The organism is Vibrio sp. OPT20, assembly GCF_963889365.1.
Lineage (GTDB): Bacteria > Pseudomonadota > Gammaproteobacteria > Enterobacterales > Vibrionaceae > Vibrio > Vibrio splendidus.
Genome location: NZ_CAWPOA010000099.1, coordinates 1 through 44,620, shown reverse-complemented (window position 1 = coordinate 44,620; position 44,620 = coordinate 1). Strand labels below are relative to the sequence as shown.

46 protein-coding genes and 1 pseudogene are annotated in these 44,620 nt (G+C 45.8%); 26 read left to right on the top strand and 21 right to left on the bottom strand.

Features of this window, described 5'->3' with window-relative positions; translation table 11 throughout:
• From gidA to glmU, 14 genes and pseudogenes are all read left to right on the top strand, one after another.
• Nucleotides 1-364 (top strand): annotated as a pseudogene (gene gidA / locus AACR09_RS19835) (tRNA uridine-5-carboxymethylaminomethyl(34) synthesis enzyme MnmG); the annotation flags it as partial.
• On the top strand, nt 364-996 hold the full coding sequence (rsmG, locus tag AACR09_RS19830) for a 16S rRNA (guanine(527)-N(7))-methyltransferase RsmG (RefSeq protein WP_017058801.1): 633 nt from the start codon (nt 364-366) through the stop codon (nt 994-996). The pseudogene gidA and the gene rsmG, both read left to right, overlap by 1 nt.
• Nucleotides 997-1,010: 14 nt before the next feature.
• Nucleotides 1,011-1,784 carry a ParA family protein gene (locus tag AACR09_RS19825; RefSeq protein ID WP_017077301.1) on the top strand — a complete coding sequence of 258 codons (774 nt, stop codon included), beginning with the start codon at nt 1,011-1,013 and terminating at the stop codon, nt 1,782-1,784.
• A gap of 23 nt (nt 1,785-1,807) precedes the next feature.
• Entirely contained in the window at nt 1,808-2,689 is an 882-nt protein-coding gene (locus AACR09_RS19820; protein ID WP_017081731.1) for a ParB/RepB/Spo0J family partition protein, read from the top strand.
• A gap of 191 nt (nt 2,690-2,880) precedes the next feature.
• A complete protein-coding gene (locus AACR09_RS19815; RefSeq protein ID WP_004735732.1) occupies nt 2,881-3,270 on the top strand; it encodes a F0F1 ATP synthase subunit I in 390 nt (129 codons plus the stop codon).
• 8 nt (nt 3,271-3,278) lie between these two features.
• Nucleotides 3,279-4,076 carry a F0F1 ATP synthase subunit A gene (atpB, locus tag AACR09_RS19810; RefSeq protein ID WP_004735733.1) on the top strand — a complete coding sequence of 266 codons (798 nt, stop codon included), beginning with the start codon at nt 3,279-3,281 and terminating at the stop codon, nt 4,074-4,076.
• 50 nt (nt 4,077-4,126) lie between these two features.
• The gene (atpE, locus tag AACR09_RS19805; RefSeq protein WP_004735734.1) at nt 4,127-4,384 is read left to right on the top strand and encodes a F0F1 ATP synthase subunit C; all 258 of its coding nucleotides are present in this window, start codon (nt 4,127-4,129) and stop codon (nt 4,382-4,384) included.
• 58 nt (nt 4,385-4,442) lie between these two features.
• Nucleotides 4,443-4,913, top strand: a complete 471-nt coding sequence (atpF, locus tag AACR09_RS19800; protein WP_017077303.1) for a F0F1 ATP synthase subunit B — start codon at nt 4,443-4,445, stop codon at nt 4,911-4,913.
• A 15-nt stretch (nt 4,914-4,928) separates the two neighbouring features.
• Entirely contained in the window at nt 4,929-5,462 is a 534-nt protein-coding gene (atpH, locus tag AACR09_RS19795) for a F0F1 ATP synthase subunit delta (RefSeq protein ID WP_004735736.1), read from the top strand.
• A 13-nt stretch (nt 5,463-5,475) separates the two neighbouring features.
• A complete protein-coding gene (atpA, locus tag AACR09_RS19790; protein WP_004735737.1) occupies nt 5,476-7,017 on the top strand; it encodes a F0F1 ATP synthase subunit alpha in 1,542 nt (513 codons plus the stop codon).
• Nucleotides 7,018-7,065: 48 nt separating this feature from the next.
• Nucleotides 7,066-7,932, top strand: a complete 867-nt coding sequence (atpG, locus tag AACR09_RS19785) for a F0F1 ATP synthase subunit gamma (protein WP_004735739.1) — start codon at nt 7,066-7,068, stop codon at nt 7,930-7,932.
• Nucleotides 7,933-7,966: 34 nt separating this feature from the next.
• Nucleotides 7,967-9,370, top strand: coding sequence for a F0F1 ATP synthase subunit beta (atpD, locus tag AACR09_RS19780; RefSeq protein ID WP_004735741.1), 1,404 nt, complete (start codon nt 7,967-7,969; stop codon nt 9,368-9,370).
• Nucleotides 9,371-9,388: 18 nt separating this feature from the next.
• Nucleotides 9,389-9,811: a F0F1 ATP synthase subunit epsilon gene (locus AACR09_RS19775; protein ID WP_004735742.1), complete on the top strand. Its 423-nt coding sequence runs from the start codon at nt 9,389-9,391 to the stop codon at nt 9,809-9,811.
• A gap of 215 nt (nt 9,812-10,026) precedes the next feature.
• Nucleotides 10,027-11,385, top strand: a complete 1,359-nt coding sequence (glmU, locus tag AACR09_RS19770; RefSeq protein ID WP_061025211.1) for a bifunctional UDP-N-acetylglucosamine diphosphorylase/glucosamine-1-phosphate N-acetyltransferase GlmU — start codon at nt 10,027-10,029, stop codon at nt 11,383-11,385.
• 127 nt (nt 11,386-11,512) lie between these two features.
• Here the strand turns inward: glmU and punC are convergent, their stop codons facing one another.
• Entirely contained in the window at nt 11,513-12,724 is a 1,212-nt protein-coding gene (punC, locus tag AACR09_RS19765) for a purine nucleoside transporter PunC (protein WP_017090728.1), read from the bottom strand.
• A gap of 163 nt (nt 12,725-12,887) precedes the next feature.
• Here punC and punR point away from each other — a divergent pair, with 163 nt between their 5' ends.
• A complete protein-coding gene (gene punR / locus AACR09_RS19760; RefSeq protein ID WP_004735746.1) occupies nt 12,888-13,802 on the top strand; it encodes a DNA-binding transcriptional activator PunR in 915 nt (304 codons plus the stop codon).
• 97 nt (nt 13,803-13,899) lie between these two features.
• Here the strand turns inward: punR and ilvA are convergent, their stop codons facing one another.
• The 5 genes from ilvA to ilvG are packed head-to-tail and all read right to left on the bottom strand — an operon-like array spanning nt 13,900 to nt 20,235.
• A complete protein-coding gene (gene ilvA / locus AACR09_RS19755; protein ID WP_017087280.1) occupies nt 13,900-15,444 on the bottom strand; it encodes a threonine ammonia-lyase, biosynthetic in 1,545 nt (514 codons plus the stop codon).
• Between the two features lie 2 nt (nt 15,445-15,446).
• On the bottom strand, nt 15,447-17,288 hold the full coding sequence (gene ilvD / locus AACR09_RS19750; RefSeq protein WP_017077309.1) for a dihydroxy-acid dehydratase: 1,842 nt from the start codon (nt 17,286-17,288) through the stop codon (nt 15,447-15,449).
• A gap of 33 nt (nt 17,289-17,321) precedes the next feature.
• The gene (locus AACR09_RS19745; RefSeq protein ID WP_004735750.1) at nt 17,322-18,290 is read right to left on the bottom strand and encodes a branched-chain amino acid transaminase; all 969 of its coding nucleotides are present in this window, start codon (nt 18,288-18,290) and stop codon (nt 17,322-17,324) included.
• 12 nt (nt 18,291-18,302) lie between these two features.
• Nucleotides 18,303-18,587: an acetolactate synthase 2 small subunit gene (gene ilvM / locus AACR09_RS19740; protein WP_017077311.1), complete on the bottom strand. Its 285-nt coding sequence runs from the start codon at nt 18,585-18,587 to the stop codon at nt 18,303-18,305.
• Between the two features lies 1 nt (nt 18,588).
• Nucleotides 18,589-20,235, bottom strand: coding sequence for an acetolactate synthase 2 catalytic subunit (gene ilvG / locus AACR09_RS19735; protein WP_004735752.1), 1,647 nt, complete (start codon nt 20,233-20,235; stop codon nt 18,589-18,591).
• 472 nt (nt 20,236-20,707) lie between these two features.
• On the opposite strand from ilvG, the gene AACR09_RS19730 reads away from it, so the two are divergent.
• Nucleotides 20,708-22,231 carry a YifB family Mg chelatase-like AAA ATPase gene (locus AACR09_RS19730; RefSeq protein WP_004735753.1) on the top strand — a complete coding sequence of 508 codons (1,524 nt, stop codon included), beginning with the start codon at nt 20,708-20,710 and terminating at the stop codon, nt 22,229-22,231.
• Between the two features lie 127 nt (nt 22,232-22,358).
• Here AACR09_RS19730 and AACR09_RS19725 read toward each other — a convergent pair whose 3' ends face one another.
• From AACR09_RS19725 to AACR09_RS19700, 6 genes are all read right to left on the bottom strand, one after another.
• A complete protein-coding gene (locus tag AACR09_RS19725; RefSeq protein ID WP_193834501.1) occupies nt 22,359-23,315 on the bottom strand; it encodes a DUF2860 domain-containing protein in 957 nt (318 codons plus the stop codon).
• A 139-nt stretch (nt 23,316-23,454) separates the two neighbouring features.
• A complete protein-coding gene (locus AACR09_RS19720) occupies nt 23,455-24,054 on the bottom strand; it encodes a thiol:disulfide interchange protein DsbA/DsbL (RefSeq protein ID WP_193834499.1) in 600 nt (199 codons plus the stop codon).
• A 55-nt stretch (nt 24,055-24,109) separates the two neighbouring features.
• Nucleotides 24,110-25,096: a serine/threonine protein kinase gene (locus AACR09_RS19715; RefSeq protein WP_004735756.1), complete on the bottom strand. Its 987-nt coding sequence runs from the start codon at nt 25,094-25,096 to the stop codon at nt 24,110-24,112.
• A gap of 74 nt (nt 25,097-25,170) precedes the next feature.
• The gene (gene ccoG / locus AACR09_RS19710) at nt 25,171-26,589 is read right to left on the bottom strand and encodes a cytochrome c oxidase accessory protein CcoG (RefSeq protein WP_004735757.1); all 1,419 of its coding nucleotides are present in this window, start codon (nt 26,587-26,589) and stop codon (nt 25,171-25,173) included.
• A gap of 326 nt (nt 26,590-26,915) precedes the next feature.
• Complete coding sequence (locus AACR09_RS19705) at nt 26,916-27,179, bottom strand: YihD family protein (protein ID WP_004735759.1); 264 nt, start codon at nt 27,177-27,179, stop codon at nt 26,916-26,918.
• A 131-nt stretch (nt 27,180-27,310) separates the two neighbouring features.
• Complete coding sequence (locus AACR09_RS19700; RefSeq protein WP_004735761.1) at nt 27,311-27,478, bottom strand: hypothetical protein; 168 nt, start codon at nt 27,476-27,478, stop codon at nt 27,311-27,313.
• A gap of 283 nt (nt 27,479-27,761) precedes the next feature.
• On the opposite strand from AACR09_RS19700, the gene AACR09_RS19695 reads away from it, so the two are divergent.
• On the top strand, nt 27,762-28,553 hold the full coding sequence (locus AACR09_RS19695; RefSeq protein ID WP_004735762.1) for a sporulation protein: 792 nt from the start codon (nt 27,762-27,764) through the stop codon (nt 28,551-28,553).
• Nucleotides 28,554-28,661: 108 nt separating this feature from the next.
• Nucleotides 28,662-29,315: a PAQR family membrane homeostasis protein TrhA gene (gene trhA / locus AACR09_RS19690; RefSeq protein WP_004735763.1), complete on the top strand. Its 654-nt coding sequence runs from the start codon at nt 28,662-28,664 to the stop codon at nt 29,313-29,315.
• Here the strand turns inward: trhA and AACR09_RS19685 are convergent.
• The 6 genes from AACR09_RS19685 to def all read right to left on the bottom strand — a co-directional run bounded on the left by AACR09_RS19685 (nt 29,312) and on the right by def (nt 35,885).
• Complete coding sequence (locus AACR09_RS19685; RefSeq protein ID WP_193834497.1) at nt 29,312-29,914, bottom strand: DUF3157 family protein; 603 nt, start codon at nt 29,912-29,914, stop codon at nt 29,312-29,314. The two genes, trhA and AACR09_RS19685, sit on opposite strands and share 4 nt — an antisense overlap.
• 27 nt (nt 29,915-29,941) lie before the next feature.
• Complete coding sequence (locus tag AACR09_RS19680; RefSeq protein ID WP_017077319.1) at nt 29,942-31,387, bottom strand: TrkH family potassium uptake protein; 1,446 nt, start codon at nt 31,385-31,387, stop codon at nt 29,942-29,944.
• A gap of 95 nt (nt 31,388-31,482) precedes the next feature.
• Nucleotides 31,483-32,859 (bottom strand): Trk system potassium transporter TrkA, encoded by a 1,377-nt coding sequence (gene trkA, locus AACR09_RS19675; RefSeq protein WP_004735766.1) that lies wholly within the window; start codon nt 32,857-32,859, stop codon nt 31,483-31,485.
• Nucleotides 32,860-32,968: 109 nt separating this feature from the next.
• Nucleotides 32,969-34,249, bottom strand: coding sequence for a 16S rRNA (cytosine(967)-C(5))-methyltransferase RsmB (gene rsmB, locus AACR09_RS19670; RefSeq protein ID WP_017077320.1), 1,281 nt, complete (start codon nt 34,247-34,249; stop codon nt 32,969-32,971).
• A 119-nt stretch (nt 34,250-34,368) separates the two neighbouring features.
• Nucleotides 34,369-35,334, bottom strand: coding sequence for a methionyl-tRNA formyltransferase (fmt, locus tag AACR09_RS19665; RefSeq protein WP_108118255.1), 966 nt, complete (start codon nt 35,332-35,334; stop codon nt 34,369-34,371).
• Between the two features lie 38 nt (nt 35,335-35,372).
• Nucleotides 35,373-35,885 carry a peptide deformylase gene (def, locus tag AACR09_RS19660; protein ID WP_004735769.1) on the bottom strand — a complete coding sequence of 171 codons (513 nt, stop codon included), beginning with the start codon at nt 35,883-35,885 and terminating at the stop codon, nt 35,373-35,375.
• 140 nt (nt 35,886-36,025) lie between these two features.
• Here def and AACR09_RS19655 point away from each other — a divergent pair, with 140 nt between their 5' ends.
• The 4 genes from AACR09_RS19655 to AACR09_RS19640 are packed head-to-tail and all read left to right on the top strand — an operon-like array spanning nt 36,026 to nt 39,288.
• Nucleotides 36,026-37,117 (top strand): LysM peptidoglycan-binding domain-containing protein, encoded by a 1,092-nt coding sequence (locus AACR09_RS19655; RefSeq protein ID WP_193834495.1) that lies wholly within the window; start codon nt 36,026-36,028, stop codon nt 37,115-37,117.
• Nucleotides 37,114-38,226, top strand: a complete 1,113-nt coding sequence (gene dprA / locus AACR09_RS19650) for a DNA-processing protein DprA (RefSeq protein ID WP_004735773.1) — start codon at nt 37,114-37,116, stop codon at nt 38,224-38,226. The genes AACR09_RS19655 and dprA overlap by 4 nt, the downstream gene beginning before the upstream one ends.
• 3 nt (nt 38,227-38,229) lie before the next feature.
• On the top strand, nt 38,230-38,706 hold the full coding sequence (locus AACR09_RS19645) for a DUF494 family protein (RefSeq protein WP_004735774.1): 477 nt from the start codon (nt 38,230-38,232) through the stop codon (nt 38,704-38,706).
• 12 nt (nt 38,707-38,718) lie between these two features.
• On the top strand, nt 38,719-39,288 hold the full coding sequence (locus AACR09_RS19640; protein WP_017080840.1) for a DNA topoisomerase family protein: 570 nt from the start codon (nt 38,719-38,721) through the stop codon (nt 39,286-39,288).
• Nucleotides 39,289-39,375: 87 nt separating this feature from the next.
• On the opposite strand, the gene AACR09_RS19635 is transcribed toward AACR09_RS19640, so the two are convergent.
• The gene (locus AACR09_RS19635) at nt 39,376-40,506 is read right to left on the bottom strand and encodes a 5-(carboxyamino)imidazole ribonucleotide synthase (protein ID WP_193834493.1); all 1,131 of its coding nucleotides are present in this window, start codon (nt 40,504-40,506) and stop codon (nt 39,376-39,378) included.
• Between the two features lie 5 nt (nt 40,507-40,511).
• A complete protein-coding gene (purE, locus tag AACR09_RS19630; protein WP_004735777.1) occupies nt 40,512-40,997 on the bottom strand; it encodes a 5-(carboxyamino)imidazole ribonucleotide mutase in 486 nt (161 codons plus the stop codon).
• A 195-nt stretch (nt 40,998-41,192) separates the two neighbouring features.
• Between purE and AACR09_RS19625 the strand changes: the two genes are divergently transcribed.
• The 4 genes from AACR09_RS19625 to AACR09_RS19610 all read left to right on the top strand — a co-directional run bounded on the left by AACR09_RS19625 (nt 41,193) and on the right by AACR09_RS19610 (nt 43,880).
• Nucleotides 41,193-41,750, top strand: coding sequence for an L-threonylcarbamoyladenylate synthase (locus tag AACR09_RS19625; RefSeq protein ID WP_004735778.1), 558 nt, complete (start codon nt 41,193-41,195; stop codon nt 41,748-41,750).
• Nucleotides 41,751-41,769: 19 nt separating this feature from the next.
• Nucleotides 41,770-42,687: an oxygen-dependent coproporphyrinogen oxidase gene (hemF, locus tag AACR09_RS19620; protein ID WP_017098119.1), complete on the top strand. Its 918-nt coding sequence runs from the start codon at nt 41,770-41,772 to the stop codon at nt 42,685-42,687.
• A 75-nt stretch (nt 42,688-42,762) separates the two neighbouring features.
• Nucleotides 42,763-43,593, top strand: coding sequence for a shikimate dehydrogenase (gene aroE / locus AACR09_RS19615; RefSeq protein ID WP_193834491.1), 831 nt, complete (start codon nt 42,763-42,765; stop codon nt 43,591-43,593).
• Between the two features lie 17 nt (nt 43,594-43,610).
• Nucleotides 43,611-43,880, top strand: coding sequence for a DUF1488 family protein (locus tag AACR09_RS19610; RefSeq protein ID WP_017087268.1), 270 nt, complete (start codon nt 43,611-43,613; stop codon nt 43,878-43,880).
• Here AACR09_RS19610 and AACR09_RS19605 read toward each other — a convergent pair.
• Nucleotides 43,877-44,422, bottom strand: coding sequence for a gamma carbonic anhydrase family protein (locus tag AACR09_RS19605; RefSeq protein ID WP_004735783.1), 546 nt, complete (start codon nt 44,420-44,422; stop codon nt 43,877-43,879). The genes AACR09_RS19610 and AACR09_RS19605 overlap by 4 nt on opposite strands.
• Nucleotides 44,423-44,620: the final 198 nt, after the last annotated feature.

Here is a 44,620-nt window from a genome sequence, read left to right as displayed (position 1 = left end):
TCTTCTTCGTCGCCCTGAAATGACTTATTCACAACTAACGGCATTGGATCGTTTTGGTCCGGCATTGGAAGATCAACAAGCATCCGAGCAAGTTGAGATCCAAGTGAAGTACGATGGTTATATCCAGCGTCAACAAGACGAAATTGAAAAATCACTGCGTCATGAAAACACCAAATTGCCTGCTGATATCGATTACAGCAAGGTGAAAGGACTTTCTAACGAAGTGGTTCTTAAACTAACGACTGCTAAGCCTGACTCAATTGGTATTGCTTCTCGAATTTCAGGTATTACGCCTGCAGCAATCTCAATTCTGTTGGTTTATTTGAAAAAACACGGCCTGCTGAAAAAAGGTGAGGAAGCATAATGAGCGCATTACGCGAAAAACTGGATCACCTGATTGGCCAGACTGAACTTGAAGTATCTGAAAAGCAACGTGGCCAATTGGTTGGCTACGTTGAGTTACTGAACAAGTGGAACAAGGCTTACAACCTAACGTCAGTTCGTGACCCGCAAGAAATGATGGTGAAACATATCTTAGATAGCATCATTGTTAGCACTCACTTACAAGGCAAGCGCTTTATTGATGTAGGTACAGGCCCTGGTCTTCCTGGGATTCCGCTCTCAATCATGAACCCTGACTGCGAGTTTTACTTGCTCGATAGCCTAGGTAAGCGTATTCGTTTTATTAAACAAGTGATTCATGAATTAGGCATCGACAACGTGGTACCGGTTCAAAGTCGTGTTGAAGAATTTCAACCAGAAGAAAAGTTTGATGCCGTGCTCAGTCGCGCATTTGCGTCAATGACAGACATGGTAGAGTGGTGTCACCATTTACCTAAAGAGCAATCCGGTGTATTTTTGGCTCTTAAGGGACAACATCCTAGAGACGAAATCGACCTGTTACCTGAATGGTGTTCAGTGACAGACATTAAAGCTTTGCAAGTGCCAGAGCTTGATGGAGAGCGTCATCTAGTTACTTTATCGCGTCAGGGATAATCAGCGAGGCCATAGTGGGTAAAATCGTAGCAATTGCCAACCAGAAGGGCGGCGTAGGAAAAACAACAACTTGCATTAATTTGGCAGCATCAATGGCGGCAACAAAACGCAAGATATTGGTTGTTGACCTCGATCCTCAAGGTAATGCCACTATGGCTAGCGGTGTCGACAAGTATCAAGTTGAAGCAACTGCTTACGATTTGCTGGTTGAAGACACCCCATTTGATGAGGTAGTTTGCAGAAGTACATCTGGCAACTATGACCTCATCGCCGCAAACGGTGATGTGACTGCGGCAGAAATCAAGTTAATGGAAGTATTTGCTCGTGAAGTTCGTTTAAAAAACGCACTCGAATCCATTCGCGACAACTATGATTTCATCTTTATTGATTGCCCACCTTCATTAAACCTTCTTACAATCAACGCGATGGCTGCGGCCGATTCCGTATTGGTTCCAATGCAATGTGAATATTTTGCTTTGGAAGGTTTGACTGCGTTGATGGATACCATCAGTAAGCTCGCTGCGGTAGTAAACGAGAATCTGAAGATCGAAGGTCTTCTTCGTACAATGTATGATCCTCGTAACCGCTTATCGAATGAAGTCTCTGATCAACTCAAAAAACACTTCGGTAGCAAAGTTTATCGAACTGTGATCCCTCGAAATGTACGTTTGGCAGAAGCGCCGAGTCATGGCAAGCCAGCAATGTACTACGACAAGTATTCCGCAGGTGCTAAGGCATATCTTGCTCTTGCAGGCGAAATGTTGCGTCGTGAAGAAGTCCCAGTATAGGTCTAACCAAAGGAATTCGCTCAATGTCTAAGCGTGGTTTAGGAAAAGGGTTAGATGCATTGCTTGCAACTAGCTCATTGGCTCGTGAAAAACAACAAGTTGCTTCTCATAGTCAGGCTTTGTCTGCAGAAGGCGAGTTCACAGAGATTGCTATTGGTAGCTTGAAGCCAGGTGTATATCAACCGCGTAAGGATATGGCGCCAGAAGCGCTAGAAGAGCTGGCCGCATCTATTCAATCTCAAGGTATTATTCAACCTATCGTCGTGCGTCCTTTAGCGTATGGTCAATATGAGATTATCGCTGGTGAGCGCCGTTGGAGAGCTGCGCGTCAAGCTGGCTTAAAACAGGTGCCGTGCTTGGTCAAGAAGGTTGAAGACAAAGCTGCGATTGCGATGGCATTGATTGAGAACATTCAGCGTGAAGACTTGAATGTTATCGAAGAAGCACAAGCGCTAGAACGCTTACAGAACGAATTCGAGCTGACACATCAACAAGTCGCTGAAGTGATCGGTAAATCGAGAGCAACGGTTAGTAACTTATTACGTCTAAATCAGCTAGAAAATGAAGTAAAAGGTTTAGTTTCCAATAAACAACTGGAAATGGGTCATGCTCGAGCATTGCTTGCGCTTGAAGGTGATACCCAGATTGAAGCAGCAAACACTGCGGCAACCAAAAAAATGACCGTGCGTCAAACTGAGCAGCTTGTCAAAAAATGCTTAAAACCAGACGTTGAACCAGAATCGAAGCCTGAAGACACAGAAGCTATCGAACTTTCACGAAGACTCACGGAAAAATTGCAAGCAAACGTTTCAGTTACTCGTTCTGTTAGCGGTAAGTCAAAAGTGACGATTACTCTTGATGAGCCTCACAAATTAGAGCAACTTATTGCTAAACTAGAGTACTAAATGAGATAATTGATTTAGGTCAATTATGTAATAAACAAGTAATTTCGTACAAAAGTTGTCGGTTTGTATGCAAAAATGTAAAAGATTGCTGCATTGTGATTGCAATCAATTTGGCTGAACGTATAATTTTCGCCAATTTCTCAGCACGCTTATAAGCGAGTGGTAAAGTGGGCTTAAAGAGGAACGAATACATGGTAGCGGCGTTAGCAAGACCAGGACGAGTGCTTGCAAAGCAAATGTTATTGATCGAGCTTAGCGCGGTTATATTAGTGGCGATAGGGTTAGGTTTAGCTGTTAATCCTGATTGGGGTTTTGCTGCATTAATCGGTGGCGGTATTTTTGTCATCGCGAATGTAGTTTTTTGTGTGTGTGCTTTCCTATTTTGTGGAGCTCGTGCAACTAAGTTAGTTGCGGCGTCGTTCTATGCTGGCGAAGTGCTCAAAATCTTAATCACAGTTTTACTATTCTCTATTGTCTACATGTATATGCAGGTGGAATTAATTCCCCTCAAACTGACCTATTTACTGGTTCTAGGTATTAATATCTTTGCGCCAGTGCTTTTCATTAACAATAAAAAATAGGATGAGTTATGGCTGCGCCAACAGCATCCGGATACATTGAACACCATTTACAAAACCTTTCTTTAGCTAAGTTTGGTCTTGTAGAGGAAACAAGTTTCTGGAACGTACATATAGACAGTCTGTTTTTTTCTGTGCTGACAGGGGTGTTATTCCTTTGGGTTTTTCGCTCAGTCGCTAAGAAAGCAACAGTAGGTGTACCTGGTAAGCTTCAGTGTTTTGTTGAAATGGTAGTGGAATTCGTTGGCGACAACGTTAAAGAAACTTTCCATGGCCGCAATCCTCTGGTAGCTCCATTAGCACTGACTATATTCTGCTGGATTATCATAATGAACTTGATGGACTTAGTGCCTATCGATTTCTTACCGTATCCTGCAGAGCATTGGCTAGGTATCCCTTACTTGAAAGTGGTTCCTACAGCTGATGTAAATATAACAATGGCAATGGCTTTAGGTGTTTTTGCTCTGATGATCTACTACAGCATTAAAGTAAAAGGCTTAGGCGGATTTGCTAAAGAATTGGCACTGCATCCATTTAATCACCCAATCATGATTCCATTTAACTTGGTGCTTGAGGTAATTTCGTTATTAGCGAAGCCACTATCTCTAGGTATGCGTTTATTTGGTAATATGTTTGCGGGTGAGGTGGTGTTTATTCTTATCGCGGCAATGCTACCGTGGTACTTACAATGGGTAGGTGCACTACCTTGGGCTATCTTCCATATCTTGGTTATTTTGATTCAAGCGTTTGTTTTCATGATGTTGACAATCGTTTACCTATCAATGGCCCATGAAGATAGTGATCACTAAAAAAATTTTTAAGCTTTATTCTAACTATTAATGTTAATCGGAGAACGTAAATGGAAACTGTACTAAGTTTTTCAGCAATCGCTGTTGCTATCATTGTTGGTCTTTGTGCCGTAGGTACTGCAATTGGTTTTGCTATTCTTGGTGGTAAATTCCTAGAAGGCGCTGCGCGTCAACCTGAAATGGCTCCAATGCTACAAGTTAAGATGTTCATCATCGCTGGTCTACTGGATGCTGTTCCAATGATCGGTATCGTAATCGCACTACTATTCACGTTTGCTAACCCATTTGTAAGTCAGCTAGCAGGCTAATTAACTCTTAATAGTTAATTAAATTTTTGTAGTTGATTCTTAACGAGGAGTAGCTGTTGTGAATATGAACGCAACTCTGTTAGGTCAAGCAATTGCTTTTTCGCTGTTTGTTTGGTTCTGCATGAAATATGTATGGCCACCAATCATGCAAGCAATTGAAGAACGTCAGAAGAAAATTGCTGACGGTCTTGTAGCCGCTGAACGCGCTGCTAAAGACTTGAACCTGGCACAAGCCAACGCTTCTGAGCAAATGAAGGAAGCGAAGCGCACTGCAACTGAGGTTATTGATCAGGCAAACAAACGTAAAGCTCAAATTATTGATGAAGCTCGCGAAGAGGCTCAGGCAGAACGCCAGAAGATCTTAACGCAAGCTGAAGCTGAAATTGAAGCTGAACGCACACGTGCCCGTGATGACCTGCGCAAACAAGTCGCAACTCTGGCTATAGCTGGTGCTGAGAAAATCCTTGAGCGTACAATCGATAAAGATGTACACAATGATCTTCTTAACAACATTACTGCAAAACTTTAAAGCAAGGGGCTGTATATGTCTGATTTGACTACAATCGCACGCCCCTATGCTAAAGCAGCGTTTGACTTTGCGGTAGATAAAGGTGAGCTAGACCAATGGGGTCAAATGCTTACTTTTGCTGCCGAAGTGGCACAAAATGATGATGTTCATAATTTATTAAGCAGTTCAATGACTGCTGAAAAGTTAGCTGAAATATTCATTGTAATTTGTGGCGAACAATTTGATGAATTCGGCCAAAACTTAATTAAAGTGATGGCAGAGAATGGTCGTTTAATGGCCTTTCCTGATGTTTGTAAACAGTTCTTATTGCTTAAACAAGAGCACGAGAAAGAAATCGACGTTGACGTTACTTCAGCGGTTGAACTTTCTGAAGAACAGCGCACAAGCATCATCAGCAAATTGGAACTGCGCCTAGCGCGCAAAGTTCAGCTGAATTGCAGTATAGATGAGACTCTACTTAGTGGAGTTATTATTCGAGCCGGAGACCTAGTCATCGATAACTCAGCGCGCAGTCGTTTAGACCGCCTGAGCGATGCATTGCAGTCTTAATGGGGATTGGAGCATGCAACTTAATTCCACTGAAATTAGCGATCTAATTAAACAACGTATTGAATCTTTCGACGTTGTTAGTGAAGCTCGCAATGAAGGTACTATCGTTTCTGTAAGCGATGGCATCCTTAGCATCCACGGCCTAGCGGACGTGATGCAAGGTGAAATGATCGAACTACCGGGTGGCCGTTACGCGCTAGCACTAAACTTGAACCGTGATTCGGTTGGTGCTGTTGTAATGGGCCCGTATGCTGACCTACAGGAAGGCATGAAAGTTACAGGTACTGGTCGTATTCTTGAAGTACCAGTAGGTCCTGAAATGCTTGGTCGTGTTGTAAACACGCTAGGTGAGCCAATTGATGGTAAAGGTCCTATCGAAGCGAAACTAACTTCGCCTGTAGAAATTATCGCACCAGGTGTAATCGACCGTAAATCGGTAGATCAACCTGTTCAAACTGGTTACAAGTCAGTTGACTCAATGATCCCTATCGGTCGTGGTCAACGTGAACTAGTAATCGGTGACCGTCAGACTGGTAAAACAGCAATGGCGATCGATGCGATTATCAACCAGAAAGACTCTGGTATTTTCTCTATCTACGTAGCTATCGGCCAAAAAGCGTCGACTATTGCTAACGTAGTTCGCAAACTAGAAGAGCACGGCGCACTGGCTAACACTGTTGTTGTTGTTGCATCTGCTTCTGAATCTGCTGCGCTGCAATACCTTGCACCGTATGCTGGTTGTGCGATGGGTGAATACTTCCGTGATCGCGGCGAAGATGCACTGATTGTTTATGATGATCTATCTAAGCAAGCGGTAGCTTACCGTCAAATTTCACTACTACTTAAGCGTCCACCTGGCCGTGAAGCGTTCCCTGGTGATGTTTTCTACCTTCACTCTCGTCTACTAGAGCGTGCTGCTCGTGTAAGCGAAGCATACGTAGAAAAGTTCACTAACGGTGAAGTGACAGGCAAGACTGGTTCTTTAACTGCTCTTCCTATCATCGAAACGCAAGCTGGTGACGTATCTGCATTCGTACCAACGAACGTAATCTCGATTACTGATGGTCAGATCTTCCTACAAACTGAACTATTCAACGCGGGCGTACGTCCAGCTGTTGACCCTGGTATCTCAGTTTCTCGTGTAGGTGGTTCGGCGCAGACTAAAATCATCAAGAAGCTATCTGGCGGTATCCGTACTGCTCTAGCTCAATACCGTGAACTAGCAGCATTTGCACAGTTCTCATCGGATCTTGATGAAGCGACCAAAAAGCAACTAGACCACGGTCAAAAAGTTACAGAACTGATGAAGCAGAAGCAATACGCTCCTATGTCTGTATTTGACCAAGCTCTAGTAATCTTCGCTGCAGAGCGTGGATACCTTCAAGACGTAGAGCTGTCTAAAGTTCTAGATTTTGAAGCTGCTTTACTGTCGTTTGCTCGCGGTCAATACGCTGATCTAGCAACACAGATCGACGCAACGGGTGCTTTCAACAAAGAAATCGAAGCTGAGCTGAAGAAGCTTGTTGACGATTTCAAGGCAACCCAGACCTGGTAATTGGTAGGTGGTCTTAGGGCCACCTCATACCATTAACGGAGAGTAACGATGGCCGGCGCAAAAGAGATACGTAATAAAATCGGTAGTGTTAAAAGCACACAGAAGATTACGAAAGCAATGGAAATGGTAGCAGCTTCGAAAATGCGTCGTTCTCAAGACGCAATGGAAGCTACTCGTCCATATGCAGAAACAATGCGTAAAGTGATCGGTCATTTGGCTAATGGTAGCCTCGAGTATAAGCATCCTTATCTTGAGGAACGTGAAGCCAAACGTGTTGGTTACATCATCGTTTCTACAGACCGTGGTCTTTGTGGTGGTTTGAACATTAACTTGTTCAAAAAAGCTATGAACGACATGAAAGATTGGTCTGAGAAAGGTGCTGATGTAGAGCTTGCAATTGTAGGTTCTAAAGCAACAGCATTTTTCAATAACAGCGGCGCGAAAGTAGCAGCTCAAGTTTCTGGTCTGGGTGATCGCCCAAGCCTTGAAGACTTGATTGGCTCTGTAAGCGTTATGCTGAAGAAATATGATGAAGGTGAATTGGATCGCCTGTTCGTAGTGTTTAACAGATTTGAAAACACTATGGTTCAAGAACCAACGATCGATCAATTACTTCCTTTGCCTAAATCAGACAGCGAAGAAATGAAACGCAGTCATTCTTGGGACTACATTTATGAGCCCGAGCCAAAACCACTACTAGATGCACTATTAGTTCGCTATGTCGAATCTCAAGTGTATCAAGGTGTGGTCGAGAATCTTGCTTGTGAGCAAGCAGCTCGAATGATTGCAATGAAATCAGCAACAGATAACGCTGGTGACATTATTGATGACTTAGAACTTGTGTATAACAAAGCCCGTCAATCGGCGATTACACAAGAACTTTCTGAGATCGTTTCAGGCGCAGCTGCGGTTTAAGCTTAGGTAAAACTAAATAGTTAGAGGATTAACGATGGCTACAGGTAAGATCGTACAGATCATTGGTGCGGTAGTCGACGTAGAGTTCCCACAGGGCGAAGTACCTCGTGTATACGATGCTCTGAATGTTAATGAAGTGAAAGAGCGTCTAGTTCTTGAAGTTCAGCAACAACTTGGCGGTGGCGTAGTACGCGCAATCGTAATGGGTAGCTCTGATGGTTTACGTCGTGGTTTGACAGTTGAAAATACTGGCGCTCCAATCTCGGTACCAGTAGGTACTAAGACACTTGGTCGTATCATGAACGTCCTAGGTGACGCAATTGATGAGTGTGGTGAAATCGGTGCTGAAGAGCATTACGCAATTCACCGTGAAGCTCCAAGCTACGAAGAGCAGTCTAATGAGACTTCTCTTCTAGAAACTGGTGTTAAAGTAATCGACTTGATTTGTCCATTCGCTAAGGGTGGTAAAATCGGTCTATTCGGTGGTGCTGGTGTAGGTAAGACCGTTAACATGATGGAACTTATCAACAACATCGCACTTCAACACTCAGGCCTATCTGTATTTGCAGGTGTAGGTGAGCGTACTCGTGAAGGTAACGATTTCTACTTTGAGATGCAGGAAGCAGGTGTTGTAAACATCGAAAACCCTGAAGAATCAAAAGTAGCGATGGTTTACGGTCAGATGAACGAGCCACCAGGTAACCGTCTACGTGTTGCACTGACTGGTCTAACAATGGCTGAGCGCTTCCGTGACGAAGGTCGTGACGTTCTACTGTTTGTTGATAACATCTACCGTTACACACTAGCAGGTACTGAAGTATCAGCACTTCTAGGTCGTATGCCTTCTGCGGTAGGTTACCAACCTACACTAGCTGAAGAAATGGGTGTTCTGCAAGAGCGTATCACGTCAACTAAAGCTGGTTCTATCACGTCTGTACAGGCGGTATATGTACCTGCGGATGACTTGACTGACCCGTCTCCAGCAACAACGTTCGCTCACTTAGATGCAACGGTAGTACTTAACCGTAATATCGCATCTATGGGTCTATACCCAGCGATCGACCCGCTAGATTCTACTTCACGTCAACTGGATCCATTGGTAGTTGGACAAGAGCACTACGACATCGCTCGTGGCGTTCAGTCTACTCTTCAGCGCTATAAAGAGCTGAAAGATATCATTGCTATCCTAGGTATGGACGAGCTATCTGAAGAAGATAAGCAAGTTGTATCTCGTGCTCGTAAGATTGAGAAGTTCCTAACTCAGCCTTACCACGTAGCGGAAGTATTTACAGGTGACCCAGGCGTTTACGTACCTCTTAAAGAGACTCTACGTGGCTTCCAAGGTCTTCTATCTGGTGAATACGATGACATTCCAGAGCAAGCGTTCATGTACTGTGGTGCAATTGACGAAGCTATTGAGAATGCTAAGAAGCTATAAGGCTAACTAGGAGGCGATATGGCAGCAATAACCTTTCACCTAGACGTTGTAAGTGCAGAGAAACAAATTTTCTCAGGCCTTGTTGAGACGTTTCAGGTGACCGGTAGTGAGGGTGAGCTTGGTATTTTCCATGGTCACACTCCACTGCTGACCGCTATCAAGCCTGGTATGGTGCGTATTGTTAAGCAGCACGGCCACGAAGAAATTATTTATGTTTCTGGTGGTATGGTAGAAGTTCAACCTGGTACAGCGACTGTACTGGCTGATACGGCTATCCGTGGTGAAGAACTAGACGCAGCAAAGGCGGAAGAAGCTAAACGCAAGGCTGTGGAGAATATCCAAAATCAGCATGGCGACATAGACTTCGCACAAGCGGCCGGTGAACTGGCTAAAGCCATTGCTCAGTTACGAGTTATCGAACTGACAAAACAGCGTCGTTAATCTTTTATAAGATTACTGACTCTGAGATAAAGGCGACCTAAGGGTCGCCTTTTTGCATTTTTAGGTTATCCCGCCCTGAAATGTGTTTACACATTGAGGACTAATGATGACCCTTTTACGTATCAGTACTGGTTAAATAGCTATTACAATTTAATTTGTTAGCTAAAAACGGTTACAATATCGGCTTAATAAAAATAGTGTTGGATAGGTTTACAATGAAGTTTAGCGCGGTAATTCTCGCAGCGGGCAAAGGCACTCGCATGTATTCAAACACACCAAAGGTTCTGCACACGCTTGCAGGTAAGCCAATGGTGAAGCATGTTATCGATACCTGTAATGGTCTAGGTGCGCAAAACATCAACTTGGTTTACGGTCACGGTGGTGATCAGATGAAGACTACTTTAGCTGAAGAATCGGTAAACTGGGCACTGCAAGCTGAGCAGTTGGGTACTGGCCACGCTGTGGATCAGGCATCTGCACATTTCGCTGATGATGAAAAAGTACTAGTGCTATACGGTGATGTTCCATTGATTTCACCTCAAACCATTGAAAACCTATTAGACGCTCAACCAAACGGTGGCATCGCGCTACTTACGGTCGTGTTAGACAACCCAATGGGCTACGGTCGTATTATTCGTCGTAATGGCCCTGTTGTGGCTATCGTTGAGCAGAAAGATGCAACGGATGAGCAGAAGCTTATCAAAGAGATCAACACTGGCGTTATGGTTGCGACTGGTGGCGATCTGAAGCGTTGGTTGTCTGGCTTAAGCAACGATAACGCACAAGGTGAATACTACCTGACTGACGTTATTGCAGCGGCTCACGATGAAGGTCGTGCTGTAGAAGCTGTACACCCAGTAAGCCCTATTGAAGTTGAAGGCGTGAACGACCGCTCTCAACTGGCTCGTTTAGAACGCGCTTATCAAGCTGAGCAAGCCGACAAACTATTGAAGCAAGGCGTTATGCTACGTGACCCAAGCCGCTTTGATCTACGCGGTGAATTGCAGTGCGGTATGGATGTTGAGATTGATACTAACGTTATCATCGAAGGCAGCGTAAGCATTGGCGACAACGTGGTTATCGGTACCGGTTGTGTATTGAAAGACTGTGAGATCGATGACAACACCATCGTGCGTCCATACAGTGTAATTGAAGGTGCAACGGTCGGTGAAGACTGTACGGTTGGTCCTTTCACTCGTCTACGTCCTGGTGCTGACATGCGTAATAACTCGCACGTTGGTAACTTCGTTGAAGTGAAGAACACTCGCCTTGGTGAGGGCTCTAAAGCGAATCACCTAACGTACTTAGGCGATGCTGAAATTGGTCAGCGCGTAAACGTGGGTGCAGGTGCTATCACTTGTAACTATGATGGCGCAAACAAGTTTAAGACCATCATCGGCGATGACGTATTCGTTGGCTCAGATAGTCAATTAATTGCTCCCGTTACGATTGGTAATGGCGCTACCGTTGGTGCTGGCTCTACAGTAACTCGTGATGTTGCTGAGAATGAGTTAGTTATCAGTCGTGCTAAAGAACGTAAGATTGCTGATTGGAAACGTCCAACTAAGAAGTAAGTACTAACGTCCAAAAGATATTCTGATACAAGCCAGTAGCAATGCTACTGGCTGCTTTCTAAATAACTTTAGATATAAAAAAAGAGCGAGATTACTCGCTCTTTTTTTGTTTTCGTTAAACGAGAAACTAGTCTTGCTTATCGTCAGCAACCACTCGAGAGTTATCCGGTGTTGCGAAGTGTTCAGAAAGCTCTTTGTTCGAAACAATATAGCCAACCCACAATGCACCTAAACAAATCACTACCGCTATTCCTGTTGCGCTTAGTGCTTGGCTTGCCATTGCTGCAACCAATGCACTTGCTAGGCCACTAATACTGATTTGCAGGCTGTTTTGTAAGCCAGCCGCTGTCGCAGGGCTCTGTTTCGCGCTTGATAGGGCACGGTTTACTACGATTGGGTAAAGTGCGCCATTCGCTACGGCAATTAGACAGAAAGGTGCGAGTAGAGGCCAGATTGAAGTCAGTTCCCATTGTGATGCAATGAAAATCAGTAATGCGGCAACACTAAACAAACCAATAAGATTTCTTAGTACGACACCATCGCCATACTTCTTCACTGCCTGCTTACCGAAGTAACCACCCGCCATGAATGCAATTGTCTGTGGAATAAAGCTCAAACCGATGTCTTTTGCTTCATAACCCAGCTGAGCCATGATCTCTGGCATACCGGTTAGGTAAGCGAAGAACGCTGCTGACGCTGAAGCAAACATCAACACATTACCCATGTAAGGCTTTGAATGAAGCAGTGCTTTTATATCGGTTTTGATCGACGTTTGTTTTACTTCTGGCGCTTCTTTTGGTTGAGCCATGGTCGTTGCGATCAACAATGCGCCCATTAGCGTCAGTGTGATAAAGATACTGTGCCAACCAAAGCTGTCCGCTAGTAACACACCCAGTTGCGGTGCTAATGCTGGAGATAGCGCTACTAGAGGCATGATAGTCGCAAAAATTTGCTGGCTGCTGCTTTGAGAGTACCGCTTGATAACCATTGCTTGCCAGATTACCGCAGGCGCACACACACCGATCGCTTGAATGAAGCGCAGCGTTAGTAGGTGCCATACTTCGGTACTGAATGCTAAGCCGAATGAAGCTGCAGTAAAGATAACAAGACCAACCGCTAGCGTATTACGGTGACCATACTTGTCACTCGCCAGACCCCAAAGAAGCTGACCCATTGCCATACCACCAAGGAATACGGTTAGAGACAGAGCAATCTGCTCTGGACCGGTTGCAAAATCGACTTCCATTGCCTTAAATGCAGGAAGGTACATATCGGTCGCAATAAAGCCAAGCATAGAAAGAACTGCAAGGTAGACCAATTGAAATTTAGAAATATTCATAAGATGCCATTAAGCTAAAGGTAGTGATGTTTTTATCATCAAAAAAATTGTTAGATACTCAGGAGAAAGAACCCCTGTTTATTTATGCTGACATTCTATTTTTCAGAGCTGATAAAATAAAACGCTAAAATATGTAGTTATCAATCAAAAAATTTGAAGGCTTATGTTCTCTAAATCCTCGTTAGAAATGCTTGATACCGTTGCTCGCTTGGGCAGCTTCACTGCGGCTGCAGAGCAATTGCACAAAGTACCATCGGCGATCAGCTATGGGGTTAGGCAGGTAGAGCAAGAGCTTGATGTTCTACTTTTCAGACGCTTACCAAGAAAAGTAGAGCTGACGCCTGCTGGGGAGCTGTTTATTGAAGAGGCTCGTCAACTGCTGAGACAGATGGAAGAACTCAGTGCGCAAACTCGCCGAGCTGCGCGTGGTTGGAAGAAAACCTTACGTCTAACCCTTGATAACGTGGTTAAGCTCGACAAGATGAAGCCGATGATTGAAGAGTTTTATCAAACCTTTGAGTTCGCTGAGCTGCAGATCAACATGGAAGTGTTTAATGGTTCTTGGGAAGCTATTGCACAGGGGAGGGCCGATGTCGTCATTGGAGCCACTTCGGCGATTCCGGTTGGCGGTGACTTTGAAGTTAAGGATATGGGGCGGTTAGATTGGGCATTTGTGATGTCACCCAGTCACCCGTGTGTGCGAGAGCAAAACCTTAATGAAGCCTTTGTTAGCCAGTATCCCGCGATCTGTTTGGATGATACCTCTAGCGTGCTGCCTAAGCGCCATACTGGCCACTATGCGAGTCAGAGACGTCTTCTATTACCGAATTGGTACAGTGCGATAGAGTGCCTCAAGAATGGTGTTGGGGTGGGCTACATGCCAAGGCATATTGCCGCGCCTATTATCGAACAAGGTTTGCTGGTGGAAAAAATACTACCAGAACCGAGCCCGCAGAGTCACTGTTGTTTGGTGTGGAGAAAAGACGATAACCATAAATTGATCGAATGGATGGTCAAATATCTAGGATCAAGTGAACAGCTTCACCAAGATTGGTTGGATCATCGTAAAGCACTGTAATGATCTATTTAAAATAGGATCGTGTGAGGTTTATCGGAAACGCTCAAATAAAAAGAGCGAGTTAACACTCGCTCTTTTTGGTTCGATAGCTCAACTCTTAAGACAAGAAGAACTTGTAGGAAGGGTTGTCTGTTTCATCTTTGCACTGGTAGCCAAGTTCTTCTAAGTGTGTAGAGAACTGAGCCAAATCATCATCACCGAGTTCGAAGCCACACAGTACTCGACCGTAATCGGCACCATGGTTACGATAGTTGAACAGGCTGATATTCCAGTGAGTCCCTAAGGTATCAAGGAATTTAATCAATGCACCTGGGTATTCAGGAAACTCAAAGCTGTAAAGACGTTCTTTCAATGGCTTCGATGGTTTACCGCCAATCATGTAACGAATGTGCAGCTTTGCCATCTCGTCATCAGACAAGTCGACAACCGCGTAGTCACCCTCACGTAAGTCATTGATGATGTGTTCGAGTTCTTCTTGTCCACCTTGTAGACGTACACCAACGAAGATATTCGCCAGGCTTTCGTCGTTGTGGCGGTAGTTAAACTCAGTCACCGCTCGACCACCAATAATGTTACAGAACTCTAGGAACGCACCTTGTCGCTCTGGAATCGTCACCGCAAGTAGACCTTCTCGTTTCTCACCCAATTCACAACGCTCAGAGACATAACGTAGACCGTGGAAGTTGGTGTTCGCACCAGAAAGTACCGTTGCTAGTTGCTTATTTTGCAGTTGGTTTTGTTCTGCAAACTTCTTAAGGCCTGCCAGAGCAAGCGCTCCTGAAGGCTCAGCAATCGCACGGGTGTCTTCAAAGATGTCCTTTACTGCAGAGCAGATTTCATCGCTAGAGACGGTAATATGACCATCAATGTACTGTTGGCAAAGACGGAAGGTTTCTTCACCTATGCGTTTAACCGCAACACCATCAGCAAACATGCTGACCTGATCCAGTACCACTGGTTCACCCGCATCCAGTGCTGCTTTCAAGCAAGCCGAGTCTTCAGGCTCTACCGCAATCACTTTAATCTCTGGCATCAGTTGTTTGATAAGCACTGCAACACCAGCGGCTAAGCCACCACCACCAACCGGCACAAAGATATAATCCATGTGGCCGTTTTGCTGCAGCATCTCCATGCCCATAGTGCCTTGCCCAGCAATCACGAGTGGGTGATCGAAAGGAGGAACAAAGGTGAAGCCATGTTCAGCCGACAGACGTTCCGCTTCCGCTTTCGCTTCATCGAAATTACTGCCGTGTAAAACGACTTTACCGCCAAATCCGCGTACTGCATCAACCTTGATATCCGGTGTCGTTTTCGGCATCACGATTGTGGTTTGAATACCTAACTTAGAGCCAGATAACGCCATACCTTGTGCGTGATTCCCTGCGGATGCTGCGATAACACCGGCTGCTTTCTGTTGTTCAGAAAGGCTTGAAACCATGTTGTAAGCACCGCGCAGCTTAAACGAGTGTACCGGCTGACGGTCTTCTCGTTTTAGCTGAACCTGATTACCGATACGAGCGCTTAAGCGTGGCATATCTTGCAGAGGTGTCACGATTGCCGCTTCGTAAACCGGAGCTCTCAGGATCTGGCGCAGATAATCTGCGCCACTTTGTTTTTTTGGACTGGAGGTGTCATCACTCATAGTTAGCCCTCAAGCTTAGACTTATCACGCACAGCGCCTTTGTCGGCACTGGTCGCCATGCTTGCGTAAGCTTTCAGTGCGAAAGACACTTCACGTTGACGGTTTTCTGGTTTCCAGCCTAATGCATCTTGTTTTTCACGACGTGCTGCTAGTTCATCTTCAGCCACATCAAGCGTGATTGAGCGGTTAGGGATATCGATAGTGATGATATCGCCAGTGTTCACTAGACCAATTACGCCGCCGCTTGCTGCTTCTGGAGAAGCGTGACCGATAGAAAGACCTGATGTACCACCAGAGAAACGACCATCGGTTAGAAGAGCACAAGACTTGCCTAGACCCATAGATTTTAGGTAAGTCGTTGGGTAGAGCATTTCTTGCATACCCGGGCCGCCTTTAGGACCTTCGTAACGAATGACAACCACTTCGCCTGCTTTTACTTTACCCGCTAAGATGCCTTCTACTGCCGTATCTTGGCTTTCGAATACGATTGCAGGACCTTGGAATTTAAGGTTTTCTTCATCAACACCCGCGGTCTTAACGATACAACCATCAACGGCGATGTTACCTGAAAGTACCGCTAGGCCACCTTCTTGGCTGAATGCGTTTTCTTTGGTACGAATACAACCTTCTTTGCGGTCGTCATCTAGACGATCCCAACGGCAATCTTGTGAGAAAGCTTTGGTGGTACGGATGCCTGCAGGACCTGCACGGAAGAACTTAAGCACGGCTTCGTCTTCTGTTTGCATGATGTCGTATTGAGCGAGCTGCTCTTGCATGCTTAGGCCAAGTACGGTGCGAGTTTGATTATTCAGTAGGCCAGCACGATCAAGCTCACCTAGAATCGCCATTACACCACCAGCACGGTGAACGTCTTCCATGTGGTATTTCGGTGTTGAAGGAGCAACCTTACAAAGGTGCGGAACGCGACGAGACATCTCATCGATATCATCCATATCAAAATCAATGTCACCTTCTTGAGCGGCTGCTAAAAGGTGAAGTACTGTGTTACTTGAGCCACCCATTGCGATATCAAGCGCCATAGCATTATCAAAGGCAGCGCGATTTGCGATGTTGCGAGGCAGTGCTGACTCGTCATCTTGCTCGTAGTAACGCTTAGTTAGATCAACGATGCGTTTACCGGCGTTGATGAATAGCTCTTCACGGTCTGCGTGCGTCGCCAGCATAGAACCGTTACCCGGCTGAGATAGACCAAGTGCTTCTGTTAGACAGTTCATTGAGTTTGCTGTGAACATACCTGAACATGAACCACAGGTTGGACATGCAGAACGTTCTACTTGCTCACTTTGCTCGTCTGAAATCGTTGGATCGGCGCCTTGAATCATCGCATCAACAAGGTCGAGCTTGATGATTTGATCTGAAAGCTTGGTTTTACCTGCTTCCATTGGACCGCCAGATACGAAGATCACTGGGATGTTGAGGCGCATTGCTGCCATCATCATTCCCGGAGTGATTTTGTCACAGTTAGAGATACACACCATTGCATCCGCACAGTGTGCATTGACCATGTATTCTACTGAGTCTGCGATAAGCTCACGTGATGGCAGTGAGTACAGCATGCCGCCGTGACCCATTGCGATACCATCATCGACCGCGATGGTGTTGAATTCTTTTGCGATACCACCCGCTTTCTCGATTTCACCCGCAACCAGCTGACCCATATCTTTAAGGTGAACGTGGCCTGGAACAAATTGAGTGAAAGAGTTTACAACCGCGATGATCGGCTTACCGAAGTCATCATCTTTAACGCCAGTTGCACGCCATAAAGCGCGCGCACCAGCCATGTTGCGTCCGTGGGTTGTCGTTGCTGAACGATAGATTGGCATTGTTTAAATCCTTATAAAATATTTGGCTGTTGCTTACTTATTTGTTTGTGTTTGGCTTTCTGACGCATGGTCTGCTGGATAAACGTAGTCTAACCAGCCCCATTTATCTTCAGTGGTTCCATTGAATAAACCAAAGTAAGCTGCTTGAACTTTTTCAGTGATAGGACCGCGTTTGCCTTCACCTACTGTAATTTTGTCTACACTGCGAACCGGAACGATCTCTGCAGCTGTGCCTGTCATGAATACTTCATCGGCAAGGTATAGCGCTTCACGAGCAATGTTCTCTTCACGGATTTCGTAACCCATGTCTTTTGCTAGTGTCATGATTGAATCACGGGTGATGCCCGGTAGAATCGCGCTGGTTGCTGGTGGCGTTGATAACACACCATTACGAATCACAAAGATGTTCTCGCCAGCACCTTCTGAAAGGTAACCATCGACGCTCAGTGCGATACCTTCATCGTAACCATGACGACGAGCTTCACCACCAACCAGTAATGAAGATAGGTAGTTACCACCGGCTTTCGCAGCGGTAGGGATAGTATTTGGAGCGGCACGATTCCAGCTTGAAATCATCGCATCTACACCATTCTCTAGCGCTTCTTCACCTAGGTAAGAACCCCAAGGGAACGCAGCGATGATCAGATCCATCTCAGTATTTTCTGGCGGACACACACCCAAACCAACATTACCTACAAAGCCCAGTGGGCGTATGTACGCAGACTGTAGCTTATTTTGGCGTAGCGTTTCGCGAGTCGCTTCCATAATTTCTTCCTCAGTAAAAGGAATAGGGAAGCGGTAGATTTTCGCTGAGTCTTTTAGGCGTCTTGCATGCTCTGGGTGACGGAAGATTACCGGCCCTTTTGGCGTGTTGTAACAACGAACGCCTTCAAACACAGAAGTACCGTAGTGCATTGCGTGAGTCAGGACGTGAACGTTCGCCTCTGCCCAAGGAACCATTTCACCGTTAAACCAAATATAGTCTGCTGTTTTAGCTGTCATGTTTGCGGTTCCTTATGCGTTTATTTTTTGCTGTAAGTTGTTGTTTGGCAACTCATTACGACTGATAGAGATAACGTCAACGGAACGTACATCCCACAGCTTTTCGATTTGATTCACCAAAAAAGAGATCGGACGGTCACTGTCGACAATGATCTCTACACTCGCCACCTTGCTTTCGTGGTTTTGAGTGCCCGCGACTTGCTTAACGATGAAGCCACGGTGACGGATAACACGAAGAACACGCTCTAGTAGTACTGGCTTATCATCGGCTTTGATGTCTAATAGGTATCTTTTCATGTTATGTGTTCTCCAACATCTCACTGTTTGAAGCACCTGGCGGTACTAATGGCCATACGTTTTCTTCTTCATCGATAAGAACATGAAGTAGGTAAGCAGTTTTGCTTTCTAGCATCTCTTTCAATGCTGGCTCTACTTCTTCTTTACGCGTGATGGTTTTGCCCGGGATATCAAATGCTTTCGCGAGCATGACGAAATCAGGGTTGTCATCTAAGATGGTTTCACTGTGTCGGCCATCAAAGAACAGAGATTGCCATTGGCGAACCATGCCCAAGCGAGAGTTATTCAGAAGCACCATCTTCACTGGGATCTGACGACGCTTTAGCGTGCCAAGCTCTTGTATGTTCATCATGAATGAACCATCACCAGAGATAAGAATCGATTGGTCATCAGGACGACCAACCGATGCACCCATAGCGGCTGGTAAACCAAAGCCCATAGTGCCTAAACCGGCTGAGGTGATGAAGTTTTGTGGATCGCGAGGCTGAATGTGCTGAGCGGCCCACATCTGATGTTGGCCAACATCCGTCGAAATGATAGAGCTTGCTGGCATCATGTCTGATAACTGCTTTAGCAGTAGTGGAGCAAAGATCAGATCACCTGGGTGGTCGTAGCGCCACTTGAATGAGCTACGAAGGCCTTCTGAGTGGTGAACCCAAGATGAGATGTCTTGGCTCAGTTCTAGTTGAGGCAGGATCTTGTTGATGTCACCGCGAATTGGCGCATCAGCAAGGCGCAGTTTACTGAACTCTGCCGCATCGATATCGATATGGATAACTTTTGCGTGAGGAGCAAAAGTATCAAGCTTGCCTGTTACTCGGTCATCAAAACGAGCGCCAACAACAATCAACAGGTCACTTTCTTGAACCACTAGGTTAGCGGCTTTAGTGCCGTGCATACCAAGCATGCCAAGGTAGTGTGGGTCGTCACGCTCGATAGTGCCTAAGCCTTTCAGTGTGCTTACGGCCGGCATTGGGTTAAGGCGTAAAAACTCGCGAACTGCATCGGTTGCTTTCGCCAGTTGAACGCCACCACCTACGTATAAAACAGGACGAGTCGCTTGAGATAAGAAGTACTGAGCTTGCTCAATAGCATCCGTTGTCACAACAGGAATTGCTGGTGGTGTAAATTCAGGAAGAATTTTTACAGGGGATTCGGCTAGTTGAACATCTTTAGCGATATCGACAATAACCGGACCGGGACGCCCTGCTTTTGCAACGATAAATGCTTCAGCCAATGTTGGCGCAAGATCTTCAATATCGGTCACGAGGTAGCTGTGTTTAGTACATGACAGAGACATACCAATCACATCCATTTCTTGGAATGCATCGGTACCGATGTGGGAGCTAGCAACTTGACCTGTGATAGCGACGAGTGGGATGGAGTCCATAAAGGCATCAGCAAGACCTGTTACTAGGTTAGTCGCGCCTGGGCCCGAGGTTGCCATACAAACAGCCACGTCTTGTGTTGCACGCGCCATACCAATGGCAGCCATTGCAGCACCTTGTTCATGGCGACAAAGGATGTGTTCAACACCGCCATCATAAAGTGCATCATAGATTGGCATGATGGCACCACCTGGGTAACCAAATACGGTCTCAATGCCTTGTTGCTTGAGTGCGGATACGACTAGTTCTGCGCCTTTCATCGTAATCCCTCCGTATTACCTTTATTTTGGTCATTGTTTCCGTTGTCTTTGCACATCTTGTGCTCCCATTCTTCCTGTAAATCGGCAAGGCCGAAAATAATAAAAATTATAAAAATCGAATCGCTAAATTAGAAAAAACCCCCGGACTTTTCAGTGCGGGGGTTTTTTCTAATTCGTGGTTACTTTCTTCCCACTCGCCCCCGCGCAGTCTTAATAATGACTACGATAATCAGGTTAATCAGTGCGTAAATGCGAGCGTTAAAAATCATAATATTCGAGTTTTCTCGTTTATTGTCTTCAGTAAAAGTCTACATCTCTAGTGTTATCACACAAATCTGCAGTATGACAAGGAAAATGTCATTCTTTTTTCACATTAAAACACCATTCCACCAAGCTATATAACAACCTTATCGCTTTGGTGAGCAACGAATACCCAGAGCGAATACTTTTAAATCAAAGACAAAGGAAAGTTATGGGACTCGCGATAATTCACAGCCGGGCTAGTGTGGGAGTGGAGGCACCAGAAGTGACCGTTGAAGTGCATATAAGCAACGGTATGCCTGGGTTTACATTGGTGGGGCTACCTGAAACGACGGTCAAGGAATCTAAAGATCGAGTCAGGAGTGCCATCATCAATTCTCGCTTTGAATTTCCATCAAAAAGGATCACGGTCAACCTCGCGCCTGCTGATTTACCTAAGGAGGGAGGCCGTTTTGATCTGCCAATCGCGCTTGGAATCTTGGTGGCGTCAGATCAGCTTCCGACATCAAAAATAGCTCAACATGAATTTATCGGTGAGTTGGCATTGTCAGGAGAACTTCGCTCGGTAAAGGGCGTTTTGCCTGCGACGTTAGCCGCCGATAGTGTCGAGCGGTGCTTAGTGGTTCCACACCACAATGGTGATCAGGCGGCCTTAGTCGGCAAGGGGGCTCATAAATCAGCGCAAACCTTGCTAGAGGTTTGTGCGGATATGTGTGGCCAGGCTCAGCTTGGTTTATATCGAACCGAGCATCATCATGTCGATGTGTCTGATAATCGTGACTTACAAGATATTATTGGCCAGCAGCAAGGTAAGCGAGCATTGGAGATCGCCGCAGCGGGCAACCATAACCTGCTTTTTCTCGGCCCGCCTGGAACTGGGAAAACCATGTTGGCTTCTCGATTGCGCGATTTGTTACCTGAGATGAGTGACGACGAGGCGATGGAAACCGCTTCGGTGGCTTCTTTAACGCAACAAGAGATTAATCAATACAACTGGAAACAACGACCTTTCCGTTCCCCACACCATTCGAGTTCGATGGCAGCATTGGTCGGTGGTGGCTCGATACCTCGCCCCGGTGAGATATCTTTGGCGCATAATGGCTTATTGTTTCTTGATGAGATGCCAGAGTTTGAGCGTAAGGTGCTTGATTCACTGCGAGAGCCGCTAGAGTCGGGTGAAATCATTATCTCCCGTGTCGCGGGTAAGACTCGCTTTCCTGCTCGCTTTCAATTAGTCGGTGCACTTAACCCAAGCCCAACAGGTTATTACGAGGGCAATCAAGCTCGAGCGAACCCGCAAATTATCCTGCGTTACCTCAACCGCTTATCTGGGCCATTATTGGATAGATTCGATATGTCATTGGAGATCCCTCTATTGCCCAAAGGGATGTTAGCCGAAGGCGGTGATCGTGGAGAAACCACTCAAGTCGTGAAGCAACGAGTTAAACAAGCGCGTCAGTTGATGTTATCTCGAAACCATAAGTCGAACGCACTGTTAGGTAGCCGAGAAATTGAAAAGTATTGCCCATTGCGACGTGAAGATGCGGAGTTTCTCGAGACCGCACTGCATCGATTGGGTTTATCGATCCGTGCCTATCATCGAATCATCAAGGTAGCGCGAACTATTGCAGACTTAGAGGGTAACGAGCAGATTGAAAAGAAGCACTTATCAGAGGCACTTGGCTACCGAGCGATGGATCGCTTGCTGAAACAACTTTCAGCTCAAGCTGTGTAGTCATACCAATCGTAGTAAACAACGGGTCATTTATTTACTGTGATTGGTATAAAAACAAGAAAGCCTGCTTTTTACGCAGGCTTTCGTTGTTATGAACTAATGGATATGAGCGAGCAGTAATGCCTAACTAAAACTTGTAGTTCAGACCGACTGAGACGATGTATTGTGATTCATCGTAGAAGGTTATATTCGAGTCGCTGGTACCGTAGCCTGCAAGAGAAACAAACGACCAGTTGTCCCAGTTCATGAATTGCTCATATTCATACGCGGCGAAAAGGTTAATGTTGTCATCGCTGCGAGTTTTGTCGTAAATCGAGTTGTTAGCATCGTAAGAACGTTGGTTGTAGCCTGCGGTTAATGCGTACTGATGACGGCCCATGCCACCAAACAAACTCACTTCACCACCAAACTGGTCGTAAGACTCAGCGTTACCGTCGGCATCTCTGGTTTGATAAATGATCGATGGGATAAGCATCATGGTGCGGCTCAATGGAACGCGGTATTGGCCTTTCAGGTAGAGAGTATTGGCATCTCGTTTGAGCTCTTGTTCTTGAATCTCATCATTGTCGACATCTTTAGTCGCGTAAGCCATGTCTAGCGAGAATGCAGAACCTGCGATACTACTTAATTTCAAACGAAAGGCATTGCCGGTTTCATCGGTTTTGCTTCGAGCAACGCCTTCTGCGTAAGGATTTGCCCAAGTTTCACCTGACATGATGGTTGGCAGAAGTGACGCGTCGATAGTCATGCCTGACTCTAGTTGGTATTTATAGCCAACCTCCAGCACAACAGTACCGGTTGCCACATCATCACGAGCGGTACCTGTGTACACCTGGTGATTTAGCTTTTCACCAAAGGTGTAAGCGACACTGCCTAAAGGTGCGACAAGAAATGAGTTCTCAGATGAGGCTTTCTGTGTATTTGACGAAATGGTGCTATCAGCATCGGTATTAAAGTTTGAGGTGGAAGAGGCAACCCCGGTATTGATAGATATTTCACCACTGAAACCTTGTTCGTCTGCAAGCTTGGCAAAAGCGGGAGAGGCTGCAACGCTCAATGCGAGAAGAGTTATTTTTATTTTCATTCAAGGGCTCCTTGCCCACCGGTTCTTTGGACGGGTTATTAATAGCAGTAAAGCTTTAAATTTCCAGGTTAATTATTTATCAATGATGATTTTTGAACAAGCAAAAAAAAGGAAGCCGAAGCTTCCTTTAATCATTACCTTACTTCTTTAATAAGAAGTTAACCAGCTCGAAGTACTCATCGAGAGAGTTAATGCCTTGAGCGTCAATCAGGTAGCGGTTGTTTACTACAACAGCTGGAACGCCTGACAAGCCGCTGTCTTTGAATGCTTTGTCGAAACGACGAACCATAGAATCTACTGCAAAGCCGTTGTATGCCGCATCGAATTTCTTAGCATCAACACCTTCGTCTAGGAAGATTTGACGCAGTTCTTCTTCATCTCGTGGTGGCTTGTTCATTGTGTGGATGCGGTTAAACATCACTGGCACCATTTTGTCTTCAACTTTCAGTGCAATCATGGTTGCGTAAGCTTTGCTCATTGGCAGACCCATGTTGCCACCCATGAATGAAACATGGTTCTTCTGTAGCTTAGCGTCTTTAGGTAGCTGTTGTTTTAGCTGCTGGATGATTGGCTCAAAGCTATTACAGTGTGGGCAGTAAAAAGAGAAGAACTCTGTCACCATTGGTTTTTTTGATGCTTCTAGATCGAGAACTTTGTAGTGTTCACCTTCGTTAAATTTCGCAGCGTGAGCTGAAAGGCTCAACATGATCAATGAGAAAAATGCGAATAGCTTTTTCATTTATCCAATCTCCATTATGTTTGAATTTTTATCTAGTTGTATGTTGCGATTGCTGTTACCACTGAGGCATTAACGAAAGTGGTGGCTCTTGCAGGGTAGCAATTTGCTCTTTACAAGCAAGTACTTGTTGCTCCCAATATTTCGGGTCATTAAACCATGGGAAGGCCAAAGGAAACGCCGGATCGTGCCATCGTTTCGCCAACCATGCCATGTAATGCACCATACGTAGACCGCGCAGAGGTTCGATTAGTTTCAGTTGCGCGGTATTAAAATCGCAAAACTCTTGATAACTCTCTAGCAGAATATCCAGTTGCATCATTTTATCTTGGCGTTCGCCGTTAAGCAGCATCCACAGATCTTGAACAGCAGGACCATTACGCGCGTCATCAAGATCGACGAACATTGGCCCGTCGCGCCACAATATATTGCCCGGGTGGCAGTCGCCATGGAGACGAATGTTGTCAATGTTACTTGGCCACTGGCTCTCTAGCTCTTTGATCAGAAGGTCGACGTCATTGAAGAACGCGTTTTCTAGGTGCGTTGGGATAAACTGAGAGTTCTCTAGAATCTTACGTGGCTGATAAAGGTATTCATCTAAGCTGATGGTCGGGCGATGCTGAAATGTTCTTCCAGCACTGGCTTTATGAATACGACCAAGGAAGCGTCCAACGCCTTCCAATTGATCTAGATTGTCGACTTCATATTGCCTGCCACCGACGCTTTCAAACAGTGCAAATAGATAGCCTTGATATTCATGCAAGGTTGCGCCGTTGATTCGCATAGGTGGAGCAACCGGTAACTCTTGTTCGATCAGCTCTAACGCGAAGTCGTGCTCTTCTTGGATCTGTGCTGTGTTCCAACGCTGCGGACGATAAAACTTAACGACGTAGCGTTTACGGTCTTCATCGGTGAATTGATACACCCGGTTTTCGTAGCTGTTGAGAGCGAGAAGCCCGGATTCAGCGCGAACCCCAATGCTCTCCAGTGCGTACCACATGAAGTCAGGGGTTAGGTTATCAAAGTTAAAGGCTTGCATCGTCATATAATAAAAAAGGCTCATTACTGAGCCTTTTTCCATTTATTTGGGTGTTATACCAACCGTTAAGGTGATTGGTATCAGAGCTTCTTGATAAAGCGGCTTTCGACTTCCATCGTAAACTCTTCATTATCCGAGAGTATAAACTGAATTGTCGAAACTGGTGAGCTCAGTTTTTCTGGATCGACGCCTAAGCTGATAGGAAGGTTTAAAACCTCACCTGGGTCTACGGTGATCGTTTGTTTACCGTACCAGATAGAATCTGGTAGCCCGCTGACATCAAGCTTGTACTCTTGCTCTTGCTGAGTTTTGTTGATTACTTTCAAGTTGTAAGTATTTTCGACAAGCCCTTGGCTATTGATTCTAAATAGCTGGTTTCTATCTCGTAGAACACTTAAGCCTGCAGGATCAACACTCGCTATCTGTGCGAAGAACAAACCCAGCATGACGATCAATATAGCGCCATAACCTAGCAGCTTAGGACGCATCACCTTGGTTGTGTGACCATCGAGCCTGTGTTCGGTGGTGTAGTTGATTAGGCCTTTGTCATAACCCATACGTTCCATGGTGTTGTCGCAGGCATCAATACACGCGCCACAGTTAATACACTCGTATTGTAGGCCGTCACGGATATCGATACCCGTTGGGCACACTTGAACGCATAAATTACAATCAATACAGTCGCCTAGGCCAAGTTCTTTTGGATCGGCTTTACGAGAGCGAGGGCCGCGGCTTTCACCTCGTTCAGTGTCGTAACCCACGATGAAGGTATCTTTATCGAACATTGCCGATTGGAAACGCGCGTAAGGACACATATGCAGACAAACAATAGAACGCATCCATCCCGCATTCGCATAAGTACACCCAGCAAAGAACAATACCCAAAACACCGGCCAGAAAGTCGAGTTAAAGGTAAAGAAGCCAACCACCAGCTCTTTGATTGGGATGAAATAACCGACAAAGGTTAAGCCCGTCGCAATCGCAATCGCCCACCACGCGATGTGTTTGATGGTTTTTCTGAGAATTAAATTGCTTGTCAGTTTGCCCGAGTCTTGTTTTCTTCGCTTGTTGGCAGCACCTTCCAGTTTCTCTTCGAACCAGATGTACATGAAGGTCCAGACGGTTTGTGGGCATAAATAACCACACCAGACTCGCCCTAAGAAGGTGGTTATGAAGAATAAGCCAAACGCAGCAATCATAAATAGGATGGCGAGTAGGGTCAGATCTTGTGGGTATAGCGTGGTGCCAAAGAAGTTGAACTGCTGGCTACCGATATCGAGCAAGATCGCTTGTCGTTCACCAAATGGAATCCATGGGATAAGCGCAAAAAGTAAAAGTAAGAACCAACCGCCGTAACGACGAAGTTGTTGGAATTTACCTTTGCTTTCTCGAACATAGATTCGGTTACTTGGGTTAAATCGATCTCCATTACCTTTATGTGTTTTTGGGTTAAAGGTTTTAGGAGTCACATCTTTGATGTCGATTTTATCCTGACTCATGGACTATCCTTTTTGTGGCTTGTTTGCCCGGTTAAGTCGGGCATGACGACATTACTTGAAAGTATGGTTTAGAGAACCTGTAGAAATTGAGCTTGGTGCATTTGTTGGTATCGCACTCACTCTTATTATTTTAGAAGATTCTTATGGATGGCGATTATAACGACAATCTTGTTCTCATTTCTTTAACGCTATCAACCTTTAACAACAAAAGTCATAACAGTTGTGACGAAAAAATAGCGAACAGAAACAAAAAAGCGACCGAGTGGTCGCTTTTCGAAATTGATTGTTTTATTTATACGGCAATTGAGTTCTAACCAAATAGGCGATTAAAGAAGGCCACGCGCTTTTAGAATTGCCGTTTTGAAATCATCTTCTTGGTCTTTTTTAAGACCTGGGATCATTTCATCTTTTTCGCTGTTACGCATTTTTAGATGGTAGATAAGAACATCGTCAGTCAGTTCTTCAAGCTTGCCTTGGTAGCCTGCTTCGTTTGATAGCTTAATGATGAACTCTAATAGGTTAAGCTCTTGATCTTTCTGCCACTCTGGCTCCATCAGTTCAAGCAGTTCCTCAATGCGGTGACACTTCATACTTTACTTCTCCACAAATTTTATAATGATTTGTGGTTAAGGTATCAAATCGGGTAGGGAATACCAATGTGTAAAGGCATTTCAAGATGGGACCGGGCAAGAAAAAAGCGCAGTAAAAACTGCGCTTTTCGTTAAGCGGCTTTAATTACTTTTGTTGCAGTCGGTGCTAATAAAGCAGTCTTCTGAACGAGAGTCATTGTAGGAGCCAATTTCTTAGCCGTTGGAGCAGCAACAAAGCCACTACGACGACGCATCGCACTACGGTTGGTGTGCGAGAACCTGACAGCTGTTGGGCGCATTAATTTACCTAACGGTCAGGCATATCCATTGCCAATCTAATGGCCTGACTTATCATGAGCTTCGCTTCAATTACTTGAAGAGTCACTCGTCTGGCTTTCGCCAATCCGAAAAATAAATCAGGATAATGATATGCATGCATATCAAGGCTTAGATTATCACTATCTAAGTTATCGATCGACGCCTGAGTGATAATTAAACGATATTAGAGCTAAAATAGTGTGAGCAGTATATTTGAGTTTGAACCTCTTTCAGGCTTAAGATGATGCTTTAAAGGAGGTGCATATGTCGTTCTTAAAGAAAACGTTAGCTAGTTTTGGTATTGGATCTGCCAAAGTGGATTCTGTATTGCAACAGGAAGTGCTTTACCCAGGCAAGAAGGCGAGCATTATTGTGCATGTCTATGGTGGCGCTCAGCCACAAGAAATCGACAACATCGATCTCAACTTGTGCTGTCGTTACGTCAAAGAAGTCACCATGAACTCGCAAAGGCAAGAGGGTGGTCATAAACGCCGAATGCACCAGACGTACTCGTTGGCTAAATGGAGCCTGCCGTATGCCTTTGTGATTCAGCCGGGAGAAACCCGTGACTTTGAATGTGAGTTTGATGTACCGCTGAATACACCAGTCACGATTGGTGATTCAAAGGTGTGGCTGGAAACCGGGTTGGATATTGCGATGGCGATTGACCCATCGGATAAAGACACCTTAACGGTTCGTCCTGATGCACTCCTCGACGGCATCTTTAACGAGCTTGAAGCTCAAGGACTGCGGATACGCCAAGTGGAGTGTGAAGCGGTCGATGGCTTTGAACTGCCGTTTGTCCAAGAGTTTGAGTTTGTGCCGACTACTGGCCCTTATCATGGTCGCTGGCGTGAGCTTGAGGTTGTTGCTCATCGTGGTGAGACCGAACTTAAGTTGTGGTTTGAGATAGACCGCAATCGCGATGGTGCCAAAGGTATGTTGGCGAGTTTGCTGGGAATGGGTCAGCTACAGCGTCAATTGAGTGTCCCGCTTGATACCTCACCAGAAGACGCCGGTAAGATGGTGGTCGAGTATTTAGAAAACGCGTCTTAGCTGAATCACACATTTTATAAGTCATTTTGTCATAAAAATTTAAGCTTACACGTGTAAGCTTAATGTGTAATACTGGGTCAATCGAACATTTACTCTAGTAGGATACCCATGTCTGCATCATCAGCCAGCGAATACAGTGACATCGAAGAGCGCGCTAATGCGATAACCCATGGTTTGGGCGTCGTACTTGGCGTAGTGGGCCTGATCCTGTTACTGATTCGTGCGTTTGATTACCAAGCCGACATGCTTACTGTTGCCAGTATGGCGGTGTATGGCAGCAGTATTATTCTGCTCTTTCTTGCTTCCACGTTGTACCACTCGATCACCACTGAGAAAACCAAGCGCTTACTCAAAACGCTCGATCACTGTGCGATTTATTTGTTGATCGCGGGCAGTTACACGCCGTTTCTTTTGGTGGGCTTAAGAACCCCATTAGCGATGGGCTTGATGGCGGTGATCTGGGGGATTGCGCTGGTGGGCATCATCATGAAGATTGCCTTTGTTTACCGATTCAAGCGCTTATCGCTGTTCATTTACTTAGCGATGGGTTGGCTATCTTTGATTGTTGTTTATCAATTAGCGATGAACATCGATATAGGTGGTTTGGTGTTACTGGCTGTTGGCGGGGTGATTTACTCGCTGGGTGTGATTTTCTATGTGGCAAAACGCATCCCTTATAACCATGCCATTTGGCACCTGTTTGTATTGGCGGGCTGCGCTTGCCATTTCTTCGCTATCTATCTGTTTGTGACACCGGTTTAGCGGGCAACGACCTCGATAATCTCGGCTTTAATCTGATATTCAGGGTGCTCTGCTAGGTCGAGTTCTATCAACTTACCTTCTTCAGCTGTCTTTGGTCGCAGGTAAGTGTCGGCCATTCGTTTGATTGATTTCCAGACTGCGACTTCTTGTTGTGCCAGTAACTCACCTTCTGCGGTAAATACGCTGATGTTAAGTGATACTAAAATGACAGCTTGAGTGCCTTGGTTGGTGATGGCTGTCGGAATGATAAGCTCACCACCTTCATAGCGGCTCGCGCCTAATACGACATCCACTCCTGATTGAGACAGTTGCAAGCTTGGCTTTTTACTATTAACCACAATCGTAGTACCACGCGTACTCGTTGCAATTGGGACAGCGACTACGGGTACTGCTGCGACTGACGCCGTCGCTACCGCTGAAGTTATCTCTGTCGTTGTTGTTTCTTCTGTTTTATTTTCTGCCATATACTGCCAAGTAAAATCGTCTTTTAGTAACACTTGCTTGCCATCAGGCAATATGACCATTTGATCAGCAAAGGCAGAACTTACGAATACTGAGTTTGCGAGCAATGCGCCAGCGAGAAGTACGTATGATTTCATCTGTGTTTCCTTGATTTTTTTGCTTGGTTAGCGTCGCCAAAAGGCTGGGAAAAATAGAACAATGAGCGTCAGTATCTCGAGTCGTCCCATTAGCATTCCTAAACTTAGCAACCATTTAGCGGCGTCTGGCAGTGGAGCAAAGTTCCCGGTTGGACCGATCACGCTGCCCATTCCTGGGCCCACGTTGGCAACGGCTGTGATAGCGCCAGATATACTGGTCACAGGATCAAGCCCCATCGCGCTCAAGCCGCCTGCAATTAAGATAATCGTGATAAAGAACATCAAACCAAATGCCACGAGTGAACGCACAATATCGTCATTCACCGGTCGCTGATTGTAGCGTTGAACAAATACGCCTGATGGGTGAATTAGCTTCATCATTTGTTTGTGGAGCATGGTCATCGCGATCTGGAAACGGAAGATTTTAATACCGCCAGAGGTTGAACCCGAGCAAGCGCCCGCCATCATTAGGAATGCAAACAAAGTAGTTGGCAGTGCACCCCAAGCGGTGAAGTCTTCTAAGCCAAAACCGGTTGTGGTGACGACTGATACGATGTTGAACATCGAAACACGCATCGCATCCATAACAGTGTAGCCATCTCTAACCACCAACCATGTTGATATTACGGCGCTGGTGACCAAGAACAGGTATGTAAAACCTCTCACTTGCGCGTCTTTGTAGAGGATTGAGAGTTTTCGGCCTCGCAGTGCGCTAACAAACAGTAAGAAAGGCAGACCGCCAAGGAACATGAACAGGGTTCCCACCCAGTGAGCACTGTTGGAGAAGTGGTTCATCGAGCCATCTGAGGTTGAGTACCCCCCCGTCGACAGTGTTGTGAACGCGTGATTGATCGCGTCAAAGATGCCCATGCCTGCAAACAAATAGCTAATGATGCATAAACCAGTCAGAACCAGATAAACCGCCACGATGTTCTTCGCGACGGTTTTTGCTCGTGGGCTGCTTTTATCTGACCAGTCGGATGATTCTGTTTGGAACAGGCGCATACCACCAACGTTGAGCATTGGTAGAACCGCTACCGCCATAACGATAAAGCCGATGCCACCTAACCATTGCAGTATAGAACGCCACAACAGAATGCTTGGTGCCATGCTGTCTAAGCCGCTTAATACGGTTGAGCCTGTCGTGGTGATACCTGACATGGTTTCGAAGTAGGCGTCCGTAAAGCTGATGTGGTTAATGAATACAAAGGGCAGGGCGGCAAAGGCGCTGGCAATTGTCCAAACCAAAGAGGTGATAAGGAACATGTCCCGCACCCCAAGTCGGAACTTAGCGGAGCGGCCCAAGCTCAAGCAGATGAACGCCACAATGTGCGTGATCACTACCGATTGACCAAACTCGAGGAAGCCACCGGTGCCAGTAAAAAAGGCAACCAATGTGGGGATGTACATGAAAAGGGCGAGTTTTGATAACACTAACCCTATCACTAATAATATCGGACGAAAGTTGACCATAGCTTAATAGACCATAGCTTTAATTGATTACAGCTTTGTGCCGGAGCGCCGTTCTCACAAAAGAAAGTTGCGAGAAGAAGCTCACGAGAACAAGGCTATAAGAAGAACGGGCTCGGTTGGAATAGAGACTCAACATCCGGTACGTATTTCTTGTCCACTAGGAACATCACTACGTGGTCATCCTGTTCGATTACGGTTCTATCGTGCGCGATAAGCACCTCTTCTCCGCGAACAATCGCACCAATAGTGGTGCCCGGTGGCAGTTTGATGTCGCCAATCGCTCGGCCAACGACTTTAGATGTGGTCTCGTCACCGTGAGCAATGGCTTCAATCGCCTCAGCAGCACCGCGACGTAGAGAGGATACGTTAACAATATCAGCACGACGAACGTGAGTAAGCAGCGCAGAAATCGTCGCTTGCTGTGGAGATATCGCAATATCAATCACGCCACCCTGAACAAGGTCGACATAAGCGCCACGCTGAATCAGCACCATTACTTTCTTGGCACCCATTCGCTTCGCCAGCATCGCTGACATGATGTTGGTTTCATCTTCATTGGTTAGGGCGATGAACACATCCACCTGATCGATGTTCTCTTCGGTCAGCAGCTCTTGGTCGGCTGCATCGCCACAGAATACGATGGTGTTTTCTAATTCTTCAGACAGCTTCTCGGCACGAGTGTAACTGCGCTCAATAAGCTTGATGCTGTAGCTCTGTTCAAGGCGTTTTGCCAAGCTTGCACCAATGTTACCACCGCCAACAATCATGATGCGTCGGTACGGTTTCTCTAGACGCTGAAGCTCACTCATTACTGAGCGGATATGATTACTCGCTGCCACAAAGAAAACCTCATCATCGGCTTCAATGATGGTAGTGCCTTGTGGGCGAATAGGGCGACCTTGACGGAAGATAGCGGCTACACGAGTATCAATGTGCGGCATATGCTCACGCAAAGCAGACAGTGCGTTACCAACCAATGGTCCACCGTAGTAAGCTTTTACTGCTACTAGGCTAACCTTTTGTTCAGCAAAGCTCACAACCTGTAATGCACCTGGATATTGAATCAGGCGCTCGATGTAGCTAGTGACGAGTTCTTCTGGGGCAATCAAATGATCGACCGGAATCGCCCCTGATTTGAAGAGTGCTTCTTTCTCTTCTAAATACTGTGGAGAGCGGATACGGGCAATTCGGTTTGGCGTATTAAACAGAGAAAAGGCAACCTGACATGCGGCCATGTTGGTTTCATCCATGTTGGTTACGGCAACCAACATGTCGGCATCTTGCGCGCCCGCTTCACGTAGTGTGTTCGGGTGGCTGGCATAACCGTTTACAACTCTAAGGTCGTATTTGTCCTGAAGTTCACGAAGTCGGTCGGCATTACGGTCGACAATCGTGATGTCATTGTTTTCACCCACTAGGTTTTCAGCAAGGGTACCGCCAACTTGTCCAGCACCTAGAATAATGATCTTCATAGCCTTTCTCTTATTTTTGCCGTTGTAATTCTAGTGATCTCATTTTGCTTTGATAATGCACTAGAAAGAAACAGCGGCTAAGAAATAAATTCTTAGCCGCTGTTAGTTGTTATGCCTGTTTTACTAGAACTGCGTAGTAGAAGCCATCCATATCTTCTTCACCAGGCAGTATTTGACGACCCGGTTTTTCGATATCAGACCCAACCAGTGTTGCGTTCTCGGTACGCTCTAAGAAGGCTTTCACTTGCAGTACGTTTTCTTGAGGCGTGATAGAACATGTCGCATAAACCATGGTGCCGCCTTCTTTTAGCTGGCGCCACATTGCATCCAAAATCTCACTTTGTAGCTCGGCTAGTGCATCGATATCAGAGGCACGACGTAGCCACTTAATGTCAGGGTGACGGCGAATTACACCAGTCGCTGAACATGGAGCATCAAGTAGGATGCGGTCGAACTGGCTGCCTGTCCACCACTCTTCAGGGTAGCGAGCATCACCACAGATTACGTCGGCACGTAGTTGTAGGCGTTCAAGGTTATCGTAAACGCGGTCTAGGCGTTTAATATCACTGTCGATTGCAACCACTTCAGTGTCTTGAGTATGTTCAAGAATGTGTGCAGTTTTACCACCAGGTGCTGCGCAGCAATCTAGGATTAGCTCACCATCTTTTGGTGTTAGGAAATCAACGGACAACTGAGCTGCAGCATCTTGCACAGATACCCAGCCTCTGTCGAAGCCAGGAAGCAAAGTAACGTCACAAGGTGAGGCTAATTTTATGGCATCAGCTGCTTCAGGGTGCAGTGTGTATTCAATGTTTTCGTTTTTAAGCAGTTCAACATACTCGTCACGAGTGTGGTGTTGGCGGTTTACGCGCAGCCACATTGGTGCCTTGTTATTGTTTGCTTCAACCAATTGCTCCCACTGATCTGGGTAGCTCTCTTGAAGCATTTTTAGAATCCAGCTTGGATGGCTGTATTTACCAGCATTGTGGCTAACGGCTTTCTCGTCTAGTTCTTCTTGATCGCGCAGATAGCTGCGAAGTACGGCATTGATCAAACCACTGAGGCTTGGGCCACGCAGTGTTTTGGTTGCTTCAACTGTTTCAGCAACGGCGGCATGCGAAGGAATTCGCATAAAGCCCAACTGATAAATGCCTACTAAGATCAGGTGATGGAAGACGCGCTTTTTACCTTTAAGCGAGTTTTCCATCAGTTCGTTAGCGATTGACTCTAAGCGAGGCAGGTAACGAAGTGCGCCGTAGCAAATCTCTTGCAGTAGAGCATGGTCTCGCGGACGGATCGTTTTTTGAGCCGCAGGGAGAGCGTGTGAAAGAGAGTGGCCTTTATCGACAACTTGGAATAGGACATTTGCAGCAGCAGCGCGAACATTCATGAGGGGTACCGAATATTTATTTGAATACATGAGGGCATCTCTGCCCTCGTAAAGGTTTTCTAAACTGTGTTTTTACAAGCTACACATTTTTAAGTGCATATTGAGTAGCTTTAAAGCGGTTAAGAAAGTTGAGTACCAACTTCAAACCAGCTTGCACGTGAGTTCAATATGTCTTGAACTGACATGGCTTTTTTGCCTGGAACTTGCAGTTGCTCCAAAACCAGTACTTTGTCGCCAGTCGCAACATAGATACCCGTTTTATCTGCTTTGATGATTGAGCCAGCTGGCGCAGATGTTGATTCTTGATCAACACGTGTCTGCCAAACTTTAATGCTTTTTTCATCATTAGAGCTGCTATCAGTAATCGCAAAGTGACTCATTGGCCATGGGTTGAAAGCGCGCACACAACGTTCGATGTGTTCTGCACTGTCATTCCAGTCAATCTTCGCTTCTTCTTTGCTCAGCTTCTTCGCGTAGTTAGCAAGTTCGTCGTCTTGCTTCTCAGCAACGGCTTTACCAGAAGCGATGTCAGCTAAACACTCAACAAGCGCATCAGGACCAAGGCCTGCCAACTTCTCGTACATTGACGCGCTGGTGTCTGTTGCTTCGATTGGTAGCGTCACGATACTTAACATATCACCGGTATCTAGGCCGATATCCATCTGCATGATCGTTACGCCAGTCTCTTTATCGCCCGCCCAGATAGAGCGTTGGATCGGAGCAGCACCACGCCAGCGCGGTAGGATAGAACCATGCACGTTGATACAACCCAAGCGAGGCGTATCTAATACAGCTTGTGGAAGAAGCAAGCCGTAAGCGACAACAACCATGATGTCAGCATTCAAATCTGCTAGCTCTTGCTTAGCTTCATCTGACTTGAAGTTTTCTGGTTGGTAAACCGGAATATTGTTTTCAAGTGCGATGTTTTTTACTGGGCTCGCAGTCAGTTTTTTACCGCGGCCTGCTGGACGATCTGGCTGTGTGTAAACAGCAATAACTTCATGCTCCGAAGACAACAACGCCGCCAAGTGACGGGCGGCGAAATCCGGAGTACCTGCGAAGACAATTCTTAAAGATTGACCCAAGGTAGACTTCCTTCTTAATTTAGTAATAGCAGCGGTTATTAACCTTGTTTCTCGTTGAAACGTTTAATCTTCGCTAGCTTATCTTGAATACGTTTGCGCTTTAGTGGCGATAGGTAATCAACAAACAACTTGCCTTCTAGGTGGTCAAGTTCGTGCTGAACACAGATAGCCAGAAGGTCGTCAGCGTCGAATGTGAATTCGTTGCCTTCACGGTCTAATGCTTTAACCGTTACTTCTGCAGCGCGAGGGACTAGAGCTCGAGCGCCTGGTACAGATAGACAGCCTTCTTCGATACCATCTTCGCCACGTTTGTCGGTAATTTCAGGGTTGATCAGAACCATAGGCTCGTCACGTGTTTCTGAAATATCGATAACAACGATGCGCTGGTGGAAATCTACTTGCGTTGCAGCAAGGCCGATACCTTCTTCGTCGTACATGGTTTCAATCATGTCATCAACGAACTTTTGAATCTCTGGGGTAACTTCTTTTACCGGTTTCGCCACGGTACGTAGACGATCATCTGGTAATGTTAATACTTGTAATACAGACATATACACTCGAAATATTGAACTGTGCCGAAACAGCTTAAACCTTGTTGGCTCAATTCTAGACATTTTAGAGGTCAAATGACAGCATCCTGAAGGTAATTCTCTAATCAGATGTCATATATTCAGACCAAGGAACCTAGGTCATGCGTCATTTTCCCCCCGCTTTATCTCTTATTTGTGCCTCGCTTTCGTTCGCCGTTATGGCTGAAAATAGTGAGCAACCTTTAACCATTAAACAAGGCGCACCCGAGGCGTATGTGGTGGTTAAGGGGGATACCTTATGGGATATATCCGCGATGTATCTCGATAGCCCTTGGTTGTGGCCAAGGCTATGGCAGGTAAACCCTGAAATAGAAAACCCTCACCTGATTTACCCCGGAGATAAATTGTCTCTGGTTTGGATTAATGGCGAGCCTGTGTTGAGCCTCAAACCCGTCATAAAGCTAAGCCCTAAGATTCGTGTATCAGAGAAGAAAGCAGTACCTACCGTGAATGAGGGGTTGGTTCTGCCGTATCTGCAATCTGACCGTTTGGTTAAGCAGCAAGATATTCAGTCAGCGCAACGAGTGTTAGGGACTAGTGATGGCAAACGCTTCTTATCGGGTGAAGACCGATTGTTTATTTCGGGAAACCAGCAGCATCAAAAATGGGGTATCTACCGTGCCGTCGAGACTTATCAACGACAACAACATCAAGCGAGTATTACCTCTTTGCGTTTGGTCGCCACGGCGCGTTTGAAAGAAGTGGATGTTGAGTTCAGTAGTTTGCAAATAGAGACTCAGCTGCAAGAGGTACTGCTCAACGACCTCGTGTTACCAGAACTTGGCGTTGGTCAGGTGAAGCTCTCAACTACGTTTTATCCAGCACCTAGTGCTGCGGGTCAGTTTGCTAATATCTTGGGTTCATTAGACGGCAGCCAATACAGTGCAAAGAATCAGGTGGTCGTTATTAATAAAGGCTCACAGGACAATCTTCGCCAAGGCTCTATGTTTACCCTCAGTGAAAGCGGCGCTGTGGTGTTTGGTAAGCAAGGCGAATACAGCTACAAAGAGTCTGCGGCGAGCGATAAGGTGCAATTACCAAGTACCTCACTTGGTAGTTTGATGGTCATTCGTCCTTATGAGTATTTTAGCTTGGCCTTGATCACTCAGAGCTCAAAACCGGTTAGTAATGATATTCTGGCGGTATCGCCTTTGGATCTGGCTTTGAAGGAAGAAGCTAAGGGCACCGAGTGAATGAGCAACAACTGAGTGCTTGGCTAACTCTAAGTTTTGTTCCGCAATTGGGTGGCAAGCGCCTTTCTCGACTGCTGAGTATTGATTCCCCTTCGAATATTGTTGGTTACTCAAGTCAGCAACTGCAAGCGCTTGGTTTGTCTGCCAAGCAAATTGCCTATCTAAGAGAGCAAGCCCCAAGAGAAGTGGAGGCTTGCCTAGAGTGGCAAGCAAGACAACCCAACCATCACATCATTACCCCGAATTGCTCGCATTATCCCAAACTGCTGAATGAGACCGCCTCCGCGCCAAGCGTGCTTTTTGTTAAAGGTCACGTTGAAAAACTGATTGAGCCTCAAATCGCTATGGTAGGTAGTCGCAATGCCAGTCTCGAAGGGTTGCAAACCGCGAAGTCCTTCGCCAAAGAGTTCGTCCAAAACGGTTTGATTGTCACCAGTGGCTTAGCGCTCGGTATTGATGGTTATGCTCATGATGGTGCTCTAGATAAAGGTGGGGAAACTTTTGCTGTGTTGGGTTCTGGCTTAGATTCCATTTATCCTGCGCGACACAGAAATTTAGCCGATAGGATCTGTGAAAATGGTGCGTTGATTTCAGAGTTTCGCCCAAGTGCCAAACCTCGACCTGAACATTTCCCTCGCCGTAACCGTATTATAAGTGGGTTATCGCTCGGAACCTTGGTGGTTGAAGCGGCTGAGAAAAGTGGTTCTTTGATTACAGCTCGCTATGCCATGGAGCAAGGCCGAGAGGTGTTTGCGCTTCCTGGCTCTATTCATAACCCAACCAGTCGAGGAGGTAATAGCTTAATCAAAGCTGGAGCATGCTTGGTACAGAGTGCACAAGATGTTCTGATTGAAATAAAGAGTCTGTTAGACTGGTCTATCGATCAGCAACCCAGCTTGTTCGAACCTACGCCCAGTATGGGGGAAAATGAACAATTGCCATTTCCACAGCTGTTAGCTAACGTAGGGTTAGAGGCGACACCCGTTGATATTTTGGCACAGAGAACCCATATACCTGTGCATGAGGTCATGATGCAGCTTTTAGAGCTTGAGCTCTCAGGGCATGTTGTTGCAGTTTCCGGTGGCTATATTCGAAAGGGGAGAGGCTAAGCTATGATGATGGACATACTGATGTACTTGTTTGAAACCTACATCCATAGCGATTCTGAATTGCAGGTGGATCAAGATGAGCTGGAAGATGAGCTTCTTCGAGCAGGGTTTCACCAAGATGATATTTATAAGGCCCTCCATTGGTTAGAAGATCTTGCGGCATTGCAAGATACTGAGAATCAAGCGGCGATTACTATGTGTTCCAATACCTCGATGCGTATTTATACCAGTCGAGAGATTTCACGTATTAATATGGAGTGCCGAGGTTTCTTATTGTTCCTTGAACAGATCAACGTACTCACGACAGAGATTCGTGAAATGGTGATTGATCGTGTGATGGGGCTTGAGACGAGCGAATTTGAATTGGATGATCTGAAATGGATTATCTTAATGGTGCTATTTAATGTGCCGGGTAATGAAAGTGCTTACACGCAAATGGAAGAGCTGTTGTACACCAAAGAGCAAGGTATCTTGCATTAATACAGGCTTGTCATGAGTAGTAAGATTGATAATCAGCTTTTTTCAGCACATGAACATGCATTAGAGCATGAACCATGTCCACAGTGTGGTGGAGAGCTTCAGCTTCGCCATGGTAAGCACGGCCCATTTTTAGGCTGTAAGCAGTATCCTAGCTGTGATTACATCAAGCCTCTGCATCAGAACGATGGCCACGTAGTGAAAGAGCTGGGTGTACCGTGTCCTAAATGCCAAAACGAATTGGTATTAAGGCAAGGTCGCTTTGGTATGTTCATTGGTTGTAGCAGCTACCCAACGTGTAATCACATCGAATCTTTGGACCAACCAAAAGAACAACCTGAAGAGCAGCCACTTGTTGCTTGTCCTGAGTGTGGCAGAGGTCATTTGGTTGAGCGTAAATCTCGCTATGGCAAAACCTTCTATGCGTGCGATAACTACCCTAAGTGTAAGTTTGCCGTTAATCAGCCACCTGTTATTGGTCGTTGTGAACAGTGTCAGTTCCCGCTGTTGCTGGAGAAGAAAACGGCCAGTGGCACTAAGAAGCAATGTGCTGATCGCAAGTGTCATCACATTCAATCTCAATAACTTGATGTTATAGACAAAAAAAACGGCGCCCAATGAGCGCCGTTTCTATATCCAATAAACGTTCTATATCCATCAAGCAATGTAGATTTACTTCATCTGCTCAGCAAATTCATGCACAGCAGGGTAGGCTTGCTTATCGAGAATGTCTGCCAGTGAGCATAACGCTCTTTGCAGCTCTGCGTTGTAGTCAGCGCTCACGTTAATGTGGCCCATCTTACGACCTGCACGCTTCTCTTTACCATACCAATGAACATGACAACCACCTTGAGCAAGAATTGCTTCAGGTAGGGTATCTTCACCAAGGATGTTGATCATTGCGGTTGGACGAATCAGCTTAGTGCTGCCTAATGGCATCCCACATACGGCACGTAGATGGTTCTCAAACTGACAAGTTTCAGCGCCTTGCTGCGTCCAGTGGCCAGAGTTATGAACCCGTGGTGCAATTTCGTTAACCAGCAGTGAACCTTTAACATCAAAGAACTCTAACGCTAGCACGCCAACGTAATCCAAACGTTCTGCAACAGCGGTGAACATGGTTTTCGCTTGCTCTTGCAGTTCAATGTCATCAATGGCTGTTGATAAGCTCAACACGCCGTCGGTGTGAACATTCTCAGCCAGTGGATACACTTGAATCTCGCCATTGGTACCACGAGCACCAACCAGTGATACTTCGCGGTCAAACGGAACGAATTCTTCAGCCACAATGGCTTGGTTGTCTGTTGCGGCAATGCACTCGGCCATTTCTGTCCAAGTCGCGTCAACATTGTCTAATGTCTTTAAGCGCCATTGACCTTTGCCATCGTAGCCGCCAAGTGTGCTCTTCAAGACCATTGGCAAGCCTACGTGAGCAATCGCAGCGTCAAAGTCTTCGTGAGAGTTAATCACGTAGTACTTAGCATTTTTCACGCTTGCTTCGTCTAACAGGGCTTTTTCAAGGCGACGGTCACCGCCAGCTTTGATTGCTTCTGTTGTCGGTAAGAACTTACCGCTGCGCTCACATACCTCAAGAACATCGTGAGGGATATGTTCGAATTCAGCAGTAATGACGTCCGCACGCTCAATCGCATTGTCTAAGCCGTTGCCTAGAATCGCTTGCGTTAATGGGTGAACAATATTTTTGCTGCCAACATCAAAAGCAGAAATTTCAATATTCAGCGGCGCCCCAGCTAGGGACATCATGCGAGCAAGTTGGCCCGCGCCTAACACAAGAACATGCATGGGAATTAGTCCTCAGCAGGGTTTGGATTAGCCAGAACCGTTTCTGTTTGCTCAGAGCGGAACGCTTCTACTTTTGCCATCACTTCTTCATTGTGAGTACCAATGATTTGGGCTGCTAGGATACCAGCATTGGCAGCGCCAGCTTCACCGATAGCCAAAGTACCTACCGCAATGCCTTTTGGCATCTGTACGATAGAAAGCAGAGAATCCATGCCCTTGAGTGCTTTAGACTGAACAGGAACACCTAAAACAGGTACGCTTGTGAAAGCTGCAGCCATGCCCGGAAGATGCGCAGCACCGCCAGCACCAGCAATAATCACTTTAATACCGCGCTCTTTCGCACTGGTTGCGTAATCAGCAAGCAACTGAGGTGTGCGGTGAGCAGAAACCACTTTTGTTTCGTACGCCACGCCAAACTGATCCAACATTTCTGCAGCTAGCTTCATTGTTGGCCAATCAGATTTAGAACCCATGATAATACCGACAGTCATCTCAAACTCCTTCAGGTACGATTTAATTAGTGATTAGATATTTTGCGCGCATTATACGGGTAAAATTGCTTAAGGAAAACGTTTGCGTCAGTCTAAGTTGTTAATTGATACATTTTATAAACAAATAGCTTTAGTCACAGTGAATGATAATTTGTACACTTAGCGAGTTCGATAACAGAATTAATGAGGCAACCCTTGGATAACTTTCAACATACTTTGCAGGCATTACAACAAGGTGAAGTCATTGCTTACCCGACTGAAGGCGTTTTTGGGGTCGGTTGTGATCCCGATAATCCACAAGCCATTAAGAAATTGCTCGATTTAAAACAGCGGCCGATGGAGAAAGGGTTGATCCTAATTGCTGCGAGTTACGAGCAGTTGCTGCCCTATATTGACGAAAGCCAGTTGACGGAAGCGCAGTTAGCGACCGTAAAAGCAACATGGCCGGGACCAGTGACTTGGATAATGCCAACCAGCAGTAAAGTAACTGACTGGGTCAGTGGCCAATTTGAATCCATCGCGGTGCGAGTGACGGATCACCCTTTAGTTCAAAGAATGTGTAATGAATTCGGTAAGCCGTTAACCTCGACCAGTGCTAACCTGACAGGTGAACCGCCTTGTATGACGACTGAAGAAGTTCAACAGCAACTGGGTCAACATTTGGTGGCTATTTTAGAAGGTCAAACGGGTGGTCGTGAGAAGCCAAGCGAAATTAGAGATGCAAAAACGTCGAAAATATTAAGACAGGGTTAAACCCTGCAAAGGAAGAAAGATGTCAGCAATTGATAAAGAAGCAGTAAAACAGTTTTTACTGAGCCTACAAGATTCGATTTGCCAGCAGCTTGAGCAAGCTGATGGCACTGCACTGTTTGAAGAAGATGCATGGGAGCGTGAACCTGGCGAACGCCTTGGTGGCGGTGGTCGAACTCGCGTGATGACCAATGGTGCGGTATTCGAGCAAGGTGGGGTTAATTTCTCTCACGTAGCGGGTAAGGCGATGCCTGCCTCAGCCACAGCTCACCGCCCTGAATTAGCCGGACGTAAGTTTGAGGCGATGGGGGTTTCATTAGTTATCCACCCTAAGAACCCATATATCCCAACCTCACACGCGAACGTTCGATTCTTCATTGCGGAAAAAGAAGGGGAAGACCCAATTTGGTGGTTTGGTGGTGGTTTTGACTTAACGCCATTTTATCCTTTCGATGAAGACTGCCAATCTTGGCATCAAACCGCTAAAGACCTGTGTGCGCCGTTTGGTGATGACGTTTATCAAGAACACAAGGAATGGTGTGATAAGTACTTCTATCTGCCTCACCGTGATGAAACACGTGGTGTTGGTGGTCTGTTCTTTGATGACTTAAATGAGTGGGGTTTCGATAAGAGCTTTGCTTATATGCAGGCTGTCGGTGAAGGTTTTGCAGCCGCCTATCTACCCATTGTAGAACGACGTAAAGAGACGTCTTACGGCGAGCGCGAGCGTGACTTCCAACTTTATCGTCGTGGTCGCTATGTTGAATTTAACCTAGTTTACGACCGTGGCACCTTATTTGGTCTGCAAAGCGGTGGGCGCACAGAGTCTATATTGATGTCGATGCCGCCATTGGCTCGCTGGGAATATCGCTACGAACCACAAGCCGGTTCACCTGAAGCTCTGCTTTATAGCGACTACCTAAAGCCTCGAGTTTGGTAGTTCTTCCTTCCTTATAGGGATAGTGATAGGGTCATCTATATAGATGACCCTTTTTTATTTCTGTTAGGTAAGGATATGACACAGCAAGTAGATCGTTATGCCGTTTTCGGTAACCCTATTGGGCAAAGCAAATCGCCATTCATTCACACATTATTTGCTCGCCAAACCAGCCAACAACTTACCTATACAGCACTCCAGCCAGAACAAGGTGAATTCATCACTGCTGCTCAAGCATTTTTTAGTGAAGGTGGGAGAGGGTGTAATGTCACTGCGCCATTTAAAGAAGATGCTTATCAGTTCGCTAATCGCCTGACTGAAAGAGCTGAACTAGCAGGTGCCGTAAACACACTTAAGAAGCTCGATGATGGAGAAATCATTGGTGATAACACCGATGGCGAGGGTTTAGTTCAAGACCTGCTTCAACATCAAGTTGCGTTAAAAGGAGCTCGCGTTCTTCTTCTTGGCGCTGGTGGTGCTGCGAGAGGAGTGATTCAACCTCTTCTCGACCAAAACCCACAACAGCTGGTGGTCGCTAATCGAACCAGCTCCAAGGCTGAACTTCTGGCTGAGATGTTTTCTTCACATGGAAACATCAAAGGAATGGGGCTAAGTGATGTTAATGAAGGGTTTGATGTCATCATTAACTCGACCTCGTCTGGTCTAAGTGGTCAGCTTCCTGAAATTTCTGAGATTATCTTCAATTCGAATAGTGCTGTTTATGACATGGTTTACGGATCTGGAACGACGGTATTCAATCAGTGGGCATTAGATAATGGTGTTCACGCTGCTTATGATGGTTTGGGTATGTTGGTAGGGCAGGCCGCTGAGAGCTTTATGCTGTGGCGTGGTCTTCGCCCTGGGACAAAACAGATTTTAAGAGAATTACGTAGAAACTTAGAGATGTAACAAGGTATTTATAAAAAATGAATCAATCAATTCTATTTCCGGATATCCAAGATTGGGATGAAGCAAGTCAATCTATCACTTTCCCAGCACAGCAATCGGGTGCATTGATCGAATGTGTCTTATCTATTGAAGAATTATCACGATTGGCAGGTAAAGAGATAGAAGAGGGCGATCAAGCTATAGTTATCTTTTCAGAGTTACGTTTCGATATTGAAGAGCTAGCGGAAGAGTTAATAGAAGAAGAGGAGTATGACTCCTCTAATCGGATTCAGATCAAAGCGCTTTAAACTGGAAGCACAGAGTCTAGATAGTCGTTTTTATTCTGAACATAGTTGTCAGCTGACTTCTGTAAAAAGGCACGCTCCTTATCATTTAATGGGCGTGCTTGTTTTACCGGGCTTCCTACATAGAGATAACCGCTCTCAAGTACCTTATTAGGCGGGACTAAGCTACCAGCACCAATCATCACTTCTTCTTTAATAATCACGCCATCAAGCACGATAGCTCCCATACCAACAAGTACACGATCTTCAATCGTGCAGCCATGCAGCATTACTTTATGTCCGATAGTGACATCATTACCTATTAATAGCGGGTAACCCTCAGGGTTTTCTGCATTCTTATGGGTGACGTGCAAAACGCTGCCGTCTTGGATATTCGTTCTATCTCCAATATGAATGTGGTTCACATCTCCTCGAGCTGCAACCAAAGGCCACACGCTAGAGTCGTCACCGATTTTGATATCCCCAACCAGTACCGAACTTGTATCTATATAGACACCTTGTCCAATCTGAGGGGATATTCCTTTATAACTGCGCATTGAACTCATAAATCCTCCTTTATATAGGCACCTTAAGCCCTTAATTAAGGGGAATACTAGTGAAAATGGGGTGTTTTGAACAAAAAACGCTCGAACAATCAAAAAAGTAAGAAAAACTTCAAAAAGGGCTTGCCAGTGTGATCGAAATCTCTATAATGCGACCTCGTTGAAACGGGAAGGCTTCGTAAGAAACCAAAACGAATCAGC

What these genes read in the sequence shown, in the direction of transcription:
- AACR09_RS19720 (WP_193834499.1), bottom strand. Translation starts at nt 24,054, where the DNA reads ATGAAAAAGCTATTCGCATTTTTCTCATTGATCATGTTGAGCCTTTCA.
- def (WP_004735769.1), bottom strand. Translation starts at nt 35,885, where the DNA reads ATGTCTGTATTACAAGTATTAACATTACCAGATGATCGTCTACGTACC.
- purE (WP_004735777.1), bottom strand. Translation starts at nt 40,997, where the DNA reads ATGACTGTCGGTATTATCATGGGTTCTAAATCTGATTGGCCAACAATG.
- AACR09_RS19745 (WP_004735750.1), bottom strand. Translation starts at nt 18,290, where the DNA reads ATGACAGCTAAAACAGCAGACTATATTTGGTTTAACGGTGAAATGGTT.
- AACR09_RS19680 (WP_017077319.1), bottom strand. Translation starts at nt 31,387, where the DNA reads ATGGTCAACTTTCGTCCGATATTATTAGTGATAGGGTTAGTGTTATCA.
- punC (WP_017090728.1), bottom strand. Translation starts at nt 12,724, where the DNA reads ATGAATATTTCTAAATTTCAATTGGTCTACCTTGCAGTTCTTTCTATG.
- AACR09_RS19640 (WP_017080840.1), top strand. Translation starts at nt 38,719, where the DNA reads ATGAGTAGTAAGATTGATAATCAGCTTTTTTCAGCACATGAACATGCA.
- atpG (WP_004735739.1), top strand. Translation starts at nt 7,066, where the DNA reads ATGGCCGGCGCAAAAGAGATACGTAATAAAATCGGTAGTGTTAAAAGC.
- aroE (WP_193834491.1), top strand. Translation starts at nt 42,763, where the DNA reads ATGACACAGCAAGTAGATCGTTATGCCGTTTTCGGTAACCCTATTGGG.
- AACR09_RS19815 (WP_004735732.1), top strand. Translation starts at nt 2,881, where the DNA reads ATGGTAGCGGCGTTAGCAAGACCAGGACGAGTGCTTGCAAAGCAAATG.
- AACR09_RS19610 (WP_017087268.1), top strand. Translation starts at nt 43,611, where the DNA reads ATGAATCAATCAATTCTATTTCCGGATATCCAAGATTGGGATGAAGCA.
- hemF (WP_017098119.1), top strand. Translation starts at nt 41,770, where the DNA reads ATGTCAGCAATTGATAAAGAAGCAGTAAAACAGTTTTTACTGAGCCTA.
- AACR09_RS19705 (WP_004735759.1), bottom strand. Translation starts at nt 27,179, where the DNA reads ATGAAGTGTCACCGCATTGAGGAACTGCTTGAACTGATGGAGCCAGAG.
- atpD (WP_004735741.1), top strand. Translation starts at nt 7,967, where the DNA reads ATGGCTACAGGTAAGATCGTACAGATCATTGGTGCGGTAGTCGACGTA.
- atpH (WP_004735736.1), top strand. Translation starts at nt 4,929, where the DNA reads ATGTCTGATTTGACTACAATCGCACGCCCCTATGCTAAAGCAGCGTTT.
- AACR09_RS19695 (WP_004735762.1), top strand. Translation starts at nt 27,762, where the DNA reads ATGTCGTTCTTAAAGAAAACGTTAGCTAGTTTTGGTATTGGATCTGCC.
- rsmB (WP_017077320.1), bottom strand. Translation starts at nt 34,249, where the DNA reads ATGAATGTTCGCGCTGCTGCTGCAAATGTCCTATTCCAAGTTGTCGAT.
- AACR09_RS19725 (WP_193834501.1), bottom strand. Translation starts at nt 23,315, where the DNA reads ATGAAAATAAAAATAACTCTTCTCGCATTGAGCGTTGCAGCCTCTCCC.
- ilvG (WP_004735752.1), bottom strand. Translation starts at nt 20,235, where the DNA reads ATGAAAGGCGCAGAACTAGTCGTATCCGCACTCAAGCAACAAGGCATT.
- atpB (WP_004735733.1), top strand. Translation starts at nt 3,279, where the DNA reads ATGGCTGCGCCAACAGCATCCGGATACATTGAACACCATTTACAAAAC.
- AACR09_RS19635 (WP_193834493.1), bottom strand. Translation starts at nt 40,506, where the DNA reads ATGCATGTTCTTGTGTTAGGCGCGGGCCAACTTGCTCGCATGATGTCC.
- AACR09_RS19820 (WP_017081731.1), top strand. Translation starts at nt 1,808, where the DNA reads ATGTCTAAGCGTGGTTTAGGAAAAGGGTTAGATGCATTGCTTGCAACT.
- AACR09_RS19775 (WP_004735742.1), top strand. Translation starts at nt 9,389, where the DNA reads ATGGCAGCAATAACCTTTCACCTAGACGTTGTAAGTGCAGAGAAACAA.
- AACR09_RS19655 (WP_193834495.1), top strand. Translation starts at nt 36,026, where the DNA reads ATGCGTCATTTTCCCCCCGCTTTATCTCTTATTTGTGCCTCGCTTTCG.
- ilvD (WP_017077309.1), bottom strand. Translation starts at nt 17,288, where the DNA reads ATGCCAATCTATCGTTCAGCAACGACAACCCACGGACGCAACATGGCT.
- trkA (WP_004735766.1), bottom strand. Translation starts at nt 32,859, where the DNA reads ATGAAGATCATTATTCTAGGTGCTGGACAAGTTGGCGGTACCCTTGCT.
- AACR09_RS19700 (WP_004735761.1), bottom strand. Translation starts at nt 27,478, where the DNA reads ATGCGCCCAACAGCTGTCAGGTTCTCGCACACCAACCGTAGTGCGATG.
- AACR09_RS19730 (WP_004735753.1), top strand. Translation starts at nt 20,708, where the DNA reads ATGGGACTCGCGATAATTCACAGCCGGGCTAGTGTGGGAGTGGAGGCA.
- ilvM (WP_017077311.1), bottom strand. Translation starts at nt 18,587, where the DNA reads ATGAAAAGATACCTATTAGACATCAAAGCCGATGATAAGCCAGTACTA.
- AACR09_RS19605 (WP_004735783.1), bottom strand. Translation starts at nt 44,422, where the DNA reads ATGAGTTCAATGCGCAGTTATAAAGGAATATCCCCTCAGATTGGACAA.
- trhA (WP_004735763.1), top strand. Translation starts at nt 28,662, where the DNA reads ATGTCTGCATCATCAGCCAGCGAATACAGTGACATCGAAGAGCGCGCT.
- ccoG (WP_004735757.1), bottom strand. Translation starts at nt 26,589, where the DNA reads ATGAGTCAGGATAAAATCGACATCAAAGATGTGACTCCTAAAACCTTT.
- glmU (WP_061025211.1), top strand. Translation starts at nt 10,027, where the DNA reads ATGAAGTTTAGCGCGGTAATTCTCGCAGCGGGCAAAGGCACTCGCATG.
- AACR09_RS19685 (WP_193834497.1), bottom strand. Translation starts at nt 29,914, where the DNA reads ATGAAATCATACGTACTTCTCGCTGGCGCATTGCTCGCAAACTCAGTA.
- rsmG (WP_017058801.1), top strand. Translation starts at nt 364, where the DNA reads ATGAGCGCATTACGCGAAAAACTGGATCACCTGATTGGCCAGACTGAA.
- punR (WP_004735746.1), top strand. Translation starts at nt 12,888, where the DNA reads ATGTTCTCTAAATCCTCGTTAGAAATGCTTGATACCGTTGCTCGCTTG.
- atpA (WP_004735737.1), top strand. Translation starts at nt 5,476, where the DNA reads ATGCAACTTAATTCCACTGAAATTAGCGATCTAATTAAACAACGTATT.
- atpE (WP_004735734.1), top strand. Translation starts at nt 4,127, where the DNA reads ATGGAAACTGTACTAAGTTTTTCAGCAATCGCTGTTGCTATCATTGTT.
- ilvA (WP_017087280.1), bottom strand. Translation starts at nt 15,444, where the DNA reads ATGAGTGATGACACCTCCAGTCCAAAAAAACAAAGTGGCGCAGATTAT.
- AACR09_RS19645 (WP_004735774.1), top strand. Translation starts at nt 38,230, where the DNA reads ATGATGATGGACATACTGATGTACTTGTTTGAAACCTACATCCATAGC.
- AACR09_RS19715 (WP_004735756.1), bottom strand. Translation starts at nt 25,096, where the DNA reads ATGACGATGCAAGCCTTTAACTTTGATAACCTAACCCCTGACTTCATG.